Annotated in this window: 48 protein-coding genes (2 of these 48 cut by a window edge); 28 read left to right on the top strand and 20 right to left on the bottom strand. The window is 40.7% G+C overall.

Going from position 1 to position 57,671, the window contains the following annotated elements; translation table 11 throughout:
• Both aspS and SAE01_RS09285 read right to left on the bottom strand, forming a co-directional pair.
• Positions 1–1,555, bottom strand: the 5' portion of a protein-coding gene (gene aspS, locus SAE01_RS09290; protein WP_147203479.1) for an aspartate--tRNA ligase. It extends 284 nt beyond the left edge of the window; the window shows 1,555 of its 1,839 coding nt (coding positions 1–1,555); its start codon is at positions 1,553–1,555; its stop codon lies off the left edge, out of view.
• Between the two features lie 230 nt (positions 1,556–1,785).
• Positions 1,786–2,919 (bottom strand): glutathionylspermidine synthase family protein, encoded by a 1,134-nt coding sequence (locus SAE01_RS09285; RefSeq protein WP_147203478.1) that lies wholly within the window; start codon positions 2,917–2,919, stop codon positions 1,786–1,788.
• A gap of 223 nt (positions 2,920–3,142) precedes the next feature.
• Between SAE01_RS09285 and SAE01_RS09280 the strand changes: the two genes are divergently transcribed.
• The gene (locus SAE01_RS09280) at positions 3,143–3,826 is read left to right on the top strand and encodes an SGNH/GDSL hydrolase family protein (RefSeq protein ID WP_218029123.1); all 684 of its coding nucleotides are present in this window, start codon (positions 3,143–3,145) and stop codon (positions 3,824–3,826) included.
• Here the strand turns inward: SAE01_RS09280 and SAE01_RS09275 are convergent.
• Positions 3,819–4,463 (bottom strand): alpha/beta fold hydrolase, encoded by a 645-nt coding sequence (locus SAE01_RS09275; protein ID WP_147203477.1) that lies wholly within the window; start codon positions 4,461–4,463, stop codon positions 3,819–3,821. The two genes, SAE01_RS09280 and SAE01_RS09275, sit on opposite strands and share 8 nt — an antisense overlap.
• 218 nt (positions 4,464–4,681) lie before the next feature.
• Here SAE01_RS09275 and SAE01_RS09270 point away from each other — a divergent pair, with 218 nt between their 5' ends.
• Entirely contained in the window at positions 4,682–5,122 is a 441-nt protein-coding gene (locus SAE01_RS09270) for a hypothetical protein (protein WP_147203476.1), read from the top strand.
• A 65-nt stretch (positions 5,123–5,187) separates the two neighbouring features.
• On the opposite strand, the gene tyrS is transcribed toward SAE01_RS09270, so the two are convergent.
• Positions 5,188–6,474 carry a tyrosine--tRNA ligase gene (gene tyrS / locus SAE01_RS09265; protein WP_147203475.1) on the bottom strand — a complete coding sequence of 429 codons (1,287 nt, stop codon included), beginning with the start codon at positions 6,472–6,474 and terminating at the stop codon, positions 5,188–5,190.
• A gap of 406 nt (positions 6,475–6,880) precedes the next feature.
• On the opposite strand from tyrS, the gene porU2 reads away from it, so the two are divergent.
• Positions 6,881–11,785, top strand: coding sequence for a putative type IX secretion system sortase PorU2 (gene porU2, locus SAE01_RS09260; RefSeq protein ID WP_147203474.1), 4,905 nt, complete (start codon positions 6,881–6,883; stop codon positions 11,783–11,785).
• A gap of 267 nt (positions 11,786–12,052) precedes the next feature.
• Here porU2 and dusB read toward each other — a convergent pair whose 3' ends face one another.
• On the bottom strand, positions 12,053–13,090 hold the full coding sequence (gene dusB, locus SAE01_RS09255; RefSeq protein ID WP_147203473.1) for a tRNA dihydrouridine synthase DusB: 1,038 nt from the start codon (positions 13,088–13,090) through the stop codon (positions 12,053–12,055).
• 127 nt (positions 13,091–13,217) lie between these two features.
• Here dusB and SAE01_RS09250 point away from each other — a divergent pair, with 127 nt between their 5' ends.
• From SAE01_RS09250 to SAE01_RS09230, 5 genes are all read left to right on the top strand, one after another.
• On the top strand, positions 13,218–14,144 hold the full coding sequence (locus SAE01_RS09250) for a CPBP family intramembrane glutamic endopeptidase (RefSeq protein WP_147203472.1): 927 nt from the start codon (positions 13,218–13,220) through the stop codon (positions 14,142–14,144).
• 20 nt (positions 14,145–14,164) lie between these two features.
• Positions 14,165–14,374 carry a putative signal transducing protein gene (locus tag SAE01_RS09245; RefSeq protein ID WP_147203471.1) on the top strand — a complete coding sequence of 70 codons (210 nt, stop codon included), beginning with the start codon at positions 14,165–14,167 and terminating at the stop codon, positions 14,372–14,374.
• Positions 14,375–14,530: 156 nt separating this feature from the next.
• Positions 14,531–15,412: a phosphatidate cytidylyltransferase gene (locus SAE01_RS09240; RefSeq protein WP_147203470.1), complete on the top strand. Its 882-nt coding sequence runs from the start codon at positions 14,531–14,533 to the stop codon at positions 15,410–15,412.
• A 79-nt stretch (positions 15,413–15,491) separates the two neighbouring features.
• Positions 15,492–16,385 carry an ABC transporter ATP-binding protein gene (locus tag SAE01_RS09235; protein ID WP_147203469.1) on the top strand — a complete coding sequence of 298 codons (894 nt, stop codon included), beginning with the start codon at positions 15,492–15,494 and terminating at the stop codon, positions 16,383–16,385.
• Between the two features lie 14 nt (positions 16,386–16,399).
• A complete protein-coding gene (locus SAE01_RS09230) occupies positions 16,400–17,188 on the top strand; it encodes a DUF2705 family protein (RefSeq protein WP_147203468.1) in 789 nt (262 codons plus the stop codon).
• A gap of 29 nt (positions 17,189–17,217) precedes the next feature.
• Here SAE01_RS09230 and SAE01_RS09225 read toward each other — a convergent pair whose 3' ends face one another.
• Both SAE01_RS09225 and SAE01_RS09220 read right to left on the bottom strand, forming a co-directional pair.
• Positions 17,218–18,150: a TIGR01777 family oxidoreductase gene (locus SAE01_RS09225; protein WP_147203467.1), complete on the bottom strand. Its 933-nt coding sequence runs from the start codon at positions 18,148–18,150 to the stop codon at positions 17,218–17,220.
• 165 nt (positions 18,151–18,315) lie between these two features.
• Complete coding sequence (locus tag SAE01_RS09220) at positions 18,316–20,730, bottom strand: hypothetical protein (RefSeq protein ID WP_147203466.1); 2,415 nt, start codon at positions 20,728–20,730, stop codon at positions 18,316–18,318.
• Between the two features lie 139 nt (positions 20,731–20,869).
• On the opposite strand from SAE01_RS09220, the gene SAE01_RS09215 reads away from it, so the two are divergent.
• Complete coding sequence (locus tag SAE01_RS09215; RefSeq protein WP_170234123.1) at positions 20,870–21,106, top strand: DUF488 family protein; 237 nt, start codon at positions 20,870–20,872, stop codon at positions 21,104–21,106.
• Positions 21,107–21,317: 211 nt separating this feature from the next.
• Positions 21,318–21,605, top strand: a complete 288-nt coding sequence (locus SAE01_RS09210) for a YtxH domain-containing protein (RefSeq protein ID WP_147203464.1) — start codon at positions 21,318–21,320, stop codon at positions 21,603–21,605.
• Positions 21,606–21,889: 284 nt separating this feature from the next.
• Here the strand turns inward: SAE01_RS09210 and SAE01_RS24440 are convergent, their stop codons facing one another.
• A complete protein-coding gene (locus SAE01_RS24440; protein WP_170234122.1) occupies positions 21,890–22,078 on the bottom strand; it encodes a hypothetical protein in 189 nt (62 codons plus the stop codon).
• Between the two features lie 284 nt (positions 22,079–22,362).
• On the opposite strand from SAE01_RS24440, the gene SAE01_RS09205 reads away from it, so the two are divergent.
• Positions 22,363–24,801, top strand: coding sequence for a mechanosensitive ion channel family protein (locus SAE01_RS09205; RefSeq protein WP_147203463.1), 2,439 nt, complete (start codon positions 22,363–22,365; stop codon positions 24,799–24,801).
• Between the two features lie 51 nt (positions 24,802–24,852).
• Here the strand turns inward: SAE01_RS09205 and SAE01_RS09200 are convergent, their stop codons facing one another.
• From SAE01_RS09200 to SAE01_RS09160, 9 genes are all read right to left on the bottom strand, one after another.
• Positions 24,853–27,045 carry a multicopper oxidase domain-containing protein gene (locus SAE01_RS09200; protein ID WP_147203462.1) on the bottom strand — a complete coding sequence of 731 codons (2,193 nt, stop codon included), beginning with the start codon at positions 27,043–27,045 and terminating at the stop codon, positions 24,853–24,855.
• A gap of 12 nt (positions 27,046–27,057) precedes the next feature.
• Complete coding sequence (locus tag SAE01_RS24795; protein ID WP_147203461.1) at positions 27,058–27,609, bottom strand: heavy metal-binding domain-containing protein; 552 nt, start codon at positions 27,607–27,609, stop codon at positions 27,058–27,060.
• A 54-nt stretch (positions 27,610–27,663) separates the two neighbouring features.
• Complete coding sequence (locus tag SAE01_RS09190; protein WP_246113193.1) at positions 27,664–28,209, bottom strand: DUF3347 domain-containing protein; 546 nt, start codon at positions 28,207–28,209, stop codon at positions 27,664–27,666.
• Between the two features lie 84 nt (positions 28,210–28,293).
• Positions 28,294–28,506, bottom strand: a complete 213-nt coding sequence (locus SAE01_RS09185) for a heavy-metal-associated domain-containing protein (protein ID WP_147203459.1) — start codon at positions 28,504–28,506, stop codon at positions 28,294–28,296.
• Between the two features lie 294 nt (positions 28,507–28,800).
• A complete protein-coding gene (gene mnmE, locus SAE01_RS09180; RefSeq protein WP_147203458.1) occupies positions 28,801–30,183 on the bottom strand; it encodes a tRNA uridine-5-carboxymethylaminomethyl(34) synthesis GTPase MnmE in 1,383 nt (460 codons plus the stop codon).
• Positions 30,184–30,387: 204 nt separating this feature from the next.
• Positions 30,388–31,107, bottom strand: a complete 720-nt coding sequence (locus SAE01_RS09175) for a 3-keto-disaccharide hydrolase (RefSeq protein ID WP_147203457.1) — start codon at positions 31,105–31,107, stop codon at positions 30,388–30,390.
• Between the two features lie 9 nt (positions 31,108–31,116).
• Positions 31,117–32,499: a Gfo/Idh/MocA family protein gene (locus SAE01_RS09170; RefSeq protein ID WP_147203456.1), complete on the bottom strand. Its 1,383-nt coding sequence runs from the start codon at positions 32,497–32,499 to the stop codon at positions 31,117–31,119.
• Between the two features lie 189 nt (positions 32,500–32,688).
• Positions 32,689–33,825: an acyltransferase family protein gene (locus tag SAE01_RS09165; protein ID WP_147203455.1), complete on the bottom strand. Its 1,137-nt coding sequence runs from the start codon at positions 33,823–33,825 to the stop codon at positions 32,689–32,691.
• Positions 33,826–33,852: 27 nt separating this feature from the next.
• On the bottom strand, positions 33,853–34,170 hold the full coding sequence (locus tag SAE01_RS09160; protein ID WP_147203454.1) for a hypothetical protein: 318 nt from the start codon (positions 34,168–34,170) through the stop codon (positions 33,853–33,855).
• Between the two features lie 437 nt (positions 34,171–34,607).
• Here SAE01_RS09160 and SAE01_RS09155 point away from each other — a divergent pair, with 437 nt between their 5' ends.
• The 17 genes from SAE01_RS09155 to SAE01_RS09075 all read left to right on the top strand — a co-directional run bounded on the left by SAE01_RS09155 (position 34,608) and on the right by SAE01_RS09075 (position 55,557).
• Positions 34,608–35,327 carry a head GIN domain-containing protein gene (locus SAE01_RS09155; protein ID WP_147203453.1) on the top strand — a complete coding sequence of 240 codons (720 nt, stop codon included), beginning with the start codon at positions 34,608–34,610 and terminating at the stop codon, positions 35,325–35,327.
• 275 nt (positions 35,328–35,602) lie between these two features.
• Positions 35,603–35,968, top strand: a complete 366-nt coding sequence (locus SAE01_RS09150) for a BlaI/MecI/CopY family transcriptional regulator (protein WP_147203452.1) — start codon at positions 35,603–35,605, stop codon at positions 35,966–35,968.
• Positions 35,969–37,945: a TonB family protein gene (locus tag SAE01_RS09145; RefSeq protein WP_147203451.1), complete on the top strand. Its 1,977-nt coding sequence runs from the start codon at positions 35,969–35,971 to the stop codon at positions 37,943–37,945.
• 133 nt (positions 37,946–38,078) lie between these two features.
• Positions 38,079–40,382, top strand: a complete 2,304-nt coding sequence (gene purL / locus SAE01_RS09140) for a phosphoribosylformylglycinamidine synthase subunit PurL (RefSeq protein ID WP_147203450.1) — start codon at positions 38,079–38,081, stop codon at positions 40,380–40,382.
• Between the two features lie 40 nt (positions 40,383–40,422).
• On the top strand, positions 40,423–41,532 hold the full coding sequence (locus SAE01_RS09135; RefSeq protein WP_218029122.1) for an ADP-glyceromanno-heptose 6-epimerase: 1,110 nt from the start codon (positions 40,423–40,425) through the stop codon (positions 41,530–41,532).
• Between the two features lie 105 nt (positions 41,533–41,637).
• Positions 41,638–42,438 carry a pyrroline-5-carboxylate reductase gene (gene proC / locus SAE01_RS09130; protein ID WP_147203449.1) on the top strand — a complete coding sequence of 267 codons (801 nt, stop codon included), beginning with the start codon at positions 41,638–41,640 and terminating at the stop codon, positions 42,436–42,438.
• A 326-nt stretch (positions 42,439–42,764) separates the two neighbouring features.
• Positions 42,765–44,024, top strand: coding sequence for a hemolysin family protein (locus SAE01_RS09125; RefSeq protein WP_174834611.1), 1,260 nt, complete (start codon positions 42,765–42,767; stop codon positions 44,022–44,024).
• 90 nt (positions 44,025–44,114) lie between these two features.
• On the top strand, positions 44,115–47,654 hold the full coding sequence (locus tag SAE01_RS09120) for a PAS domain S-box protein (protein WP_147203448.1): 3,540 nt from the start codon (positions 44,115–44,117) through the stop codon (positions 47,652–47,654).
• 13 nt (positions 47,655–47,667) lie between these two features.
• A complete protein-coding gene (locus SAE01_RS09115) occupies positions 47,668–48,822 on the top strand; it encodes a hybrid sensor histidine kinase/response regulator (RefSeq protein ID WP_147203447.1) in 1,155 nt (384 codons plus the stop codon).
• 412 nt (positions 48,823–49,234) lie between these two features.
• A complete protein-coding gene (gene tatC, locus SAE01_RS09110; protein WP_147203446.1) occupies positions 49,235–50,092 on the top strand; it encodes a twin-arginine translocase subunit TatC in 858 nt (285 codons plus the stop codon).
• 45 nt (positions 50,093–50,137) lie between these two features.
• Positions 50,138–50,590, top strand: coding sequence for a ribose 5-phosphate isomerase B (rpiB, locus tag SAE01_RS09105; protein WP_147203445.1), 453 nt, complete (start codon positions 50,138–50,140; stop codon positions 50,588–50,590).
• A gap of 9 nt (positions 50,591–50,599) precedes the next feature.
• Positions 50,600–52,135, top strand: a complete 1,536-nt coding sequence (locus SAE01_RS09100; RefSeq protein ID WP_147203444.1) for a M28 family peptidase — start codon at positions 50,600–50,602, stop codon at positions 52,133–52,135.
• 65 nt (positions 52,136–52,200) lie between these two features.
• Positions 52,201–52,809 (top strand): zinc ribbon domain-containing protein, encoded by a 609-nt coding sequence (locus SAE01_RS09095; protein WP_147203443.1) that lies wholly within the window; start codon positions 52,201–52,203, stop codon positions 52,807–52,809.
• Positions 52,810–52,812: 3 nt separating this feature from the next.
• On the top strand, positions 52,813–53,580 hold the full coding sequence (locus tag SAE01_RS09090; RefSeq protein ID WP_147203442.1) for a CPBP family intramembrane glutamic endopeptidase: 768 nt from the start codon (positions 52,813–52,815) through the stop codon (positions 53,578–53,580).
• A 166-nt stretch (positions 53,581–53,746) separates the two neighbouring features.
• Positions 53,747–54,283, top strand: coding sequence for a Uma2 family endonuclease (locus SAE01_RS09085; RefSeq protein ID WP_147203441.1), 537 nt, complete (start codon positions 53,747–53,749; stop codon positions 54,281–54,283).
• Positions 54,284–54,567: 284 nt separating this feature from the next.
• Positions 54,568–55,068: a hypothetical protein gene (locus SAE01_RS09080; protein WP_147203440.1), complete on the top strand. Its 501-nt coding sequence runs from the start codon at positions 54,568–54,570 to the stop codon at positions 55,066–55,068.
• A 21-nt stretch (positions 55,069–55,089) separates the two neighbouring features.
• The gene (locus SAE01_RS09075) at positions 55,090–55,557 is read left to right on the top strand and encodes a hypothetical protein (protein WP_147203439.1); all 468 of its coding nucleotides are present in this window, start codon (positions 55,090–55,092) and stop codon (positions 55,555–55,557) included.
• A gap of 188 nt (positions 55,558–55,745) precedes the next feature.
• Here SAE01_RS09075 and SAE01_RS09070 read toward each other — a convergent pair whose 3' ends face one another.
• The 3 genes from SAE01_RS09070 to SAE01_RS09060 all read right to left on the bottom strand — a co-directional run.
• Positions 55,746–56,720: a deoxyhypusine synthase family protein gene (locus SAE01_RS09070; RefSeq protein ID WP_147203438.1), complete on the bottom strand. Its 975-nt coding sequence runs from the start codon at positions 56,718–56,720 to the stop codon at positions 55,746–55,748.
• 230 nt (positions 56,721–56,950) lie between these two features.
• Entirely contained in the window at positions 56,951–57,334 is a 384-nt protein-coding gene (locus tag SAE01_RS09065) for a hypothetical protein (protein ID WP_147203437.1), read from the bottom strand.
• A gap of 35 nt (positions 57,335–57,369) precedes the next feature.
• Positions 57,370–57,671, bottom strand: partial view of an NAD(P)/FAD-dependent oxidoreductase gene (locus SAE01_RS09060; protein WP_147203436.1) — the end only. It continues 811 nt past the right edge of the window; 302 of the gene's 1,113 nt are visible here — the last part of the coding sequence; its start codon lies off the right edge, out of view — the gene reads right to left on this strand; its stop codon occupies positions 57,370–57,372.

The raw sequence follows: 57,671 nt of genomic DNA, 5'->3' as shown, positions 1-57,671 counted from the left end.
GTTGAAAAATCCTAATCGATCCGCCACCAATTTCATTGCCATTTAAAACCATATCGTATGCATTGGCTTTAATATTGGAATAGGGATGATTCAAATAATCTGCAGCATTTTCAATCACAGGATTGTTATCGATCATTGTAGCGATTTGGTCAGGCTTTGGAGAAGTAAACGGATGGTGACGCGCTACCCAGCGGTTATCTTCTTCCGCATATTCAAACAACGGAAAGTCAAGCACCCATAACAACTTAAACTCATTGTCTTTTCTAAGGCCAAGCCGTTTGCCCAATTCCATCCGAAGGTCGCTCGTTGCTTTCCGGGTTTTTTGTTCACGTCCCGCTAATACCAGCACCAGGTCTCCCGGCTTGCCATCACAGGTAGCAGCAATGGTTTTCAGTTGCTCTTCGTTAAAGAATTTGTCTACGCTGCTTTTTACAGTTCCATCAGCATTTAGCTTTATAAATACCAAACCTTGCATTCCTATTTGCGGACGCTTTACCCATTCGGTTAATTCGTCCGTTTGCTTACGCGTGTAATCGGCACAACCGGGAACAGCAATTGCTAATACAGTTTCTGCATTGTCAAAAACAGCAAAGCCCGTAGCGCCTGAGGCAAAAGGGGAGTTTTGAAGTTCTTGCTGGTGAGAAGGATAAGCTGTTGCAGGAACTTTTAAGTTCCCTATTTTCATTTTAAAACGGATGTCGGGCTTATCGTTTCCATATGTCCACATGGCATCCTCCCAGGTCGTACGTTCAACTGTTTCTGTGTAGTCTATTCCTTTTACCTCTTTGAAGATCGATTTGATCAATCCTTCAAACATGTTTAGGATATCTTCCTGCTCTACGAAAGCCATCTCGCAATCTATCTGCGTAAACTCTGGCTGGCGATCTGCACGCAAGTCTTCATCTCTAAAACATTTTACTACCTGGTAGTAACGGTCATATCCACTCACCATTAGCAATTGCTTGAAGGTTTGTGGCGACTGTGGCAAAGCGTAAAATTGCCCTGCATTCATTCTGGAGGGAACTACAAAATCCCTCGCACCTTCCGGAGTTGACTTAATTAAAAAAGGTGTTTCAATATCCATGAAACCTTTTTCGTGCAGGTAATTTCTTGCAGCGCGATTAACAGCGTACCGAAGTTCAAGATTGCGTTTTACAGCATTGCGACGAAGATCGAGATAGCGGTACTTCATTCTAAGGTCATCTCCTCCATCGGTGTCGTCTTGTATGGTAAATGGAGGAACCGCTGATTTATTGAGAATTTTAAACTCGGACACTATCAGCTCAATTTCACCTGTAGCAATATTGGTGTTCTTGTTACTGCGTTCGTTTACCTTGCCCGTGGCCTGCAGCACAAACTCACGACCTAAAGGCTGTTCGTCCAATTGCTGGTTGAGGCTTTCGTTGAATAAAAGTTGGGTAATTCCATACCGGTCACGAAGGTCAACGAAAGTGATGCTACCGAATTTGCGGACAGTTTGCACCCATCCTGCGAGGGTAACTGTTGTTCCTGCATCTGTTAGTCTGAGTTGTCCGCAGGTATGTGTTCTGTACATATTGTATGATTAAGCCCTGACTCCCAAAAGGGAGAAAATGAACTAGGTTTTTTGTGTGATAATTCCCAGGGAGATTATGTAATTTATTTTTAGAGCGGCAAATATAGCTATAGTTTGTTTGTCACCGTTATTGCCGCGCGCAGCAAAAGGTACATGCATGAGGAGATTTTGCTTGTACGAAATATTGCCTTAAAAACATTTAAAGCGAGGCGACCCGAAATATGTCTTGACTAAGTAGTGATGAGGTGAGGAATAAACCGGCTTTGATTATCTGTAATTAAAGTTTTTGATTCCCTTATGCCCATGCCCGCAGGCTCTTGTCCTATTACCCAGCTTCCTACGACAGGATGATTTCCGTCAAAGTTCGGAAGTGAAAATAGCTCCTGGAAAATGAAGCCTTCTTTACCATATTCACCTTCTGACGATTGAAGGGTTTCACCTGCTTGTACAATGTTTATATTGGCTCCTTCGCGGCTAAGTATCGGCTTTTTAACGAAATTGGTTAGTTTCCCAGGCTCGAAAAAAGCAGGTAAGAGGTTTGGATGTTCCGGGTACAATTCCCATAGAATCGAAAGAATTGCTTTGTTTGATAAAAGCATCTTCCACGCAGGTTCGATCCAGAAGGGGCGATTAACATCGAGCAAAATGCTTTTTCCGAAATCATCCGCTACGATCCATTCCCACGGGTATAATTTGAAAATGTTTTTCATCGGCTCGTCCTCCATATCCACAAACATTCTTGAATGATCGTCCCAACCGATATCGTCTATAAAAATTAGTTTAGTTTCCAGTCCGGCTTGAATTGCGCAGTCGCGGATGTACTCAGTATTTGTAAGGTCTTCAAGCGTTTCTTTGAGACAGGTAAAATGTACAGGTGCAGGATAGAGATACGTCTTTAAATGTTTCCAGTAAGCAATTAGCTTTTCGTGAATACTGTTGAATTGATCTTTGCTTTTATCAAAATCCTGCAGCCAAAACCATTGAACTATTCCGGCTTCGTATAGGCTGGTAGGTGTATCGGCGTTGAACTCCAGCAACTTGATCTCGCCGTTTTTAACGCAAAAGTCAAAACGACCATAAATAGCTGGATGGTCCTCTGCCCAGGTCTTTTCTATATAAGGGACGAGCCAATCTGCTATGCCGAACTTGTTGTACAATCTATTATCAATTACATGCTGAACTGTGCCAAGGCACAGATCCCACAATTCAGCGGTTGCCGTTTCGATTTTCAATACCTCATCCATGCTGAATTCGTAGTATGCACTCTCATCCCAATAAGGTACGTTGGTAGTATGAAAACCAAACCCAAGCTTTTCTACTTCTGCCTGCCAGTTATTACGAGGATCGATTGTTTTTCTAATCATTTTGTGTGTTATAAGCGTGTATAAAATTAGAGGAAACACGCAATTAAATCCGACAATACTTTAAATGATAATCATTGCAATTCCAGGTTGGGGCTAAACTGTTTTCTTGGGTTTTATTACCGCTTTCACTGCTCCGGGTATTGTTGCTGTAGAAGTGTGCGACGCAACAAAATTTTAATAGATTTATATTGCCGGGCTTATAAAAATATTTTAAAACGAACCTGTGACTTCCAAGCTTTTGTTATTTGCGCTGTTTGTAGTTTGTATGTTACTGATGTCGATGAACTACAGGAAGCGGCGAAAAAAAATCGTCTTTTTTGGTGACTCCATAACGGAGCAGGGAGCAAGGCCAGGAGGCTACATAAAGCAACTTCAATACCTATTGCACGACGCTGCGGTAGAAGAGGATTATGAGCTGGTTGGGGCTGGTGTTGGAGGAGATAAGATTTACGATTTGTACCTGAGGCTGGAGGAGGATGTGCTTGCAAAAGGTGCAGACATCATAGTAATTTTTATTGGCGTAAATGACGTGGGTCATAAATTTTCGATACTTACCGGAACTGACATTAAAAGGTTTGAAGCTTTTTACATTGCTATTATAGAAAAGCTTCTTTCTGCCAAAATAAAGGTCGTGTTGTGTACCCCTTTGCTGATAGGTGAAAACCCGGCATTCAATCGCCCTGAGGATAAAGAATTAGACCTCTATTCAGATCTGATAAGATCGCTTGCAACTCAATACGACCTCGCTCTTGTGGACTTGAGGAAAGCGGCTACTTCATACAACATTGCCCATAATATAGAAAATGTGGACGCGGGCATTTTGACTTTTGATAAAGTGCATTTGAACCCCAAAGGCAATGCGCTCGTCGCGGCCGAGATGTGGGAGGTTTTGAAAGAGATTAAGTAGTAATCAGTTTCTTTAATAATTCTGACACTTCTTTCGGCCGATCCATAACCATTACGTGTTCTCCGTCTTTAATGGCGTAGTCTGCTTTTACATATCTATAAGGGAGGAGTTTATCTGCGGTGCCGTGAATATGCACCACATTTGGAGGAACCGTGGTGTTGCGCCAGTTGACTACTGCGTCCATTGCCCATCGTGTAAAGACAGCGTCCGATTCTTTCATGATCTGAAGCTGTAACTTTTTTTGCTCTGTGCCTTTCGCTCCCAGTATACTCAGTACAAAATTGCCTGCACTATTTTTTATTTTATTGGAATGAAATTTATAAATCGGGAAATGACGCCAGAACCTTAAGTAGTTAGGTATTTCGAGGTAGGTTTTTGAGCTGGCGATAACAATAACCTTGGTGCGAGGATGGCGCTTGGCTATCTCTGTAGCAAGCATACCTCCGAAAGATAATCCTACTATCGTGGCCTCTTCATCTTGTATGCATGCAAACAACTTTTCAGCATATGAAGGAAGCGTTTCTTTAAGCGAAGGCGTAACCCAATCAATAAATACCGGCTGGCAAAAGCTGAGATCCAAAAATGAAAAGGCCCTGCTATCTGCACCTAAGCCCGCTATAAAGTATACTTTTTTCATTCGGCTAAAGTAGCAATGTTTATGCCTTTAAAACCGGATGCTATCGTCTTAGAATAAACCTTTTTACGACCTTTTTTCCGTCAAGGAAAAATCATTTTGTCTGTTGGTCGCGATGTTTTTCAGGTTCACCTCAAATGAATATACAAGGCAAATACGAAGGTTAGCTTTACTCTATCGAAATAAAAAAACAATTATAAATAAACTAAAAAACAACAATCATGAAAAAGTTATTCATCGCAGCTTTAGTAGCTCTTACCATCTCAACCAGCGCATTTGCACAAGACGTAAATCAAATCGATCCTAAAGCAGTACAAAACTTCGAAGCGACTTTTGTCGGCGCTTCTAAAGTAGAATGGACCTCAAAAGAAAGTTTTACAAAAGCAAGCTTTTTACAGGACGAACAAAAAGTGGAGGTTTTTTACAATCCTGATGGAGATTTAATTGCTACTACTAAACAAGTAAAAATGGAAGAACTGCCAACGTTTGTAAAAAGAACTTTCACAAAAAAGTACAGTGACTACAACGTAACAGAAGCTTTTAAATTTAATGCTGATGCTGAAACAAATTATTTTGTTGCAGCCGAAAACGACAAAGAAAGCATTGTTTTAAAAGTTGCCAATGGATCTATTTCTGTCTACAGCAGAACAAGCAAAATTTAAAAATATTATTCGTTAAAAGAGAAAGCCCGGGCATTGTCCCGGGCTTTCTCTTTTGACCTAATTTTCTAGGACACTTTTACCAAATAGTAATTTGTCTTGCCTTTTTGTACAAACAAATATTTTTCATTTATAAACTGTGATAGATCAACTTTCTTAGAAAGGTCTGTAACTTTTTGTTTATTAAAACTTATTCCGCCGCCTTGTATCATTTTCTTGGCTTCACCTTTACTTGGTAAAATGCCGGTTTCTGCTAAAAACGTAACTACGTCAGGATTTGTAGTGGTAAGGTGTTCTTTGCTGACTTCAACTGCAGGAACTCCTGTTAAAGTAGCGTCCAATTCTTTTGCAGATAGTGAAGCAATTATTTGCATCGTGTCTTTGCTAAATAAAAGTTCAGTTGCACGAACTGCCTTTTCCAAATTTTCTTTGCCATGTACAAAAGCAGTCACTTCTTCGGCAAGTCTTTTTTGAAGGCCGCGCTGATGCTCGTTGCCACTGTGAGCGCCTAGAACATCGTCGACTTCCTGCTGAGTGAGGAAAGTAAAAATCTTTGTGTAACGCGCAGCATCAGCATCAGTAGTATTTAGCCAAAACTGGTAAAACTCGTAAGGAGATGTTTTTGCAGGATCAAGCCACACGTTTCCTTTTTCGCTTTTGCCAAACTTGCTTCCATCGGCTTTGGTGATTAGCGGACAGGTAAAGGCAAAGGCTTCTCCGCCTGCTTTACGCCGAACGAGTTCTGTGCCTGTTACGATATTTCCCCACTGGTCGCTTCCGCCCATTTGCAGCTTGCAATTCTTATTGCTGTATAGATAGTAAAAATCGTAGCCCTGCACCAGTTGGTAAGTAAACTCGGTGAAGCTCATTCCAGTTTCTCCCTCAAGCCTTTTTCTTACACTGTCTTTCGCCATCATATAATTAACGGTGATGTGCTTGCCAACATCTCTTATAAAATCCAGGAACGAAAAGTCTCTAAACCAGTCATAGTTATTGGCCATCTCAGCAGCATTAGGTTTCGACGGTTCAAAGTCGAGGTATTGTTCCAGCTGCTTTTTTACGCCCGCAACATTGCGTTGCAAAATGTCTTCACTTAAGAGGTTTCTTTCTTCACTTTTTCCGCTTGGGTCGCCCACCATTCCTGTTGCTCCGCCAACCAGTGCAACCGGTTTATGCCCCGCTTTTTGTAGGTGGACGAGTAGTAAAATCGGCACGAGGCTTCCTATATGCAGGCTATCGGCGGTCGGGTCGAAGCCGATATATCCTGTCGTCATTTCTTTCAAAAGCTGTTCTTCAGTTCCAGGCATTATGTCCTGTATCATACCTCTCCACCGTAACTCTTCAATTAAATTCATGGCATTTTTTTGACTTCGGCAAATGTAAAGCAGATACTGTATTGATGCTATCAAAAACAGCCGATGGCGATGGAGGACCGTTGCTGGGATTAATTTGGTAGTCGGCAATCGCTTCGATATGACTTTTCTTGCGTCGCACTCTTGGGCAGTTCGTTCTTTATTCGGCGCGGTGCGACAGCTTTTGGAGTTTTTAAAAAAAGCTGCCATAAAGTTCAAAGTACAAGAGTGTGACACAAACGGAGCTGAAGCATGGACTACTGGTGGCTACCAATAGATCTTTCAAATCTTATGGCTAAAGAATCCAAGGTTGCCACCCGGCTTCGCCAGGATTGAAATAGAGAGATCGATTTGAAATAGAATCACGATTTATTCGTTCTAAAGAGTTAGCGTTATAAAGTTGCTGATCATGAGCCGAAAGTTGGGTTGGTTATTTCTTAGTCTTTTTATGTCCTCTTTTGCCATAGGTCAGGGCTATCTATTTCACAACGAATGGATCGATTACAATAAAACTTACTACAAGTTTAAGGTAATGGGGTTCGGCAGCGACAACGTGGGATCGCCTACCAGGAATGGTATGGTGAGAATTCCTTTTTCAACACTTACCTCAACCGGCTTAGCCGCCACTGCTGCTGAAAATTTTCAGTTATGGAGAGACGGCGAAGAAGTTCCCATCTATGTTTCCAAGCCCTCGGGATTGTTGGGCAGTACAGACTATATAGAATTTTTCGGAGAGATCAACAATGGCAAGCTAGACAAGGAACTTTATCGAAACCCTGACTACCAGCTAAATGACAAGTGGAGCCTTCAAACGGATACAGCCGCTTATTTTCTTACGGTCAATACCAGTTCTGCTAATAAGCGACTGACGCCTTCGAGCAATAATACTATTCAAAACACATTGCAGCCGGAGAACTATTTTATGCACACGGTCGCGAGGTATTTTAGAAATAATATCTCTAACGGTTTTGCAGCTACGCTGGGTAAAAACTTGTATTCGTCTTCTTACGACAAAGGTGAGGGTTGGGTAAGCCGGGCAGTAAGGCCGGTTGCGGGCTGTGGCTCTGCTACGTTGCCGCAGGGTTTTTCGGGTCTCAATGCCTACCTGCAAGGGCCGATGGCAACTGTACGGGTAAACGTTGTAGGTGATGCGCAAAACAGTCGAAGCGTAAGGATAAATGTAAACGCCGACTCCATCACTACTTTCCAGATGGACTATATCAACTACGTAAAGGCTGAGGAACTTGTTGATGTAAATAAATTAAGCTCAGGAATTGCCACAGTGTACGTAGTTAATCAAAGCCCTAACGGTTGCGACGAAATGCGTGTCGCTTCCGTGGAGATCACGTACCCAAGAGTATTTAACATGGGTGGCTCTTCGATGATGAAGTTTCCACTCGATGCGTCTTCTAGCGGTCGCTACCTCGCTATAACTAATTTTAATCACGGCGGTGTTCCTCCTGTGATATACGACCTGGCGAATAACAAACGCTACGTCGGAGATATCTCTAATCCGGATACTGTAAAGGTGGTGCTCGATCCTTCAACTGTATCGTATGATCTTGTGCTTACTACCCAGGCAGGAAATTATTTCAAGACCATTTCAACGACTGAAAAAAGAAACTTTACAAATTTTAATGACCCCGCCAATCAGGGCAATTACCTCATTATAAGTAATCCACTTATTTACGGCAATGGCGCTTCAAATTATGTGCAGCAGTATAGTGAGTACCGGTCTTCTTTGGCAGGAGGCTCATACAATGCAAAAGTGATTGACATCAACGAGTTGGTGGACCAGTTCGCCTGGGGAATAAAGAAGCATCCGTTGTCAGTTAAAAACTTCTTACGCTATTCTACAAATACATTCGCCGACGCTCCAAAGTTTGTCTTTCTTATAGGCAAAGGAGTTGTGTACAGCGACTATCGGGGAAATGAAAGTAATGCGCTTGCAGATCAATTAAACCTCGTTCCAACATATGGAAACCCTGCCTCTGATAACCTGCTAGCTTCGAATGATTTTAGGGCAATTCCTGCAATTCCTATAGGACGGTTATCTGCTGTGACTGCGCAGGAAGTAGGTGATTATTTGTTGAAAGTAAAGCAACACGACTCCGCCCAACGTAGTCCAACCCAAACCATCGAAGCGAAAGGATGGATGAAGAATGTCATCCAGATAGCGGGAGCAAACGACCTGAATACCGGTGACCAAATTGATCGTTACCTCGAGTCGTACAAGAAAATTATTGCTGACACGGCTTTCGGGGCAAACGTAAAAACGTTTAGTAAATCAGCCAACCCGGAAGGATATCCTGAAGCTGTTAATTCTTTCAAACAAATTTATGAAACCGGTGCCTCGCTCATTAGTTATTTCGGACATTCTTCCAGCACCAATCTTGACTTCAATCTTGACAACCCGGAGAATTATAACAACCAGGGAAAATACCCTGTTTTTATTGCAAACGGTTGCAGCGCCGGGGACCATTTTCTTTTTGAGCCTGCCAGGTTGACGAACAAATCTACCATTTCAGAAAAGTTTATTTTAAGTCCTCAAAGGGGTGCTATCGGCTACCTCGCGAGTACCGGCTTTGGGGTTGTGAATTACCTCAATTTATACACGCTTGATTTGTATAAAGCGCTTGGACAAACAAGGTATAATCAAAGCGTTGGGACGGTTATAAAAGAAGCGATTGCTACGACTTTAAATGCTACAAATCCCAACGATTATTATAGTCGCGTTCATTCTGAGCAATACGCGTATCATGGTGATCCTGCAATTATAATTAATGCTTCAAACTTGCCTGATTATGTAGTTGAAAAGTCACAGATGCAGGTGAACCCTTCTTTTGTTTCGGTTGCTGATAGCAGTTTCAAAGTGAAAGTAAAACTCAACAATATTGGTCGCGCTACAAATACTCCGGTCACGATCAGAATTAATCGCGAAATTCCAACAGGTGAAATTTTTACTGTTCTCACTAAAACATTTTCCTCTATCAATTTCATTGACTCTGTTGAAATAGATGTACCCGTAATAGCAAGCCGGGATAAAGGCGTGAACAAAATAACTGCCTTTGTAGATTATAATAATACAACAAGCGAATTGAGCGAGGATAATAACTCTGCAACAATTGAAGTGTCGATTTCTGAAGACGAGATAAAACCGGTTTTCCCTTATAACTATTCGGTTATTACCTCGCCTGATATCAAGCTTACTGCTTCTACGGTAAACCCGTTTAGTGTAGTAAAGGATTATCTGATGGAACTTGATACTACGGCTTTATTCAATTCTCCTGTTAAAATAGTTAAAACCTCTACAGCTCCAGGGGGAGCGATAGAGTTTGATCCGGGTATACTGTATCAGAATGGGGTGACTTATTACTGGAGGGTTGCACCGAAATCTGTGACCGAGTTCCATTGGAAAAATTCTTCTTTCACCTACCGAAGCAAAGCAATAGCAGGTTTCGAACAAGGGCATCTTTACCAACACTTACAATCGCAGTTAACGAGATTGACGTTGGACAGTGCCTCCCGTAAATTTTCTTACAAGAGCAAATCTCACAACCTGTTCATTACAAATTCGGTGTATCCATACAGCGGAGCAGAGAATGAACATTTCAGTATTTCGGTAGATGGTTCAAATTATATTCAAAGCGCTTGCGTAGGTCATTCTGTTATTTTCAATGTATTCGACTCGCTTACTTTTTTGCCTGTAAAAAATCTCACAAATCCCTTTGGTGCAGGAGCTGTATGTGATGCCGGCCGCGAGTATAATTTTGAATACGAATACTTGACTGCCAAAACTCGTAAGAACGCGCTTGATTTCTTAGATGCTATTCCCAAAGGTTCTTATGTTGCCGTAAGACTTATTCTTGATGAGCCTTACAATACGTTTGCAAAAAATTGGGCAGCGGATACTTCCTTGTATGGCAAAGGCAACTCCTTGTATCATCGCTTGAAGAGCTACGGATTTAAAGCCATTGACTCCTTTTATTATGCGCGCACATGGGCCTTTGTCTTCAAGAAAGGAGATACCACTTTCACCCCTTCTTATGCAATGAGCAATGGTATTTATGATCGAATAACCTTGTCGGTAAATTGTACTACACCTAACCAACAAGGTTTTATCAATTCGCCCGTTTTTGGCCCGGCAAAAGAATGGAAGAACGTTTATTGGACAGGATCCCGCGACGAATCGAACAACGACGTTCCCGTAGTAAACGTGTATGGAATTAAGAAAGACAACAGCGACACGTTGTTGTATACACTCGACTCTTCCGTGCACTCGTTTGACGTTTCCGGTTTGGATGCAGCAAAGTATCCCTACATAAGGTTGCAAATGAACAATGCCGATTCTGTTACGGCAACGCCTTATCAACTGGCTAAATGGGGAGTAGCATATGTGCAGGTTCCCGAAGGTGCGATTGCTCCAAACCTTTACTACAATATTCCTGATACAGTAGGTACACTAAATAAGGCTGCTTACAATGGTATTCTTAATGTAGGATTTGCCTTTAAAAATGTTTCAAAGGCAAACTTTGATAGCTTAAGTGTGAAGGTTGTTTTATATGATGCTTCTAATAACTCTTTTGTTTATCCTACTCAGAAATTACGTCCGTTAGTTGCCGTCGATACTCTTCATGCAGACCTTGCTTTAGACGTAAGTTCTTTAAGTGGATGGTACAATTTATACGTCGAGATGAACCCCGAGACAGGTCACCAACCGGAACAATTCAGCTTTAATAATTTTCTTTATAAATATGTCTACGTCGACCGTGGCCAAGTAATGCCGGTAACGCTTGTTGATTTTAATGCAGTTTTGCAAAACAGCGTGGTAAAGACTTTTTGGTCAGTCGCAGCGGAGGCGAATATGAAGCAGTATGAAGTTCAGTACAGCACTACAGGCAGCAACTTTGCCAGCTTTGGCATTGTTGAGCCACAACGAACTTCTGTTGCTAACGATAAAAATTACTCATTCCTGCACCAGAGCCCATTGTTGGGTAAGAACTACTACCGGCTAAAAATGTTGGATAATGATGGCTTGGTAAAATATTCAAGTGTAAGGCTGGTAACGGTGGCAAGTGGAGTGACTATACAGGTTTACCCTAATCCTGTAAAAGACATTTTAAACATTAGTGTAAGCAGGCAGGATGGAAAGGTTGCTGATGTAAGAATATTGAATGTTTTTGGTCAGCAGTTGTGGCAGAAGAAAATAAACGGAACCGTACAGGTTAACATGAAAACGTGGGCAAGCGGTACTTATGTTGTAAAGATCAACGAAGGAAATGTGGTAAGTACTTATAAGGTTCAGAAGCAGTAAAAGAGTGTTGTCTTGTGGTTCTGGTTGCTACATCTTTTGCCTTTTTATAAAATCAGGCATCTTTTTTTTGAAAGTATAAAGGGTTGGACTTTTTGGGTTCACAGGAACTAAGGCCGGCGGTTTGAGTAGATCATATAGAGTATTGAAGATTTTAACTAAGCGACGAATAAAAGGCAAGAGCACACGAGGCGACGCGACGAGTGTAAAGGAGTATTCCAAAGCCGACTATCAAAACAATCTTTAAATCCAATTTTCTAATCCCAGTTCTTACACCGCGCAGTGCTCATGATAATTCTCTAACACAATTGGTGCCCTTTCCACTTCAAAACCTTGATAGTGTTCCTGAACTTCATCCAATACTGCTTCTACCTCTTCTACTTCTTTTAAAGTCACGAGTTTGTTTCTGAATTCTTTGATTCCAGGTAAGCCTTTTAGGTAATTTGAATAATGCCTGCGCATTTCATTGATACCTACAACCGGCCCTTTCCATTCGACTGACTTGCGCAAATGATTTTTACTTACCTCTACCCTTTCCTCCACTGTCGGCGAAGGAAGTAGCTCGCCCGTTTGCATATAATGATGGATCTCGCGAAAAATCCAAGGATAACCGATGGCAGCACGACCAATCATAATACCGTCCACGCAGTAGCGGTTCTTGTACTCTACCGTTTTTTGCGGACTATCTATATCGCCATTACCAAAAATGGGTATTTGAATGCGGGGATTGTTTTTAACTTTCGCGATAAGCGACCAATCGGCTTCACCCTTGTACATCTGGCTACGTGTACGGCCATGGATAGCTAATGCTTTTATCCCTACGTCTTGCAAACGCTCGGCAACTTCCTCTATATTCTTTGTCTGTTCATCCCAGCCAAGACGGGTCTTAACTGTAACAGGCAGGCTAGTAGATTTTACAACTGCATCGGTTAGGCGAACCATCAAATCTATGTCTTTCAGCACGCCGGCCCCGGCACCTTTACAGGCAACTTTTTTTACAGGACAACCAAAGTTGATATCAAGTAAATCAGGATTTGTTACATCAACAATTTTTGCAGCCATGGCAAGGCTGTCCTCGTCACCACCAAAAATTTGTATGCCTATCGGCTTTTCATAATCAAAAATATCAAGCTTCTTGCGGCTCTTAATAGCGTCTCTTATCAGGCCCTCGCTGCTAATAAATTCAGTGTACATAAGGTCCGCTCCGTTTTCTTTACACACTGCCCTAAATGGAGGATCGCTTACGTCTTCCATGGGAGCAAGTAGAAGCGGAAAGCCTGTTAATTGTATGTTGCCGATAGTGATCATGATACTTGTAAAAATCCTTTAAAGCCTGCCAACACAACGTTGCAACCTGTTGTTTATAAGTTGCATCCTGTATCTTGCACGACTATTTTTTAAAACGCAAACTTACATTCTTATTCGTAGCTGATTTATGAAGACTTACTTAAAATATCAACCTCCGGCAGTGCAGTTTCTGGCTTTTTTGGGGCTGGCAGGTGGATTTCTTATTTTGAATTCTGCTGTTTCCACCTTCTTTTTTGGCGACATTGCAGGCGTGCTGCTTAACAAGAGTGCAGTTGTTTCACCAGATGTCATCGACAAGTTCAAATGGGCTCAATTGGCAGGTTCAATAATATCTTTTATACTGCCTTCATTATTCTTTGGTTATTACTCCTCTCCGAAGTCGCTTCCTTATATAGGTATTCAAAAAGATGCTTCAATCATCTTATTCGGAGCGGCATTCCTGCTGTTATGTACAATTCAGCCCTTTATCGGTTGGTTGGGTGAAATAAATGGCAAGATTAACTTCGGTGGGCTTCAAAAGTCGCTTTTAGAAATGGAGGCGATGTATAACCGTGCACTACAAGTCTTCCTGCAGATGAAAAACTTTGGAGACTTGTTGATTAACCTATTTATTATGGCCCTCCTGCCGGCAATTGGTGAAGAATTGTTTTTTAGAGGTTCATTGCAAAAGGCGCTGCTCCGCATTAGCCACCGACCATGGCTTGCTATAGTCGTGTCGTCTGTTGTGTTTGCTTTGCTGCATGGCACATTCTTTAAAATACTACCCATTTTTACTCTAGGCCTAATTCTCGGCGTTGTTTATTATGTAACCCGAAACCTGTGGTATACTATTCTTATTCATTTTCTAAATAATGCCTTCGCCGTTTTATCTGTTTATTATGCGAACCGTAGCGAAACAATAAAGAAACTTGCCGGCGATGATTATTCTGTCCCCCTGTATGGCGCCTTTGTGAGTCTCATCATTGGCATTGGCATTATTTACTTCATTAAGAAGAAAAGTGATGAAGTATTGCCTTCAATTGTAACCAGTGATGATAATGATTATATTGCATAATCGCTTTTACGATAATAAGTATGACACATAAATGGCATCTTCTTTACGCTACCCGCAACCTCCCTCAGGCCAGTATTATAAAGGGAATGCTCGAGGAAAACAGCGTACCTGTTTTGCTGGTGAACAAGCAGGATAGCAGCTACCTTAATTTTGGCGACATAGAAGTTTATGTTCCCGTTTTATTAAAAGATATAGCCCGACACTTGGTAGACAAAGGATTACTGAATTAGTTACCCGTAGTGTTTGCAAATAACTCTGAAATTTTTTTGGTTGCTAACAGTAGTTCTCTTTTCATCATCGTTGTGTCACTCACTTGTACCGCAACCAAACCTCACCGGCTACGCTCGTTTTAGATACTTCCAACCCATTAGCTCAATTATATAAACATGGCCTTTAACGTTCAGACCTTTAAAACACGCGCGACAACTGCCGTAGTATTTGTGATTATTATGCTGGCCGGTCTACTCTGGAATCACTGGAGCTTCCTCATTTTGTTTTCTGTTGTACACTTTGGCTGCTGGGTAGAATATCAAAAATTAATAGGCTTAATAGATCCCGAATATCAAAAAATAACTCCCATACATAAATATGGAGTAATGATAGCAGGTTGGGCTTTTATGCTTTTTATGGCAGGCGGTGGCTATACGATTAGCAACCTACCGTTGCACATCATCGGCAAAGTATTGCTATTGGTCTCGGGAGTTGTGCTTCCGATATGGCTCATTTTTCTTACAAAAGATTTCTCCGTGAAAACTTTAGGTTACTCGCTTCTTGGTCTCTTGTACATTTCCGTTAGCTGGGGCTTGATGATTGGTATTAGAAGTACCGGTCTTGTTGCGCAAGGTTCTCATGTTTTTTTAGACACCGGTTGGATCATTCCTATTATTCTAATCGCTTCCATCTGGATAAATGATACGATGGCTTACATCGTTGGCTCCTTTATCGGAAAAACCCCTTTTTCAAAAATCTCGCCTAAAAAGACCTGGGAGGGAACCGGCGGCGGTGCTCTTCTCTGCGTTGCTGTAGTGACCCTCGGCGGTTATTATCTTTTTAATATAAAAGATATTGCAACCCTTATTGTCATTTCCTTGATCGCTGCAATTGTTGGTACGAGCGGTGATCTACTTGAAAGCAAGTTGAAAAGAATGGCGGGCGTAAAAGACAGCGGACAACTAATGCCGGGACATGGCGGTTTCCTTGACCGTTTTGATAGTTTAATACTTGCCACTCCTTTTGTTTGGCTCTACGTTATTCTATTTAGCATCTAAAGGTTTGATGCCTTTTAAATAGTTTTTTCAATACGGCCAAAAGCATCTATTTTACCTGCTTAATAAACTGCAACTAACTGTGCAACCTGTACTTAGCTTAAACGGTATCACTAAATTTTACGGAAAAATTCAGGCCTTAAATAATGTTTCGTTTGACGTTCCGGAAGGAAGTGTTTTTGGAATACTGGGCCCTAATGGAAGTGGAAAAACTACCATGCTTGGTATTGTGATGGATGTTTTGAAACCAACGTCAGGAAGCTTTGAATTTTTTGGAAAGCCTGCCACTTCAATCCTAAGAAAAGACATCGGGACCTTACTTGAAACCCCCAACTTCTATCACTACTTATCAGGCGAAAGAAACCTTGCTATCGCAGCCGAAATCAAGGGAAAAGGAAGAGAAAATATACCTGCAGCGCTTGAAAAAGTAAATCTTACGGAAAGAAGAACAAGTAAGTTTAGCACCTATTCCTTGGGAATGAAACAAAGGCTCGCCATTGCCTCTGCTTTGTTAGGTAATCCCACCGTGTTGGTTTTTGATGAACCCACTAACGGACTTGATCCCGTAGGGATAGCAGAAATCCGTGAATTGATTAAACGACTTGCCGGGGAAGGCAAAACGATTATTATGGCCAGCCATATGCTAGACGAAGTTGAAAAGGTGTGTACACACGTAGCCATAATGAAAAGAGGAAAATTGCTGGCTTCAGGGCCGGTAGATGAAATACTGGTGAATGAAGACATCGTAGAAATATCGGCAAATAATCTTTCTCAGCTTGAGCTGGTCGCTTCAGGCTTACCTGGATATACAACTATAAAAAAGCAAAGCAATTGTATTCATGCCCTCTATCCCTCCGGCACGGCTGATCTTGAAGCAATCAATCGGCATTGCTTTAATAGTGGAGTTGCTCTTAATCATCTTCTGCTTAAAAAGAAAAGTCTCGAAGCAAAGTTTTTTGAGCTTACTAATAATTAAAACTCTTTATACAAATGTTCCAGCTTTTAAAAGTTGAATGGATGAAGGTTAAGAATTACCGCACCTTCTGGGTTTTGTCCATTTTATACCTGATCAGCGTTTTTGGCGCCATTTACATCGCTCACCAGATTTGGTCTTTAGCCCCAAAGAATAATGAAATGTCCAAAACTGTTATGGGCGCACTCTTTGACTTTCCTGATATCTGGCACATGGTAAGTTACATCAGCAGCTTTTTAATGTTTATGCTCGGGTTGCTGATTATCATTTCTTTCACCAACGAGTACAGTTATAAAACACACCGGCAAAACATTATAGACGGGTGGAGTCGAAAGGAATTTATTTTAGTGAAAATCGCGCTTACAATCGTCGTTGCTCTTGTTGCGACAGTCGCAGTTTTCATCACTGCTTTACTTTTTGGTTTGTACGAAAATCCGGCTTCTTTCACTTTTGAGAAAATCGAATACGTCTTCTATTTTTTTATACAGGCTGTCAGCTACTGTTCTGCAGCATTACTTTTTAGTCTTCTATTCAAAAGGGCGGGAATAACAATTGGCGTATTTTTCTTGTACACGCTAATTCTTGAAAACATGCTTGCAGCTTTTCTTAACCATTACACAGATAACTTCGGGCGCTATCTTCCACTTGAAACAACCGACAATCTTATCCGTATTCCCTTCGGAAAAGCTATCATAAATCAGTTCCTGGCATCTTACAACACTCCTGCGTTATTAACGATGACGGCTGTTTATCTTGCCCTTTACTACTTTATCAGCTTTAGGAAATTTCAATCAGATGATTTGTAAGGGAATTTTTTGCGCGATCTGAAGACTTGTTACTTTTCGTTTACCAGGTTTTCTAAAGCTCCTTCGATCGTTGGGTACTTGAAGGTGAAGCCGTCAACTCTTACTTTGTCTGAGCTTACGGTCGCGCTCTTTAATACTTCAACGCTCATCTCTCCCAGCATTAGTCTAAGCGCAATTGCCGGTACATGAGCATGAATGAAAAATCGCCCCTTCATTTTTTCAGCTAACAAAATTGTCAGGTCTTTGTTTCTTACAGGAGTTGGGGCAACAGCGTTGTAAACGCCATGCATGTTTTCATTTTCAATTGCAAACAGAAACATTCTACATACATCTTCTATATGTATCCAACTAATTACTTGTTTACCGCTACCTAAAACACCTGCTATTCCGAATTTAATTGGCTTTTTAAATTCCGGTAAAGCACCTCCATCATTACTTAAGACAATGCCTATTCTAAGCTTTACAAGTCTTTTGCCTTCTTTTTGTACCGGCTCAATACTTTCCTCCCACAGCCGGCACGTATCACCAAGAAACTCTTTATCCGGTCTCATGTCTTCTGTAAAAGCCGGTTTTTTAGCTGATCTTTTTTCATCGTCACCATAGTAGCCGATTGCAGAAGCGCTGATTACAGCTTTTACCTTATTTGGTATTTCTTTTATTGCCTTCACCAACAGTGCACTACTCTCTGTACGGCTTTCTACTATTTCTTTTTTTCTATCTTTTGTCCACCTTTTGTCTGCTACTCCTGCCCCGGCAAGATGGATAATATAATCGGCGCGGCTTACCGCGTTCTTGTCGATATTCTGATCTTTTACATTCCAAACAGCGTAAGAAATATTTGGACTGTGGGAAGACTTTTGTTCTCTTGTTAAAATAATAACATCATGTCCCTTGGAAGTAAGTAGTTCTGTAAGAGCTGAACCCAGTAAACCGGTTCCCCCTGTAATAAGTATAGTGGACATAGAGAATATTTTAGCAGAAACGTTTGTTGTAAGCATATTTCGATACTAAGAAAAATTGCCTAAAAACGTTCTTAGTAGTAACCTCATTCCTGCTATAACAGCGAAATTCGTCTCAAGTTCACAACATAAGAAACTATGTCTGGAAATGCAGCTGAAGTACAGGCTCTATTTGGGCTGTTGGATAACTTTTTCCACCCTCACCATCTTACCTATTTCATTTACACCTTCAAGTATTACCCTATAAGCTTTCGTAATATCATTGTTGTAAAACTCAAAACGAACTTTCTTTCTGGTAGCATCAGTTAAAATCATAGGGTTCCAATAAAGGGTTGTGCGATAGTCGGCCGTGACCTCCGATGATCCTGATAAATCTTTATAATTAGGAGAATAAAATTCTTTTGGAGCAGAATAACCAACCACTAAACTTTTATTTAAACCTTTTCCTGGTTCTTGTTTTACATCACCGCCTTTTTTAGTGTACACTGCAATCGCTCCACCAGCTCCGCCACCGGTTGCTCCAATAAAAGGAGGGCGCATTACTTTAATATAAGCCACGTCACTAACTGATATGGAAGAAATTTGAGACACGTCTGTCTGCATTTCATTTAAGAAAAGCGCCGGCCTGCTACCCCTCCAGGTTAGAGATGCATTGGAGCCTTGACCGGTTATTTGCAGGCCCGCAACCCTTCCCTGTAAGAAAGAAAAAATATCGAAATAAGAGGTCGCCTGGTTGTTCGTCAGATCAAAAGAGTAGCCATTGTCGCCCCTAAACAACCCACTTGCATATTTCTCGTCCAACTGTTGAGTAGGGCTTTTGGTTCGCGTTTTTACCGTTACCGCCTCTAGTACATTACCTTTTGGATCGAATTTGCTTCCTAGCTGAAATAGCTTATCTGCAAAAAATTTTGTCCTTGCAATTGCCGCCGTATCAACTTCTAAATTCAAAGGCCTGTTTAAAAAATCAATTCGTCTTGCTCCCTTTATGAAGTTGTTATAGAACCCTAAACTCATTTCCTTTTCCGCTTTTTTATCTTTCATGAACTGGTAGAAAACAGTAGCTGTATCATAAAAAATAACATTGGGTAGCGTGAATTTATCAACGCCCGTTTTAGGCATTTCCAAAAATTGGGATGAAGAATCTTTGCTTTGTATAAAGATCAGCAACTGTTCGTCAGTTCGAAGCGGTGAAGCGGTTGTGACACCAAAGACTTTGGCTTCAAGAGTCAAATAGTTGTCAGCAGGAAACTTGATAACAGGCTTTCGTCCTCTTGCAAGGGTAGCCCAATTGTACCGGCGCCAACCATGTGTAAGCAAAACAAGATCAAGATTATTGGCAGTGCTATCGGCGTTATTAGCAAAATAATAGGTGGGATTATAAACATAACCTTTGATGTCTCCCGACAGTAACATCCTTGATATAATATTGTCTCCCGAAGTCTGCCTTCCAATAGCCGCATCGGTAACGGCCAATGAAAGATTAGATAAGACAGTGTCGTCGACTTCGATCTCAATCGTATTTTTTGCCCTAAAATTTGTGTTCAACTCAGGAGTGTTCACTTTTGCCTGGAAAGTATAATTGCCGTTATTTATCATTGTTATCCTTTCCGCAATAGGCTCCCAGGTATCGCTAAAGATGGTGATCTGCATTATTCCGGATGGCAAATTTTCAACAGGGATAGTGCCACTCGTAACTTTTGTTTCAGCAAGGTTTGCTTTGGCTTTATATATTCTTTCCTGTCCAAGGAGAGCAATAATGTTTACTTTTTTCCAGCTTTCCGGAACCTCGTCTGTTCGCGTCAGCATAAAAACCTTTTTACCTGATGCGCCTGATATTTTTAAAACATACCCCTGGGCTTTTACTTCAGGCAAGGATATCGTTTGCTTTTTTCCGGAGGGATCATTCCATACTGCTTGGTATGTTTCATTCGGAGAGGGAGTTAAATTGAAAGCACCCATGCCATCGTGCTTAGAAGAAAAAGAAGTAACGACGGTGCCTTTGCTATCCACAATGTTTCCGTTTGCAGCAACGGGCAATCCCAATTCATCGTTCGCTTTAAAGGCCACTACAGATTGAAGGTTATTGACAAGGTTTCCGCCTTCAGGGAAAAATTGTATAGAATAGGTTTTAACTACCTCCGACTTCTTTTTTTCTGTTAAGCCGGCTTTGTCGGTGACGACAATATTTTTCTGGAAGATAAAAGCCGTATCAAAATTATACATCCAAACAGTGTAGCCCCTAAAGACCATGTTTCCAGCAGGCATTGAGTCAGGCAAATCAAAGCTTCCTGACGAAGAAGACTCAGCTATAGGATATACCTTTCGTTGCACAATATTTCCCTTGTCATTTACCAGCTCCGCATAGAAATTTTTGCTTGTCGAAGACAAACTGAAACCGGAAAAAAGGTAGGCCTTAAACCAGATTGTTTCGCCGGCTCTATAAAGGTCTTTGTCAAAATGTACATAAGCCTTTTCATCCGGCACCTGCTCCGAGTAAACCTTGATCATCGAGTCAATTACCTGGGCATGTATGGATAGAAATGATATAAAGAGAAAGATGGAAAGAAGCAGAGTTTTCTTCATGTATTTGTATTTAACGTCAAAACGCTAAAAGCGAATTTAAGGCAAATAAAAATGTTCATACTGCCAATAATAAGAGAAATTATAGCGGTGGAGCAGGGTATAAAATTTGGTCAAGTGTATCGAACCTAAGCTTGGCCTTTTGCTTAAATATCACTTCTGGTACTTCAATAGGAAACAACTATACGTTTCTTTACCGCATATCAATATCGGGTACGAGCATTTGGTTGAACTAGGTGGAAGAAGAAAGCTTAACAAAGAATTTGAAAATACGGAGTGGAGGCATCCTGCTTTTAGGTCTTATGGGGATTATTTGGAGACGGAAGAATTTACAGAAGGGCTAAAGAACATCCCTATACTTCGCGGGCTGAAATTGTAAATGGTAAACTCTCATGCAAACCAGGGCCTTGACCCTTGACAGATCCTTCGTCCTTTCGCAATCCTTAAAATATAATCTCCCTTCTTTAATTAGACGGATATCGGTACAAAAGGATGAAATACGGCTGGTTGTATCGTAGCAAGTACTCCCCACAATTGAGGCTGTTGGCATTGTTTTTTACCTGATCTAACTATCACAAAAAACAAACATTATGAACTCGAAAACAAAAGTAATCATAGGCGCTTTAGCAGTTGCTGCTTTAGGCAGTGTTGTAGCAGGATTATTTGCCACCGATGAGGGCAGAAAGACAAGAAAACAGCTGGCTAAAAAAACCAGGAAATTGAGAAATAAAACTTTACAACAGGTTGGTGAACTTAAAGTAAGTACCCGCCGGAAATACGAAAACGTGAAGCAGGCGGCCAGCGACATTGTAGACCAGGGAATCGAAAAAGTTTCAGGTATTGTAAGTAGCGCGGATGATGCAGCTAAAGCAAAATAGGAATTGAACAAAACGAAAGGCTTATCAATTTTATTAATTGATAAGCCTTTGTTTTGATGTCTAACTCTTATTACAATGAGGTTAAAGCTTTTTTAGTTATCCAAACCGGGTTTACTATTTCCGTGGGTTCGTTTTAAAGAGTAACGAATGTTTTTGTGTTGGAAATTATTTTTTTAATTTTTTAATATTAAGGCTATTGTCACTGGATCTATTGCGACCATATCTACTAACCTTAATGACTTTACTATTTTGGCGTGTTTAAGTGTTCCCTGTGAGATGTATTGTTAGCGTATATCCCAAGTATCCCTCACCTGTGTTGCGGTTTCTTTATGATCACTGAAAAAATCGCAATAACTCCATGTTCCGGCTTTACCAACAGCCACTTCTTCTAGTATGGCTTTATAATCTTTTAAGTAAGCATTAGGGCTTACATGCTTAATCACAAACTCTTTAAGACGTTTGTGCACACCCATGCCCAGGACGGGTGAGTAACAATACTATAAACGTTTTCAATTCGTTATATCCTGATTAGTCAATTAATTATATGGATTACACGTATCGGGCCTGGAAAGCTTCCAAGCTCGGGTGCTGTTCTTTATTTAATGCAGAAGACTGATTGAGGAATATTAGCTGAAGCAATAGGGATTAGATTCGTTAGAAGTTTTTTACGATCCCACTTCAACTAATTTTCGTTTGACTGCTTACAAACCAGGTATTCCTGTATCTGTTATTCGAGGAACCTGATTAAAATCAATTCATGACGCTTTACACTTTAAATAAAAAGGTTCATTTATTCTCTATAGCTCTAGCAGTAATGTTGTCATCCTTCCAGGCGGTTCTTTCGCAACCACTGCAGGCAATAAAAGCGGGTCCGCGAAAGACGATGGTTAGTGATAGTATGCTACCCGGATTAATGATGAAAGTGGCTTCCTATACGGCTACTATTGACCATACCGATTTTTTGATTAGGCGTAAATTCAATATTACCCCTATTTCGTTCAATCTACCAGACATTGAAAGACGGGTAAAAGGGTTTAAGTCAAGACTGGAGAAGAAGGGTAACCAGATGAACCTTCGTAGTTTAAATAGCGGAATAATCATGTTGCATGAAATTTCAGGGAAGCTGGATTCATACCACAAGGTTTTAAACAACTTCAGCAATGAATTAACGCAGAGTAACACAGAGGTTAAGAAAATATTGCGTGATCCTGTTCTAAATTTCAATGTATCAGATTCGGTTTTGCTTGAGCAGTTACAGGATATACGCGTTGAGGGACACGAGCTCGACTCGATGCAGCAGAAGACCTTGACGAAGGTAAACTTGTTAAGAAATAAAGTATCGGTTAACCTACTTCAAGCCACTGATATTATATCAGACATGCACTACCTGGCTCTTTCGTTTAAGATGGCGATGTGGGACCAGGAAGAGTCTCCCCTGTTCAGTTCAAAGAAAGAGGAATACAAAAACGACCTTGTCGAAATAACTAGCTTGGGTCTGCAAAGGTCGTGGCTGATCATACTGATTTATTTAAAGGGGAAATGGAGTGTAATAACCGTTGGACTAATGCTTTTTATTTTTACTTTTTCGTGGATGTTATTGAATATGACGCGGATAAGAAAACAACAAAATGTAGCTGCAGTCGTAGCACCAATGCACTTTCTAAGTAGAAGTATTTTCATTGGATGCCTGATGGGTTTCTTTACGTATCTACCATTCTTTTTTGCCAATCCGCCAATGTCATTTCTGCATTCGTGCGAGGTGCTGCGTTTAGCAACTCTTACCTACCTGATATTACCCTATTTATCAAAACAGTCCAAAATAATATGGTTCTCGTTGAGCTTTTTGTGGCTATACTATGCACTGGATAATATACTACTTGAATCGGCATTTGGGGAACGCTGGGGGCTGTTCTTCGCAGGCGTCTTACTGGCCGCTATTTGCGTGAAAATAGTTATTAACAAAAAGCCCGGCTTTACCAGGCTGGCTGAATCTCCGGCAACCCGGGCTCTTGCAATTTTCTCACTGTCACAAGTAGTATTATCAATTATTTTCAACCTTACAGGAAGGGTATCGCTGGCAAAAATATTTGGCGTGAGCGCCGTTCAATGCCTCTTACTCGGCGTTAGTTTCAAAGTATTTTGCACGATGGTACTTGAAGCTATTTATGTTCACTCCGAAGCTTACCGTGATAGCCGCTTCGCCAAGTTTATTAATTATAAAATTCTTGAAAACCAATTTTTGAGAATCCTTTGGGTGTTGTCAACAATAGCATGGACAGTCTCGCTAGCTCGCAACTTTACTCTTTATGATGCAATGCTTGAAGTGCTTGCTTCTTTCTTCAACGAAACAAGAACAATTGGCAGCATGGTATTTTCATTTAAAAGCGTAGCTATTTTCATTTGTATCATTTGGCTTTCTTCAGTGATATCGGGTGCCATCAACTTTTTCTTTGGAAACGAAAAAACAAAGAACTCGAACAGCCGCAGTCGGGTAGGCTCAATGATGTTGCTGATACGCTTAACCATTTGGACACTCGGTTTTTGTATCGCAGTCGCTGCTGCCGGCGTTCCATTAGATAAACTGTCGTTGATGTTAGGTGCACTGGGCGTAGGCATTGGCTTTGGCTTGCAGAACATCGTGAACAACCTGGTTTCGGGGGTAATACTTGCATTTGAGAGACCCATACAAGTGGGCGATCTTATAGAAGTGGGAGGCAAAACAGGCGTTGTAAAAGAAATCGGCGTAAGAAGTAGTAAGATAAATAACAATGAAGGAGCTGATATTATTGTGCCAAACGGCGACCTGTTGAGCCAGCATCTGATTAACTGGACAATGCAGGATCGTAACAAACAGATAGAATTTTTGATTGACATTCCATACCAGGCAGATATTAAAAAGATTACATCGCTAATACAGGAAATGCTGGCGAATAATGAAAAAATAATTAAAGATCACCCACCAGCCGTAGTATTACAACATTTTGGCGACCTGGCGATCAAGCTGAAAATCTTGTTTTGGGTACAAGACTTGACCGAGGCAGGAGCAATCCGCAGCAACGCAATGATAGAAATTTATAATTTGCTAGCTGCTAACGGTGTCCAATACCCTGTTTATAAAAGTCCTCTTATAGAACCATACATACCCAAAACTATAACCCCATGGAAAATAACAGAAGGCACTTCAGAGTTAAGCTAACAGAGGCATTACTTAGTAGGCTGTAAATAATACTACTAATTATTTGCTTGATTAATAAGTGATCGTTATACCTGCTCCGTATCCCATGTCGCTGTCGTAGTGAGTTGAAGCAGTTAGCCATTTAGAAAGTACATACCGAAAGCCGGCCATGTATTCCTTATCCGTATTAGCCATTACTCCTAAACGAAGACGTGGAGTGACGGGGATATCTTCCCTGCTTAATTCAAAACGAAACTTGCCTTTACCATCAACTCTTGCATCGGCTATAAATAAACCAGGTGTCATGTATTGTACACCAGCAGTAAATGTTCTTCTGTTGTTCTGGTTGCTATATTGACCGAAGAAGTTTTTCTCGCTTTCGTTCTCTTTATTATTCTTGTGATAATCAAAACCGACATAAGGAAACAGCCATTGATTGACCCCTATGTATTTTCCAAACATTGTTTCGCTTTCATAACCATGCTCTGGATGTGATCCTAAACGCCATTCAGTAATTATTGCATAACGGTTTGAGGAAAGCATTGCCTCCCCATCACTGCCATTAGTCTCTAAACCAATTCTTGCCATCAAATGCTTCATAATATTGTCTGGATGCCTTTTAAACTTTTTATACGCTTTTTCGGCATCTGGCAAATCCGGATTGACAGGTGAATTAGCATAGGTAAATACTCTGCCCATGCCCGCCATCATGTGAAACAAAATGTGACAGTGAAAGAACCAGTTGCCATCCTGGTTTGCGGCAAATTCGATGGTATCTGTTTCCATTGGCATAATGTCAATCACATTCTTTAGGGGCGAATATTCTCTCTGGCTATTTACTACTCTAAAGTCGTGACCATGCAGGTGCATTGGGTGACGCATCATTGAATTGTTGGTAAGAACAAGGCGAAGGTTTTTACCTTTGTTGATTATTATCCTGTCGGCTTCTGTAACTGTCTTGTTATCTAAAGTCCAGACGTAGCGGTTCATGTTACCGCTAAGGTTGAAGTGAAGGGTTCGTGTATTTCCCTCCGGTAAAGATGTTTTAATAGGCGAGCGAAGCATATCATAATTGAGTGTAACAATGTTACCACTGACAGGAGTACGCATGTTGCTCATGTCGTGCTGCATGTTACCCATGCTTTGATTTTTCGTTTCGGGATTATTGTTCCCTGAAGCCGCCGTGTCTCCCACACCCCCTGTGATCTCGGGATACATTACAGTGTTCATGTCCATCTTTTGAAGGCTCATATTCATTCCCATGTCTTTCATGGTGCCGTCGACATTCATCATATCGTTCATCATCTTCATGCCTTCGAAATATTTGAGACGAGGCAGTTTGAAGGCCGGCATTTTCATGCCTGTTCCTAACCAAAGTGAAGATGCACCTGTACGGTCTTCTGACGTTGCCCTAAACTCGTAACTCATGTTCTCCCGTATCGTCACAACTATATCATACGTTTCTGCCGGGGCAATAATTAGTCGGTCTACTTCTACCGGCGTTACCTCATTTCCATCGTTACCTACTACACTCATTTTACCACCTCCAAATGTTAACCAGAAGTAGGTTGACGCACCTGCGTTAACAATATGAAGTAGTACTTTATCACCCGCTTTAAATTGTTGTTCCTGTGTTTCAGGTTTGCCATTCACTAAAAATTTCTGGTACCAGTCATCGCTAACATCCATTGCTTTCATTCGCTTCCATTCGTTGACCAGCTTCGTTTTTAGGTGGCCTTCTCTAATAGCCACCGAATAACTTTGAGTACTACCCTTCTTTATAGCAAACCAATCATTCGCTGTTCGTAGTCTCCGTTGTGTTTGCATGGGGTTTTCATCCGCCCACTCACTTAAAACTACATTCACCTCGCCCCAGCTCTCTCTTTTAGAAGAGAGAGGTTGCGCCTCTTCTCTTTTATTCAAGATCAATGCGCCATACATGCCTACCTGTTCTTGTAGTGCACTGTGAGAATGATACCAATAAGTACCGTTCTGAACTACTTTGAATTTGTATACATAAGTGTCACCGGGATGAATAGGCTTGGTTGTTAAGAAGGGAACACCATCAAAGCGGTTTGGCAAAATGATACCGTGCCAGTGCAATGAAGTTTCTTCTTTAAGTTGATTGTGTAAATGAATCTCGGCTGTATCGCCTTCAGTAAAAGTTAGGGTCGGACCAGGTATAGAGCCATTGATTGCAACAGCTTTCTTGTTTTTTCCTGAAAAGTTTACGGTCGTATCTCTAACAAATAAATGGTAAACCACAGTTTTACCTGCTTACAGATTTAATTTGCCGCTTACCTTTTCATCCGCAAGATCAGTGCTACCTTCTTGCTTTGTTCCGTTGCTGCTTGAACTTTCCGGCTTAGTATCCTGTATTGTTTTTTTGATCAAAGTCATACCACACTTTGGACATTTGCCTGGTTTGCCTGATTGAACTTCAGGGTGCATAGGACAAGAGTACATTACCTTCTGTTCAGCCTTAGAAGCATCGCTATTGCTCATGTTCATCTCACTATGGTTATGCGCCTCAATCGTTTCATCCTTTACAACTTCCTGCGCCTCCTTGTTAACTGCAGAAGATTCAGTTGTAATTACTGACTTTTTAGTTGCTGGCGATTTTAAAGTAGTTGTCTTTACTGTCTTTTTTGGTGTATTGACCTTAATTGTTTTTTTCTTTAAAGTCATCCCACACTTTGGACAATTACCCGGCTTAGACATTTCCACTTCCGGGTGCATGGGACAAGTGTACATCACTTTCGTTGTTTGTGCAGTTGCCGCCGCTACGAACAATAAAGCCTGCATTAATAATAAGAATATTCTTTTCATGAAATATTATTTGCATTGCTTGAAAGCATGTAATCAAATCAGGGGAAAGATTGACTATAATGTTTCTTGCACCTCGCCACATGTTAGCATAGTAGTACCGTAGTAGGGGTTCTTAATTTGTTTTTCAAGACTAAGCCAAGAGGCTTTTTTCATCGGACAATACTGCAAATAAAGTGGCTTATCGCTTAACTTAAAAGCCTTAGCAACAGATGCCATGTTAGATGAAAGAGAGGCAAAAATTTCCCGTTGCTTTTTCAGATCTTTTGTTGCTGAAATTTTACCAGCATCATTAGAAAGGATATGAACATTGCCTTCTGAAATTACTTTATAGTCAACGGTGTTAGCTGTTCGTAAAAATTGGTTAGCATTAGACGCAGCAGAAGTTGCATCACCTGCTACCAAGGCATTTTTTATATTGAGGTATGAGGACAACAGCCGTGAAAACTGTTGTTGTGTGTTCGCATCAACTACCGTTGCCTTGGTAGTGTTTTCTTTATTTGATGTTGTTGACTTCTGCTCGTGGCCAGCATGATCGTTCTGTGTAATTGCAGCAATAGATGTATAGCCAAGAATAGTTGCTATTAAGATTAACTTTTTCACTTGTAAATGATTTGATGTTTTAAAAAAATTGAACATTCTACGATATCAATACTTGACTCGAGCCCGGCTGCAAGCCCTGGTTTCTTATGACAGCTTTTCAGCCTTGTAACCCGCTTTTTCGACTGCCTTAATAATTTGTTCTTCGTCAAGGTTTTCTGATGTTACCGTAAGGACTTTCTTTGGGTTAACGGTATCAACTTTCCAGTTCGTTTCTCCTACTGTCTTGTTTAAGGTAGGGGTAACTTTCGCCACACAAGCGCCGCACATAATATTCGTTTTTACTTCTATTGTTTTCATGACCTTTTGTTTATTTCGTTATGTAAAATTAGTTACAACCTTTCTGTCGACTATTACAGAATTCCTGATTTGATTTACACAATTTCGGGATCATAGATAAGGGTACTTTCAGTGGCTAAAATGACGAAATAAAAAGCTATGGGACTCTTGTATAGTTCGTGGAATAGTGATTTACCGTACAAGAGAGTGACACAAGAATGTTGATTAAAATGCTTCCGCTTAGTGCCCGAAAAGTTCTTTAGTCACAACCAGTTTCCTATAAACAAGGCCGGTTTATTTATTAATCTTTACAGACTACTTGCCGATACAGAACTTGCTAAAAATGTAGTCTAACTGGTCCTCGTTTGTGATCTCGCCTGTGATCTCGCCGAGGTAGTGTAAGCATCTTCGGATGTCAAGTGATAGCAAGTCACCTGAAATATTTATTTCCATTCCCTTCTGGATATCGATGAGAGACTGGTGCACTAACCGCAATGCTTCATAATGTCTTGCGTTAGATACGACGCTGCTTTCTGTTTGCAGCTTTCCACCAAGTACCTCGTCGACCAGCCTTTGCTTAACAATGTCTACATTCTTTTTATTGCCGGCTGATATGTAGAGTACATTAATGTTAGCAAACTTTTCCGCCAGCACTTTATCAGAACTAAGATCAATTTTATTGCCTACAAGTAAGTAGTGTATGGCCTTCTCATTCATTTCATGGATGACCACTTGCAGCTCTTCCTTGTTGATTTCATTCACATCAAATAGGTAAATAACTACATCCGCCTGGCTCATCTTTTCAAGGCTCCTTTCGACTCCAATGCTTTCAATTAAATCTGTTGTATGTTGGCGGATACCTGCCGTATCGATAAGCCGGAATAGGATACCATCAATATTTAAAACTTCTTCAATGGTGTCTCTTGTAGTTCCGGCTATCTCACTTACAATAGCCCGGTTTTCATTAAGGAGCGTATTTAATAAAGTTGATTTTCCGGCATTTGGTTTCCCGATAATAGCTACCTGTACCCCGTTCTTTATCACGTTACCTAAAGCAAAAGAGGATAACAGTTCATCCGTCATTTTTTCAGCATTATTGATAATACTATTCAATTGGCTTCGATCAGCAAACTCCACATCTTCCTGGCTAAAATCCAACTCAAGTTCTATTAGGGCAGAAAAAGATAGAAGCTGGTCGCGCAGCGTTTTAAGGACTGACGAAAAACCTCCTCTAATGTTTTGAAGTGCGTGTTTACGGCTAATCTCTGTATTGCTATAGATTAGATCAGCTACGGCCTCTGCTTGTGTAAGATCAAGCTTGCCATTCAAAAAAGCTCGCTGTGTAAATTCTCCGGGCTTAGCCAAACGGGCTCCGGCGGCTGTAATATCGGTAATAATTTTTTCTAAAATATAAGGTGACCCGTGCGAAGAGATTTCAACCACGTTTTCTCCAGTATAAGAAGCAGGCCCTTTAAATAATGAAACAACGACCTGGTCAATGGCCACACCATCTGCTTCAAGAAGACCAACGTGCAGCGTATGCGACTTACAAGCACAAAGATCTTTAGCGGGAAAAAGGCGGTCAACTATTTCGATTGCTGACTTACCACTTACTCTTACCACACCAATTGCCCCTATTCCTTGTGGAGTTGCAAGAGCTACAATTGTATCGTTCCAATCTGCTAATTTCCCTAACATCCTTTTTCAATTTTAGCAAAACTAACCGTATTTGTAATATTGCCAGTTTGTAAAAGAAGGCTGAAAATGGTTTAAAGTATGCGGATGATCTAAAATGCGTTACAGCAATAATGCTAAATATAACAATGCTTTGCAACCCGGCACCTCACAAAAAAAATCCTTCAATTGGAAGGATTTTTAAAAAGTATCATAAAAACATTCTTACTACAGTTCCTTAATTTTTAGATTCTTGAACCAAGCCTCACTTCCGTGATCCTGTAAGCCGATGTGGCCTTTTTTCGACATACCGTAGCCCGGCGCATCCTTCCACTTTCCTTCGGTCTTCTTCTTCTTCCACTCGTCGGTCCACATTTGAAAGTCCAGCAGTTTTTTACCGTTAAGCCAATGTTGCACATGCCCTTTATTTACTACAATTCTTGTGGTGTTCCATTGACCAACGGGGTTAGGTGCGGCAGTCGGCGCTGGATCCATTGCATAATTTGCCCCTGTCTTTTGCCAGTCTTCGAGCTTTTGAGGAAAGTTTAGATCGTCGATGATCTGGTATTCAGGGCCGCTTAAATACGCAGCTTTGAACTCTTCCGTTACCAGGTATAAAATTCCGCTGTTCCCCTGGGGAGAAATTTTCCAGTCTACCGACAAGTCGAAATTTTCGTATTGCTTGTCTGTAATCATATCAGCTCTTAAGTCGCTTTTATCAGTGGAACTGCCCTTGCAATACATTACTCCATCCTTGGCTGACCATGAGTTAGTCTCCTTATTTTGATAGGCGCGCCAACCATTCAAGCTTTTGCCATCGAACAATAGTTTCCAACCTGTTTTCTTCTCGCTTGGCGTGAGCGTGTTATCCTTGCCTGCCATATAAGAATAACTGCTTAAAACGATCGCCGAAACAACCACGCTAACTGCCAAAATCTTCTGCTTCATTATTGTGTTTTATGTATTTAGTAATTTTAAATTCTCAGGATCCCAACGCATAATTTTATTATTGAAATAACTGTCGTTGCACAACAATGCAGGGGCGGCGGCCCGATATCCAAACAACGGATCTTCGGTTACTTTACCCTTGTTTCTGATGGCAGATGCCCAGTTATAAAAGTGATCAAAGTGGGCACCTTTATATCCCGGCTCAGCAGTATATTCCATCTTTCCAGGAGGCATCATAGATTTACGATCGTACACATATTCTTTTCCTGCGCCGGTAATCTTCGTTTGTGTTAGCGGATCATTTGGGTCTGAATGGTCGCTATTTCTAAACACAGTCACTTTATCCCACTCGACTGTCATCGAGCCTTCACTTCCAACCATTCTCAGGTAGTTGGTACCGCCCGTTCCATCTATAAAGTTTACCCGGAGAGATAAATTAAAAGCAGGGTGAATTTTGGTTTCAGGATAGTCGAACATGCCAAGCATTACGTCAGGCACTTCTCTTCCATCTTTCCAATATCTTAAACCACCGGTAGCCATAATCTTGTCCGGACCTAGTGAGCCTGTAACAAAATGAAGGCTTGAAAACAAATGCACAAACAAATCGCCTGAAACACCTGTTCCATAATCGCGGTAGTTTCTCCAACGGAAGAAGCGGGTGGGATCAAAAGGTCTTTTATTAGTGTTCTCTACAAACCTATCCCAGCCCACGTTAGCAGGAGAAGCATCGGGCGGAATTGGATATTGCCACGCACCTGTTGGGGACATTCTAGCATAAAATGCTTCGGCATAATTGAGTTGTCCGATAGCACCATCTTTAAGCAATTGCCTGCCTTTTTCATTTCCCAGAGAACTCATGCCCTGGCTTCCCACCTGCATAATTACCTTGTTCTTATTCTGCGCGGCTATTACTGCGGGACCTTCAGTAATGTCGTGCACCATTGGCTTTTCGCAATACACATGCTTACCACTATTCATTGCTGCTATAGAAATGTCCTTATGCCAATGATCCGGCGTTGCAATGATTACTGCGTCAATATCTTTTCTGTTGATAATGTCTTTGTATTCACGGGTAGTGGTTAAATCACTACCCCACTTTGTTTTTGCAGTTGCAAGGCGACCATCGTAGAGATCGCACACTGCCACCAGTTTTATTCCCGGAACTGTGATGGCAGTATTTGTGTCCGCAGTTCCCATTCCACCGGCCCCAATTAGGGCAACTTGTATCTGGTCGTTGGCTGAGTATTTCTGTCCACTTCTCACAAGTTCTTCCAGGTTCCGTTTGCGGTCTTTAGCCGTAACAATCGAAGGTAGTAAGGCAGCACCGACAACTCCTTTAGTCATTTTACTAATAAAGGAGCGTCTTGAATCATCGTTATTGATTTTTGACATGCACGTTTTTTTAAAATTATGTGAACTATAAAATGCCTGACTAAACTAAATATTTTTCTTGTAACGGGGTTGAATCTATTTGAAGCCGGCACAGGTTTCCTCGATGTTGCATCGTTGCGTCGCACTCTTGTACTTCAGGTAAACCTGTTGATCGGTCCAACTTATGACTTCACAACCAGTACCCCGCATTTATACTTTAATATAAATCCGTCTCTTATTCAGCCACCATCCTACTGCCCAACAGACTAGCATAAATGAGATAGCAAACAAAAAAGACCCAATAGCGCCCGGGGCAATAGTTTGAAAAACCGTGCTGTTTATTGACCCAAACAGGTTCTCGCCTCCACCCGTAGGTATCATGTAAAGAATAATTACAAGTACCTCTGAAAGGATATAAATAAACAACGGGTTCCTTCCGAGAATAAGAAAAAAGTCCGTCCACTTTAGCTGATTTTGGTTCTTTATCTCTAGAATGTAAACAAGGGCTGAAATCAGTAAAAGGTCAATTCCTGTAGTTAGCAGAACAAATGGGCTACTCCATAATTTTTTATTAATCGGGAACACCATGTTCCACCACAGGGCAATAAAAATAAGGAGCGCACCTGTCAGCATCAGTTTAGAAATTGTTTCGTAGCCTTTGCCTTTTTCCTGTATAAATTTTCCTGCAAAATACCCGATCACGACGTTTACAATCGAGGTCATTGTACTCAGCCAGCCTTCGGGATCGAATGCCACACCTTCGCCATGATACATATGATTTGGTCCCATTAGAAATTTATCCAGGTAAATGCCTGCATTGCCGAGCATGCTATACGGCTGGTCACGGTCACCGAAAAGAAGTAAGATGATCCAATAACCCAGCAACAAAAGAATGCTGGCAATAACAACCTTTTTCGGCCTTAAATAATGTATTAACAAAGAGGCAAAAAAGTAAGAAAGTGCGATGCGTTGCAGTACGCCCATGATGCGTGTGTTACTAATAGGCGCGCCAGTGATATGACCTGAATTGTCAAGGCGAAAAAAGGGAAACCAATACATTAAATAGCCAATCAGAAAAATCAGCAGCGTACGCTTAATTATCTTTTTAAAGAAAGCTGCGTTACTAATCTCTTTGTACCTGCCAAGGGAAAAGCTCATCGCATTTCCTACAGCAAATAAAAACGATGGGAAAACAAGATCGGTTGGAGTAAAGCCATGCCACTGAGCATGCTCAAGGGGAGCAAAAGGCGAAGCGCCACTTCCGGGAGTATTTACGATGATCATAAAGCAAATTGTCATTCCCCGGAATACGTCGAGAGAAAGAAACCGCTGGCTTTGTCCATTCATATATCAATAGTTAGTGTGTGTGTGCAATTAATTCTCCTCAACAATTCGAGAATTGATGACTGACTGTCCGTCAGGTGTAAATAATACAATTCCCTTTTTCTTTTGCACCGTTCCTGCGGAGTCGGTATACTGGAAATCTAGTGAATACTGTAGAGGATTTTTAAAAGTAGTATCAGCCGAATTTTTAAGAGTGTCTTCCTTGAAACCGGTTATGTCGAAAGAACGTGCGCGACGCAGCTTTCTCCTGATTTCATCCTTAGCAATCAACTGTCTTTTGTCACTTTCGTACGAATGGTTTTCGCAGCCTAGAAGTATAACAAGCAAAATTAGGAGCAGATGCCGCATAGTAGTTTGGTCTCTATTAGTTTGGTCTGTATTAATTGAGGAAACTAAAATACCGATAAGATTCAAGGATGGACAAAAATTATTTCTAACAAAAAGACAGAACCACCAAACATTGGCAAACCTAAAAAAAGGGCCAGAAAACCTTTAATCCTTTAAAGCGATTGCACCTACAAGCAAGCTAAGCACCAGAAGCTGAATTATCCAAATGATATAGAGTTGAAGTGCTTGCGACGCAACGATGATGACCAAAGAAGCAGTACGCGTACTCACAAAAAAAATGCTATGTATCTAAAACTAACCTGGCAAGCTGCCCTATCGGAATATTACATTTATCCTTTCTTTATTCCTTTCATCACGAAAATCACTACCTTTTGTAACTTAATTTTCACTGGGTCGTTCAACCTCAAATACTTTTATAAACTCAAAATTATGTTATTATGAAAAAGTCGCTTTTTGCATTATTCACTCTAATTGCCGTCGGTGGCTTCGCGCAGTTTCAGAAAATAACCGGGGACGGAAATCTTAAAAAAGAGACACGAGAAGTAAGCAGTTTTACAGGTGTAATGGTCGCCGGTAGCGTAAACGTTGATTTGAATTATGGGGACTCGAAAACCATAACAATAGAGGGTGATGAAAACATATTGCCATACGTAGAAACTTCAGTTGAAAACGGAAACCTTGTGATAAAAACAAGAAATAAAGTAAGCATAAGTAGCAAGCATAAAATTATTGTTCATGCATCGTTAACCACCCTTAAAAGGCTAAGGGTTTCCGGCAGTGGAAACATTACGGGTAACGGTGATTTTAGCAACGACAGCAGGACTGACATTGCTGTCTCGGGCTCTGGCAACATTAACGTGGGAATAAATTCATTTGCTGAAACCAAGATAAATATTTCGGGCAGCGGAAATGTAACGCTGAAAGGAAGGAGCACCAACAACATTGACGCGGGCGTAAGTGGCAGTGGTAACATTGACTGTAGCGAGGTAAGCTGCAACGACGTTTTAGCACATGTCAGCGGAAGTGGCAACATAAAAGTTTACGCAAACAAAAGCATTGATGCAAAAGTGAGCGGCAGCGGAAACATTTATTACAAAGGCTCTGCGACAAATATTAGTTTAAAATCTTCGGGTAGCGGAAAGATTATAAAGGCTTAAGCCGCTGCTCAGTATTTTTTAATCCCCTTACAATTTCTGTAAGGGGATTTTTTGTTTGACAGAAATTATAAATCAAAAGGTTCAATTACTACATCGTCTCCTTTTTTTCTTCTGGTGGTCTCAATACTCCTTTGTCAAGTTTTACCTCATTTTTAAAAAATCCCTTTTTAACGTTAAAACCCTTCCAACAAAAATATTTTGAAGAATAACTATAAAAATAGTTGTACAACTAAAAAATTAGTTTCATCTTTATGTAACTAATCTTTTAGTTATAAATGAAGAAGAGTTTAACAAAGGCGGAAGAACAGATTATGCAGGCGCTATGGAAAATTGAAAAAGGTTTTCTCAAAGAAATCATAGATGCACTACCAGATCCAAAGCCGCACTCCAACACAGTAGCTACCATTTTGAAAATACTGGTAGATAAAAAATTTGTAGGTATAGAAACATTCGGCCGCCAAAACCAATATTCAGCTTTAGTGGCAAAGGACGAATACACCAGCAGCTCGATTAAAACTTTAGTAGAAGGATACTTTGACGGTTCATTTAGCGATGCTGTTTCTTTTATGGTCGATAAGAACAAATTAAGTGTCGAAGACCTTGAATTACTGTTGAAACAAATTAAAAAACAAAAAAAGTAAATGATGCTAACCATTGCCTGGTACCTGTTGAAAGTAATGTTATGCAGCGGCATATTATTCGGCTATTACCTGCTTGCATTGCGTAACAAAAAGTTTCATTTATACAACCGGTTCTATTTGCTCTCGTCGATCTTATTATCGTGGATAATACCATTGCTGAAAATTAATTTTTGGGAAGGGGCGACGAGTAAGCCGCAGGTGATAACGCTGTTATCTGTTGTAGCCAATGGTAACAGGTTTGTTGAAGAAAAAAGCAATTATACATGGACCTGGAACGGTGCAATATTATTTGTTTGTGCCTTTGTCTCGGTACTATTCTTAATACGCTTTGTACGAGCTATTGTAAAAATCAGGATGCTTATCCTTAAAAACCCTTCAAGCAAATGGAAGGATATAAATTTTGTTTTTACCAATGTTAAAGGCACACCTTTTTCATTTTTTAAAAACATTTTCTGGAATACTGAAATTGATTTGCATTCTAGCCAGGGCGAACAAATACTGAAGCATGAGTTAACTCATGTTCGCGAAGCGCATACAGTAGACAAAATATTCCTAAGCATTGTACTTATTGTTGGATGGTATAATCCCTTTATTTGGCTTATTCGCAAAGAGCTAAACATGATACACGAATTTATCGCCGACAAAAAAACAGTAGCACAGGGAGATACAGCATCTTTTGCTGCAATGCTTTTAAAAAGCGCTTATCCCCAATATTCATTTCCGCTTGCGAATTCATTTTTTTATTCACCTGTTAAACGAAGATTACTTATGCTTACCTCATCTAAAAAAACAAGCTTTACTTATGTGCGCCGAATTGCTATCCTGCCATTATTAATGTTTACCTGCGTCCTTTTTGCTTTTACCTTAAAGAAAGGAAAAAGCAATTCAGATGGAAACGAGATGGTTTCAGGAAACAGAATAACGATTGAACCAGCTAACAAAGTGTTGGAAGAAAAAACAAATATTGGAGTAGAGGACACAACTAAAAAGAAAGGAAAAACAGTATCCTTTAGCAATATTACCTTAAACAATTCGGGGAATAAAGCAGTTACAGTTGAAGGTTCGAAGGTGTTTTTAGCAACTGAAAAACTACATGAAGCGCTAATTGTGCTTGATGGCAAGTCTATACGTGAAGAAGAATTGGAAAAAATAATAAAGCCGGAAAACATCAGGGAAATAACAATCTTAAATGCCGAAAATGGCTTCAAGAAGTATGGAGAAAAAGGAAAGCATGGTGCTGTTGAAATAAGATCGGGTGTGCAAGCCGAGCAAAGCGACATTAAAGTGCAGGGCGGTGAGATCACAGAAACATACCAGGAAGAGCAGAACAAATTTGATAAAGTATTTACCAAAGTTGAAAATCCACCGGCTTATAAAGGCGAAGTGCCTTTTGCAGAATATGTAAAAGCAAATCTTCGCTATCCATCTAATGCCATAGCTAAGAAAAAAGAAGGTAAGGCTATTATAAAATTCATCGTAGATCAAGAAGGTAATTTGACCAATTTTAAGGCTGTAAGCTCTTTGGGAAACGGCCTTGAAGAAGAAGCAATACGTTTGATTAAAAGCTCATCTCCATGGACTCCTGCAATTCAAAATGGAAGAAAAGTCACATTTCAAGTAATTCAAGAAATTTATTTCAAACTAGGCAACCAGGATGTATCAAACCAGAGCGAGGCTGAAGCGCAGTTCCCGGGTGGAGCCGATGCATGGAGAAGATATCTTGAAAGAAATTTAGACGCAAATATTCCCAAGAAAAATGGTGCACCCCACGGAGACTACTCCGTAGTGTTAGAATTTGATGTAGACAGCAATGGCAGCATTTCTAACATTCACTCAACCTCGAAGAATGGGTATGGAACAGAGGACGAAGCGATAAAATTGATAAAAAAAGGTCCAAAGTGGGTGCCGGCAAAAAAGAACGGTTCGTTTGTAGCTTCTACAGTACGACAAACAATTACTTTTAGAGTTTCGGAATGAAGCCGGAGGTAGATACAAAATGCCCTCCCTAGTTAATAAACAAAGCCCTTTCAAATTCCTTTTGAAAGGGCTTTTTCTTTTCAAAAAAATCTACTCTTGCCTGCTTGCCCCACTTTCTTACCTTCGCACAGCTATGGAAATAAACGTACAGACAGCACGTCAACTTCGCCTGACAGACGAAGAATTTGAACTTATAAAAAAAGTGATGGGACGCACTCCCAACTTTACAGAACTCTGCGCTTACAGCGTAATGTGGAGTGAACATTGCAGTTATAAAAATTCTATTAAATGGTTAAAAACACTTCCAAGAGACGGTAAGAGAATGTTGGTGAAAGCCGGTGAAGAAAATGCAGGCTTAATGGATATTGGAAATGGCTTTGGTGTTGTTTTTAAAATTGAAAGTCATAATCACCCGAGTGCTATCGAACCCTTCCAGGGTGCAGCAACGGGAGTTGGTGGAATACATCGCGATATTTTTACAATGGGTGCAAGACCAATTGCATCTTTAAATAGTTTAAGATTTGGAAACCTCAACGAAGCAAAAACACAACACCTGGTTGCAGGCGTTGTACATGGTATCGGTCATTATGGTAACTGTTTTGGTGTACCAACAGTTGGAGGAGAAGTTTATTTTGAAGAGCGATATCACACCAATCCTCTAGTAAATGCAATGAGCGTTGGCATCGTCAGAAACGGTGAAACAATTAGCGCTACTGCCGAAGGTTTGGATAATCCTGTGTTTATTGTTGGAAGTGCGACGGGCAAAGATGGAATGGGCGGAGCATCCTTTGCCAGTGCAGACATTACAGCCGAAAGCGTGGAAGAACTACCAGCAGTTCAAGTGGGCGATCCTTTCCAGGAGAAGAAATTATTAGAGGCCTGCCTCGAAATAATTAAAACAGGTGCTGTTGTGGGTATGCAGGACATGGGTGCGGCGGGTATCATCTGCTCAACCGCAGAGATGAGTGCAAAGGGCGGCGTGGGTATGGAAATAGATCTAAGCCGCGTTCCTACCCGTCAAAAGAATATGAAGGCATGGGAGCTGTTGCTAAGTGAGAGCCAGGAAAGAATGCTGATAGTTATACAGAAAGGCAAGGAAGAAAGCGTGTTGAAAATATTCGAAAAATGGGATCTTCCATGCGAGCAAATAGGAAGAGTTACTGATAACGGCCTGCTGCAGTTTTATATGAATGGACAGTTAGAGGCTTCAATAAATGCAGAGAGCCTGGTGCTTGGCGGAGGTGCTCCTCAAAACGATCGTGAATACAAAGAGCCGGCATATTTTGAGAAAATAAAAGCTTTTGACCCTGGCAGCATTACTCTATCTGAAGATCTAAAGTCTGTTGCCAAAAAACTTATTCAAATTCCAAATATTGCCAGCAAAAGATGGATTTCTACCCAGTATGACAGCATGGTAGGTGCCGCTAACCTTAGCACTAATTCGCCTAGCGATGCATCTGTTGTATTAGCAAAAGGCACCGGAAAAGCATTGGCAATGACGGTTGATTGTAACAGCCGATACGTCTTCGCCGATCCTTACAAGGGGGGAATGATTGCCGTAGCGGAAGCAGCTCGCAACATTGTTTGTTCAGGTGCCGAGCCAATAGGTGTAACCAACTGTCTCAACTTTGGTAATCCGTTTGATCCTGAAGTCTATTACCAGTTTGTTTATGCAGTGAAGGGAATGGGTGAAGCTTGTACCCGCTTTGACACACCTGTTACCGGTGGAAACGTAAGTTTCTATAATCAAAATCCTGATGGTGCAGTCTACCCTACTCCTACCATCGGAATGGTCGGCGTGATTGATGATCTTGAAGATAAGATGACGATGGACTTCAAGCAACAAGGCGACGTGATCTACCTGATTGGTGAAAGTCGAAACGATATCAATTGCTCCGAGTATTTACATAAACTAAAGGGAGTAGAATATTCGCCCGCACCGCACTTTAATATTGAAGAAGAATTTGAAGTACAGCAAGCTGTAAGGCAGTTAATCAAGAAAAAATTATTGCAGAGTGCGCATGACATAAGTGAGGGCGGTTTGATAACAACGCTTCTTGAATGCGGTTTTCCTCGTCGTTTAGGTTTCGATGTTCAGCAAAGTGCAACAACCATCCGCAAGGATGCTTATTGGTTTGGTGAAGCGCAAAGCCGGGTAGTTGTTAGTTGCACACTTAAGAATGCGGAAGAGCTTTTGACTCAGTTGAAATCCCTCAATGTTGCTTATGAGTATTTAGGTATTGTCACTGAAAACAACATCGACATGGAAGGCGAATATTGGGGACACATTGATGATTGGAAGGAGTTGTATGATACAGCAATTGAAAAAAAGTTAACCTCTGTCGAAAAAGGAGGCGAAAGCAGCGAACCGAAATCTTCAAAAGAGGAGGCTGTAAAGCAAGGCATTACTTTAAAAGGAGAAGTAAAAGGAATATAGGCTTCAGCAATAAAGGGAGAAGAAAGCTTTAAAGTAAAAAATGATCGATAAAAAAAATATGGAAGAGCTTCTTAGCTCCCCTTTAGAGTTAGAGGAGTTGGATGATGAAAGCATGAAAGGGAGTATTGTCGTTACCGGCGCGGCTGGGTTTATTGGTAGTTGTATGGTTCAGTATCTGAACGAGCAAGGCTATGAAAAGCTGGTTTTGGTGGACGACTTTGGGGTAGAGGAAAAGAGAAGAAATTGGGAAGACAAAAGGTTTGAGGCGATTGTTGAACGCTACAATTTATTCAATTGGCTCGAACTGCACAATCCTTCCATTGATTTCGTTATCCACTTAGGCGCGAGAACTGATACTACAGAGTTTGATTACGCTATTCACCAGGAATTGAATGTCGAATATTCTCAACAGGTTTGGAATTACTGCACCGAAAAGCAAATTCCTTTAATTTATGCTTCGTCCGCAGCTACTTATGGTGCAGGCGAATCGGGCTACGACGATAACAAAGAGTTAGAGGATCTGCATCCCTTAAACCCTTATGGCATTAGCAAAAATGAATTTGATAAATGGGCGCTGCAGCAGGAAAGCACGCCTCCTTTTTGGGCAGGGCTGAAATTCTTTAACGTGTACGGGCCCAACGAATATCATAAAGGCCGTATGGCAAGCGTAATTTTCCATGCATACAATCAAATAAAAAAAGAGGGATTTGTAAAACTGTTTAAAAGCCATAAGGAAGGTTTTGAAAATGGAAAACAACTTCGTGATTTCATTTATGTAAAAGATGTAGTGAAAGTAATTGGCTGGATGATGAGGGAATGCAAGTTGGCGGTTGCCAGCTCACAGATGACAGATGAGCGCAAGCATTCTTCAACTGTCAATCATGATCTGTCATCTGGCATTTACAATCTTGGCACCGGCCATGCCCGAACTTTTGATGATTTGGTAAAAGCAACTTTTGCCGGTTTAGACCTTTCACCAAATATCCAGTACATCGACATGCCCGAAGACATCCGCGATAAATACCAGTATTACACCGAAGCGACCATGCACAAGTTGAGACAAGCAGGTTATCAAAATGATTTTTATTCTCTTGAAGAAGGTGTAGATGATTACGTGAGGAACTATTTGGCTAAGAATAAAATTTATTAGGCCCAACTCTCCCGGCTTTATCCATCTTGGTTTTCTTTGCCTCCCTAAAAAATCTTTTCCTGATATTGCAACTTGAATGAGTAACCATCCCATAAAATTTTGTGCATGAGTAATAAAATTTCCATTATTGGCGGAGGCAATTTAGGCACTGCAATAGCAGAAGGACTAATTAAAAACGGGTTCATCTCTCCTGCAAATGTCATGATTACCAAACGCAATGTTCACACCTTGCAACCACTTAAAGAAAGGGGTGTAAATATCAGCAACGATAACAATGAAGCCGCCGCTTTTGGTGATATAATAATTATTGCGGTAAAACCTTTCCAGGTGCAAGAAGTTTTGCTCAGCATAAAAGCTACACTCGATGAAAGCAGGCATGTGCTGGTGTCCGTGGTAACAGGTATTTATATAAAAGATATCTATTCGATTATTGAAAAGCAATTGCCTGTTTTTCGGGCCATGCCCAATACCGCTATTGCAATCAGTGAAAGCATGACTTGCCTCTGCAATCAAAACGGTACTCCCGAACAGATCAGGTACCTCGAGCAGACTTTTGATCAAATGGGAAAAACCATCACCATTGATGAAAAGCTTATGGACGCTGCGACGGTGCTCGGCGCCTGCGGTACTGCCTATGCCATGCGCTACATCCGGGCGAACATTCAAGGCGGAATCGAGATTGGCTTTAGTGCCTCCGTCGCTTCACTGATTGCCGCTCAAACAGTAAAGGGTGCCGCTGAATTACTGCTAAGAAATAACTCGCATCCCGAGCAGGAAATAGATAAAGTAACTACGCCTAAAGGCTGTACGATTGCAGGCCTGAATGAGATGGAACACCAGGGCTTTAGTTCATCTCTAATAAAAGGGTTAACGGCGAGTTATAAGAAGATTACTACAGATATGTAGTTCAGGCAAAACAGGTCGAAAAATGTTAAAACTAACGGATAAACTATTAGCAGCATTTGTTGCGACGCTCCGTTCAACTGAAGTATTATGTTCATCTTTCCTCAAATTGTATTATTGCCGCTAAAAGATTGAAAGTACAAGTGTGCGACGCAACAACAGATGGATGTAGCTACCCCGCCCGGCTCAAAAAATCTTCTTCCTTATATTGCAATAAATAAAACTCTTCTAACTTTAAACATTTAGGAGGGTATAGCTGGAACCGGAAACACTATATTTTTTATTACAGCTTCAAACGTTTTGCTAGCCGTTTCCTGTAAATTCAATATATGGACAACATTTATTTGACTGTTTTTCTCATTGTCATTACCATCATTTTCATAGGCTTTTTTGCAGGAATGGAAATAGCCTTTGTTACGGCCAATAAGTTAAGCATTGAACTAAAAAAGAAACAAGGCAAACTCAGTGGAATTATTTTATCTCGGTTCATGGAAGAGCCTGCAAGATTTATCGGCACTTGCCTGATTGGTATCAACTTCTTCCTAGTTATTTATGGTTTGCTCGTAAGCAGCCTGCTTCGCCCCCTGTGGGACTATTTTCATATTACTAACAGTTATGTAATTCTTGTTGTCGATACTGTCCTTTCTACCCTGCTAGTCCTGTTCTTCGGCGAATTTATTCCTAAAGCAATTTTTCGGGCAAGAAACGATGCCTTGCTTAGCTTCTTTGCGCCGGTAGCGAAGTTTTTTTACGGGATTTTTTTCCCGGTTGCCTCTATCCTCGTCACCATTGCAGAATGGATTTTAAAATATGTTTTTAACGTAAGAGTGCATGATAGAAATGAAGCATTCGGAAAAGGCGACCTCGAACACTTCTACCAGCAGAATAAAGACCAGGACGAAGAAAACCAGGAACTAAATACGGAGCTTTTCGAAAATGCCTTGTCTTTACCAATGGTTAAGATCAGGCAGTGCCTTGTACCAAGAACTGAGGTAGAAGGCTTTGATATAAAAACAAGCGTTGCAGAGGCGCGGCAACATATGATCGATACACGGCTTAGTAAACTGGTGATTTATAACGATAACATCGATAATATTCTCGGCTATATTCACCAGCTGGATCTTTTTAAAAACCCTGCAGACCTTCAATCTATACTACTACCGATACCCGCAGTTCCTGAGAGTATGAGTGCAACGGATCTGATTAACAAATTCACAAAAGAACGAAAAAGTATTGCCTGGGTGGTAGATGAGTTTGGCGGTACAGCAGGCATCGTAACGATGGAAGATGTGCTCGAAGAAATTTTCGGCGAAATAAAAGATGAGTATGATGTGGAAGAATTTGTAGAAAAAGAGGTGGGCGAAGATGAATATATTTTCAGCGGGCGCCTCGAAATTGATTATTTAAATGAAAAGTATGACCTCGACGTTTCGGTGTCAGAATCCGAAACACTGTCAGGGTTCATCATCTCTAACCACGAAGCGATTCCCCGTAATAAGGAAAGGATTATAATTGACCGGTTTGAATTTGAAATCCTAAGCGTAAGCGATACCAGGATAGAAATGGTCAAAATGAAAGTACTGCGGTAGCATACTATACTAAACTCCCCTAAAGTTCGTTCAATTGGCAGTGCCGCCGGCGCGAGAGCTGCAAAAAAAAAATGCAGTCACTGATACCATATGACAGCATATACGGACTCGTTGGAAAAACCTATCTACACAATTGCAAAATGTCTCAATGAAATCATTGTAAACAATGACCTCAACGACGCGCTCCAGAAAATAGTAGACTGGCTTGCAAATTCCCTTGACATCGATTGCTGTTATATTTCCGAGGATGGAAATAAGGCCGCTAACCTTGCTATTTTCAGTAGCGAACGCATGGCAGAAAACCTGGGCGACTCAAACAACTCCATCTTACACATCAATGATTTCCCCGAAATACTTGACATCTTGCACAACAACCTCTGTTACAAAGTTTCGAGAAACAACCGCGTTTCACAGAAGTTGCATGAATGGCTGAGAGCATCTAACGTTCGGTCGCTTTTGCTGATGCCGGTTTTTAGAGGTACCCGCTTTTGGGGATGCATTGGTTTTGGCGATGCGAAAAATAACCGAACATGGCACAGTAGTGAGATACAACTGCAGTCCCTTGCTTCAGCCATTGGCTCCGCTATCGAAAGCAAAAGGATCAAGCAAGAAATTCAGCAGAGCAATGAAGTAATTAATACTACTCTTTCTACACTAAATGAAATTATCTGGGAAGTAGACCTCGTTAATGAAACTACTAAGATTGCCGGCTCTTCTATTTTTATTGAAAGCTTAAAAAGAAGAAGCCTGAGTAACAACTTTATCGATTGGGTGCTTACCTCTACTCACGAGGATGACAAGGAGAGGGTGTCACAGAAGTTTAAACAGTTTTTCGAGGAAAAAGACGCATCGGTTAATGAGGATGTGTTTAGAATTTATAACGAAAAAACGGGCGAGTACTTCTGGATGCACAGCAGGTATCACCTTAAGCGAAACATATACGGAGACCCTGTTTTTCTAACCGGAACTTCTGTTGATATTTCGGACACAAAAGAAGTTGAGCACGAGTTTTCGCGCCAGCGCGAGCAGTACCAGTTTTTGGTACAAAGTCTTGGGCAGGTCGTTTTTACTTTAAACAAAAATGCAACGCTTTCCTTTGCCAGCCCTGCATGGAAAGAAATATTAGGCTACAAACCTGAGCAAAGTATTGGTAAGGCCTTTATAGAATATCTACATGATGAACATGTGCAATTGTTCTGGGAGGAGTTTGGGAGTTTGCTTGCTGGAAGAAAGACCAACATTGATCTTCGAATGCAATTGGTAAATGCAGCGAACGAAAATGTTTGGGTGCGTATACTTGCAAAAACAACTTTTGATTATAACAATACTATCGACGGAGTTTTTGGAACAATTGAAAATATCAATAGCTCCTATAACGACTCTCTTTTCCTGCAGGATAGCAATGAACGAATTAATACAATTCTCAATAACAGCAAGGAAATTATTCTAACCCTTAACCTTGAAAAAAACATTATTGCCTCGGTAAATGATGCCGTTGGAATTCTTGGTTACAAGCCCGAAGAATGGATCGACAAATCGTACAAATCCTGGAATGACGAACAGCGCCAACAGTTTCATGAACTGATGCGGCTGGCAGTGCAGAGTGAGTTGCAGGTAAAGAACCAACAAATCACTTTCACCAATAAGACAAATACAGAACGTATTCCTTTCGAATTTTCAACTTCTATCTTCTACTTCAAAAATTCGCGTTACCTCCTTTGTGTTCTTCGCGACGTTCGCGAAAGGCTGAAGTATGAAGAAAACATCTCCCTTATTTCAACCCAGTTGACTCACCTGCTAAATAACATTGACGACGTATACGCCATCTTCAATATTAAGACTGGCAAATATGATTTCGTAAGTGATAACATTGAAAATTTATATCACTGCGATAAGCAATTGTATTTTAATAATACCAGGTTTTGGCTGGAGCGCATACATAAAGAAGACTTGCCCGGTGTTGAAAAAGAAGTCGAACAAATCATATTAAATAAATCAAAAGGAGAAATTTTTTACCGGATACAAACAAGTACCGGCGAAAGAAAAATGGTGCTTGAAAAGCTCGTTGTCGGCAAAGACAATAATGGTGACGCAGATAAATTATACATCGTCAAAAGCGACTACACCAACATTGAAAATGCAGAGCAATCGTTGATGGAGACCGAAAGAAAATTCCGTTTTATCTCTGAGAATTTGAGCGATTTTATTTCGATACACGATGTTGACTGGAATTTCACTTACGCATCTCCATCCATAAAAAATATTCTCGGTTACGAACCTGGTGAAGTATTAGGAATGGGCGGCTTTGATCTTGTTCATCCTGATGACTTGTTAAAAACCTTGAATGATTGTGTTCAACCTATTGTGCTTTATAAAAAGGAAACACAATTCAGGTACAGGATGCTTTCCAAAGACGATACCTTCAAATGGGTTGAAACGTATGCTAAACCGGTGATTGATTCGAAAGGCGAAATTTCATCTATCATTTCCTCCACCCGCGACGTAACCGACCAGGTAACTAGTGAAAACAAATTGCGCGAAAGCGAGGAACAATACCGTCTCCTTTCTGAAAACAGTAATGATATCATTGGCATCCATAATCTACAAACCGAATTTTTATATATTTCTCCTTCGTGCAAACAGATTTTAGGATACGAGCCGTCAGAGTTAATGGGTAAGCGACCGCAGGACATTTATTCATCGAGCGATGCTTCTGCATTGTCTGTGACTGAGCCTGCTAAGGCAATTGAAGAAAAGAAGGAGAGAAAGTTTCTAAGTAACATAATAACAAAAAGCGGCGAAGAAAAAGTGCTTGAAGTCTGGCTTAAACCACTTTTTAAAGCGGACGTGCTGGTAGGTTTACAATCTGCTAGTCGCGACGTTACGGAAAGAGAAAAGCTATTAAGCGAACTTGAAAATTCACTTGCAAAAGAAAGAGAGCTAAACGAGTTGCGTGAAAAGTTTGTTTCAACTGCCTCGCACCAGTTCAGAACTCCGCTAACTGTTATTCAATCCGGGGTCGAGATTATGGACATGTATCTCGAAGATTTGCCCGAGGCAAAACAGGCAAAGTTTCAAAACCAATTCAAAAAAATACAGGAAGAAGTCAGCAGGTTAGAAAACCTCATGAATGACGTGTTGGTCCTGGGACGGGCAAACGCTGTTCGTACTCCCTACAACCCGGAAGAAAGAAGCCTTGTTGATTTTTGCACTGCCATTATCGACAATAAATACAACGCCTCGTATTTGCCCGAAAGGCAAATACTGCTATCAATTACAGGCGTTGAAGTACCAGTAAGTTTTGATGAAAAGCTGGTAAGTCATGCAATCGAAAATATTATCAGCAATGCCTATAAATACTCAAGCGAGGGAAATATTTATCTGGACTTAATCTATGAACCCAATAGGGTCATTATAAATATAAAAGACACTGGCGTAGGAATACCTGAGGAGGATATAAAGAATCTATTTCAACCGTTTTATCGTGCTACGAATACGAGTGAAATTGACGGAACGGGTTTAGGGCTATCGATCGTAAAAGAATTTATTGAAATACATGGCGGAGAAATATTTCTTAACAGCAAATTAAATAAAGGCACGACTGTTAGCGTTATACTACCTATAGCATAAACAAAATTATTACATGGAGCAGCAAACAAGAATACAGGTTATTGAAGACGAAATAAACATTCGCGAAAACATACAGGAGCTGCTCGAGGCTAAAGGATACCTGGTAAGGGTGTCAGCAAATGGCAAGCAAGGAGTACTAGACGCGATTGATTTTAAACCGCACCTGATTGTTTGCGATGTGATGATGCCTAAAATGGATGGCTATAAAGTTTTAGAGTACGTTAGAAAAACTTCGGTGATTCAAAATACTCCATTTATATTTTTGACTGCCAGGGTTGATAAGAATGACATCAGGCAAGGAATGGACTTGGGTGCCGACGATTATCTTACGAAGCCCTTTACTTACAAAGAATTGCTAAAAGCCATTGAGTCACGACTCAAAAGGCAGCAGAAAATTATCGGCGAATACGCCAAAGTAAAACACGACCTGGATACAACCGTGTTTGCTACCTATTATCATGAGTTCAATACTCCTCTTCACGGAATTTTGGGTGGGTTGAACCTGATGTTGAATGCAAGAGACTCATTCAATGAGCAGCAGGTTCAGGAGTTGCTTACTTCGATATTAAAGTCCGGGCTTCGTTTAAATCATTCGCTGGCGAATCTGATGCTGTTCGAAGAAATCAGGAGGGCGGAAGTGTACCCGGAATTAATCAGCATGTTTACTGAAGGCATAGCAAAAACAAATTGGGTGCAAAAGGTTAAGACCGAATTGCAAACCATGTCAAAAGAAATTTACAACCGCGCAGGCGACATAATAATCGATCTTGAAGTTGCCGAAGTTAGAATGGGTGGCGAATACCTGCAAAGAATTATACTAGAACTGGTGGACAACGCGCTCAAGTTTTCAAAACGCGGAGAAAAAGTTTATGTAACAGGCGCGCTTAACGGCGAAGAGTATCGATTGGAAGTAAAAGACAGCGGAAGAGGGTTCGAGCTTTTAAGCCTCGCTGATATTGCTCCCTTTAAACAATTCAACCGCAAAAGGTTCGAACAACAGGGCCTTGGAATAGGCTTGTTCCTGGTGAAACGATTGACCGAATTAAATAACGGCGATCTAAAGATTATTACTTCAGAGGGAGAAGGTACGCAGGTGGAAGTGAATTTATTGTCTGCAGAAAACCAGGCATTAAATGTTTCAAACCTCGCAGCTGTCGCTTTCGAATAGTTATCTTAAAACGAAATAGTTGTAGCCGCCTAGTAGCGGCTTTTTTTGTAGCTATAGTTACCGGCAGTATTGCTTTTCTTACTTTTTTTGATACCGACTCCAGATCTACATGCCGCATTGTTGCGTGGCACTCTTGAACTTTTTCATTACAATTGAACTTTTGCGGTTAATAGGAAAAAGCCGCAAATTCATCTAAAGCTATGGCCAACTCAAGCTTCTAATTATTCTTAAGCACAAGTGTGCGACGCAACTATGTTGCCCAAAGAATTTATAGTCGGAAACAAAAAACTAAACGCATTAATAACCAGTATATAATTTGCAAAACCTGTTGTCGATTAAATGAATATTAACTTCATTATTGGTCTTTACAGTTACCTTTGCCGCATTCTAAAAAATCGCATTTAAATTATCAATGGCCTTAAGTTTATTAAACAGAACCGGACCCGAAGGAGAAGAAATGACTTTTGTTGACCACCTCGAAGCACTACGGTGGCATATTGTTCGTTCCCTGCTTGCTGTAGTAGTTTTTGGCATTTTTATATTCATTAAAATGGATTGGGTGTTCGAACGGGTAATCGCCGGACCACTCCAAAACGATTTTATTAGTTATATTTTATTGTGTCGGTTTAGTCATTTTATTCATTTAGGAGATACGCTTTGTATGCCTGCTATTAACGTGAAATTGCAGGCTATTGAATTTAGCAGCCAGTTTATGAGCAGCATTACCATCGCCTTTGTTGGGGGTTTTATTGCTGCATTTCCTTATATTTTTTGGGAGTTCTGGCGATTTATAAAGCCCGCACTAAAACCTTCAGAACTTAAGAGCACGAGGGGCAGCATATTTTTTGTTTCGTTCTTCTTTTTTACCGGTGCCGCCTTTGGCTATTTCTTACTCGGTCCTTTTACTTTTAACTTTCTTTCGAACTATAGTCTTGGCACCACGCACCTGTTAGAAACCAAGCCTACTTTAAACGATTATCTTGACAATTTGGTCAATATCATAATTGGTTGCGGTCTTGCATTCGAGTTACCTGTACTTGCGTATGTGCTTACGAAAATTGGGCTTGTAACGCCGCAGATACTTGCATCGTCGAGAAAATATGCGATAGTTGTTATTTTGGTGGTAGCAGCCGTTATTACTCCTAGCCCCGACTGGTCTAGTCAGATGCTGGTTTTTGTGCCGCTTTTTTTGCTTTACCAGCTAAGTATTGTGGTCTCTAAGAGAGCATACAAAGAAATGATAAAGCACGACAATGAGGACTGGAGTTAGTCGATGTGGTGTAATTTAGCGCGAGTTATTTTTTCAAAAAATATCATGAGTTTTCAATTTGATCGTTCTAAACCAATTGCTATAGGAGCAGACCACGCAGGGTTTGAATATAAAACAGCAGTTGTTGCACATTTGAATAAATCGGGTTTCCAGGTTTCTGACTTTGGTACTTACTCCGCGGACTCTGTTGATTATCCTGACTTTGCACATCCCACGGCAACTAGTGTTGAAAACGATGAGGCAGCCTGTGGCATTTTAATTTGCGGAAGCGCAAATGGCGTGGCAATTACAGCGAATAAACACAAAGGAGTGAGAGCTGGCTTGTGTTGGCAGAAAGACGTTGCAGAACTTACAAGAAAACATAATAATGCAAACGTGTTATGCCTTCCTGCACGCTTTATAAGCCTGCAAACCGCAATAGACATAGTTGATACATTTTTAAATACACCTTTCGACGGGGGAAGACACCAGGAAAGAATAAATAAAATATTGAGATAGTAAAAAATCATGAAGAAATTATTATTACCGGTTTTCGGTACGGCTCTATTAATGGCAGGCTTTAACGCTATTGGTCAGAAAGGACAAAAGCAACCTATTAATTATGCAAATAATTATGCGCAAACTATTACAGCAATAGAGTTGAAGGAAAAGTTATCTGTACTTGCCAGCCGCGAAATGGAAGGCAGGGAAACTGCATCACCAGGTCAAAGAAAAGCGGCTGCTTACATCGAGAGCCATTTCAGTAAACTTGGTCTGCAACCTGGAACTGCAACAGGATTTCAGATGCAATATCCAATCTACCAGGATACCTTGTTGGAAGCAAGCCTAAAAGTTGGCGGAAAGAACCAAAGGGTTGATTCTTCTTTCTCACTAAACATTGTTTCTGCTCCTAACGGAACTTTTGATATTAAAGAAATAATCTTCGCATCGTATGGTATTGTAGACTCTGCCCGCAACGACTACCAGAGCCTGGATGTTAAAGGAAAATGGGTGCTTATTTTTGAAGGAACTCCTGCATCGCCTTCACCAGTCTTCGACAGAAGAAGCCCTTACTCATCACGGGCGAAAGTGGAACAGGCGGTTAAACTTGGCGCTAAAGGGGTTTTTATAATGTCTTCTGATTTTCCTAAAAGAGCATTGGAAACTAAAGGGGCAATGTATTTGAAAAAGCCTACTGCAGCTACTGTACCGATAATAACTATATCAAGCAACCTTGCACACCAGCTACTTGGATTAAATCCCGCACAACTATTACAGAGCATCAAAAACATTCCTGTCGGTTCGTATAGTGCTGATGCCCAGTTTGTCACCAATAAAAGAACCCTTTTGCTGCAAAGCAGTAACGTGATAGGGGTTTTGCCCGGAACTGATAAAGCTGACGAATATGTTCTTATTACCGGACACTACGACCACCTTGGCACGCGCGGTAAAGATATTTTTTATGGCGCCGATGACGATGGCTCCGGAACTACCAGCGTGATTGAAATAGCCGAAGCTTTTGCAAAAGCAAAAAATGAAGGCCATGGCCCAAGGAGAAGTATTGTTTTTATGACAGTTTCCGGGGAAGAAAAAGGGTTGTTAGGTTCTGAGTTTTATAGCGAAAATCCTGTCTTTCCTTTAAATAAAGTGTCTGTAGATTTAAACATAGATATGGTTGGTCGCATTGATCCTAATTATAAGGGCGACTCCTTGAACTACGTTTATATTATAGGTGACGACAAATTGAGTTCTGACCTTGCCCCTATCACAGACTCAGTCAATACCGCATATGTGAAGATGCAGCTCGACAGAAGGTTCAATGATCTAAAAGATCCTAATCGCTATTATTACCGCTCAGACCATTACAACTTCGCCAAAAGCGGCGTTCCGGTTATTTTTTACTTTAATGGAACACATGCTGATTACCACAGACCTACCGACACGGTGGATAAGATAAACTTCGATCTGATGGCGAAAAGGGTAAAACTCGTCTTTTATACTGCCTGGGAAATGGCTAATCGAAATGACATGGTTAAAAGAAATATTCCGCTCCAAAGATTATAGAAACTTTTGTGAAGCCTCCTTTCGGGAGGCTTTTTTTATGTAGATTATTTCTTAAGTTGCAATACATGCAATTGACCAATATCTCTTCTGCCTTCAATGCTTCGGCGGCTATACAAAAGAGTAGGCTGTTGCCGGTAAGAACGCAGATAAATGATCACCCCCTAACCTGTAGCAATTGCAGTTTCATCAACCGTAAAGAATATAATTTTTGTACAAATTGCGGTTACCCCATTTACCGCAATCAGGACAGGTTGACCATATATCACTTTCGGTTACAAAAGCGAAAAGAGCTTCAAAGAGTATGTACAAACAAGATCGAACATGCCCGCAATGCCTTGTATGTACTTGCAGCCTTTAGTATGCTTGGCATTTTTTACATGTTTTCAGAAATAAAACACAAAGCAATGACTGGCTTTGTGATGGTTGTTTTAGGATTCATTTATGCAGGGTTGGGACGATGGTCTCTACAAAAACCTTTTACAGCATTACTAATCAGCCTGATTATCATGTTGACGTTTGCTGCCATAAATACCTGGGCAGAACTATCGTCGTCCTTCACTACGGCAGCAGGCGTTTACCTGTTGATCGTACAGATCATATTAATTCATTTTTTGTTAAGGGGAGTTAAGGGAGCATTTCATGCAGATATTTTAGAAGAAGAATTTAAATTGTAGTCAGTGACAGAAGAATATACCATAACTCCAACTTGCCAAGAGTGCGACATTGTGGTCCTCGAGGAGCAACGGTACTGTCACAACTGCGGCAACTACCTGGGTGCGGAGGCAGTCACGATCAACATATTTAATAACTCAGATTTAAGAAGGGTTTTTACTTTCTACTTTATTTACCTCTTTATCTGTCTTTTAATAAAACACAGCTCCTGGTTCAACAACTACGATGAGCTTTTTTGGGTTGAGTTAGTACTCGCTGCTATTACGTTAAGGTTTACGTGGCTTAATTGGCCGATGATAAAACCCATTCTCAGGTTCAACAACTTCAACTGGTATATCCTTTCTGGGGTGATCTTGATTGCCGCAGTGGGCTCTTTACTTGTTACTATTAGTGTAAGAGAGTTGAATGTTACTTTTTTTCATACCGACATCAGCTACTACCAGGCTTATAGGTTGTACAATTATCCCACGCTCGTGATGGTTTATTCAATTGCCCTTATGCCCGCTCTTTTTGAGGAGCTGACTTTTAGAGGTGTCATGTATAACTACTGTTCTAACTTTTTAAACGAGCGCCTTGTCGTAGCGCTTACAGCCTTTCTATTTGCCATTATGCACCTCAACCTGATGTCGCTTATCTGGCTGATCCCTTTTGCCTTTTTTATTGGCAATTTGCGCCGCAAGTATAATACCCTTTGGTATGGCGTTATCTTTCATTTCGTGTTCAATCTTACTGCCTGCATGTTCGACTTATACAGGCAGGGCGAATTATTTTGAAGTTATTTTTAGTAGCCGTTCTGAAGGTTTTTCATCGAGCAGCCGTTGCGTCGCACACTTGTACTTTAAAGCTTTTATCTCCTTTTTTACAAATCCTCAATAAGAAAAGTGAACAGGAATAATTTTAGCTATTACCAAATCGGATGATTTAAATTTGATACAAGAAATGGCAAGCGCAGTTAAAATATTACCCCATTACACTTACGAGGATTGGCTCAATTGGAAAGGTCAATGGGAGTTGATCGATGGCATCCCCTACGCCATGAGCCCGATGCCAGTACCAAAACACCAGATAATAGCGAGTAACCTTACAATAGAATTCGGCAACGAATTAAAAAAATGCAAAGCCTGTAAGGTGGTTCAGCCATTAGATTACAAGGTTGCGGAAGATATTATTGTACAACCCGATTTGCTAATTGTTTATGCTGAAATCAATAAAAAATATCTTGATTTCCCCCCGGACTTAGTTGTCGAAATTTTGTCTCCATCTACTGCTTTAAAGGACAGGCACAGCAAGTTTGCCATATACGAACAACAACAGATAAAATACTATTTGATTGTCAACCCCGACGAGGAAGAGGTGGAAGTTTACGCTATAGAAAATGGAATCTACCAACTAAAGCAATCAGGAAGAGATCTTAGCTATGACTTCTCTTTTGAAACGGGCTGTACTGCGAAAATCTTATTTAAGGAAATTTGGTAAAAATTAAAAACGACCTTAAAAAGATGTGTTCTATGTATGTAATGCGAAGACATCTTTAAAACCAATCCCTGCAATTTTCTAGATAGTCATTTTAGGGCATCCCGTCTTTTACAGCTTCTATTATAGCAGTTCCTGTATCCCATATTTCCCCTTTAATGATTATATTTAGTAAACGGCAAATAGCTTTCATTTTTCAATTCACTTAAAATTCTATTTGCTGGTTGCACCGGTCTTTGTAATTGTCGAATTTTTTCTCCAGGTTATAATTTTAAATTCAGAAGCTCATGATGACAATTAAGATTTTCCTTGCCATAGTTCTTACTTGTATTCTGGTAATGAAGGCCCATCCACAAAACACCACCGGCACAACATCGGCAATTACGGCAGGAGTTTTTGTAGGAAGTACTCCCTGCGACTCATTTATTAAAGCTTCATTAGAAATACCCTCCGTTGAAACCTGTGAGTTTATCAAGTGGGAAATAAGACTATTAGATAACCCTTCCGGTCACTTTCAATTATCAGCTCTGTACGGCGAGTCTCAACCGAATACAAATGGGTTTAAGGGCGGCGGAAAGAAAATCGAAATCTCCGGAACTTACAAAATCGTTGGTGAGACTAAGCCGAACGAAAAACACAGATTGTATCATTTTAGCGGCAACCATCTGAAGCCGGAACTTTTATTAATTCAGATGGATAATAATGTGCTTCATTTTGCTGATAACAATCATGATTTTATAACAGGTAACGCAGGTTTTAGTTATGCCGTAAACAGGATTGAAAAATGAGTCATTAAAAAATGAATTGCTATGAAAAACTTCATTCTACCCTTCTTACTATTTAGCTCCTTTTTTTACATAAACAATTGCACAGCCCAGACAGCAGAAAAGGCAAGTGATCTTGTTGGAGTTTTTGACGGAAGAACACCTTGCCAGGAATTGGCAAAACAGTTTAACCAAACAACAACGCCCGAATGCATAAAAATAAAATGGAGGTTAAAGCTCTACAAAGGCCCGGCAAAAAATGACGAGGGCACATTTCAATTAGAGGGATTTGTATTTAAGGGTGCAGATGTATTGAAGGGCAAGTGGCATGCAACAGTAGGAACCGCGGCAAATCCTGAAGCGCTTGTTTACCAGTTAAACCCTGCTGGCCGCGGTGCTGTATTTTTTCTGAAAGCAAACGACAACGTTTTCTTTTTTTTAGACCCTCAGAAAAACCTGATGGTAGGAAACAGAGATTTTAGCTATACGCTTAATAGAACTGCAACAAATTGACAGAAATTATCTTGCTGTTAATTGAATTCTGCAGGCTTTTTCCAAACTTACAGTAGCCCTTAAATTCCTAATTGCAAAAAACTAAAACCCTCCGATGAAAGAGGGTTTTAAAATGTATTATAGAATAACTAATCTCGAACGGAGCGTCGCAACCATGATCAATTAAGACCATTCGCCGGTAACAAAAACTACAATCCCAAAATGTAAGCGAAGATCAAGGGAGCTACAATTGTAGCATCACTTTCTACAATGAATTTAGGCGTATGGATGTCCAGCTTACCCCAGGTAATCTTTTCATTTGGAACAGCTCCGCTATAGCTTCCATAGCTGGTTGTACTATCGCTGATCTGGCAGAAATAACTCCAAAAAGGCACCTCGTGCATTTCAAGATCCTGGTACAACATCGGCACAACGCAAATCGGAAAGTCTCCAGCAATACCACCACCAATTTGAAAAAATCCAATCCCTTTACCAGCGCTATTATGACGATACCAGTCGCTTAACCAAACCATGTATTCAATACCGCTTTTCATTGTGCTTGCCTTCAGCTCGCCTTTCACAACGTAGCTGGCAAAGATGTTTCCCATCGTGCTGTCTTCCCATCCCGGAACGATAATGGGGAGATTTTTTTCGGCCGCGGCAATCATCCAGCTATGCTCTACCGGTATTTCATAATGCTCTTTCATTACGCCGCTAAGCAACAATTTGTACATATACTCGTGCGGAAAATATCGTTCGCCTTTGTCTTCTGCATCTTTCCAAATTTTATGGATATGCTTTTGGATGCGCCTGAATGCTTCCTCCTCGGGAATGCAGGTATCAGTCACGCGGTTATACCCGTTTTCAAGCAGTTCCCATTCCTCCTTCGGGCTTAATTCGCGGTAGTTAGGAACTCTTTTATAATGGGTATGCGCCACAAGGTTCATTACGTCTTCCTCCAGGTTAGCACCTGTGCAACTAATAATCTGGATCTTATCTTCCCGTATCATTTGAGCCAGCGAGATACCAAGTTCTGCAGTACTCATAGCACCAGCCAGCGTTACCATCATCTTGCCGCCTTCGAGCAAATGAGTCTCGTAACCTTTAGCTGCATCAACCAAAGCAGCAGCATTGAAGTGACGGTAATGATGCTGTATAAATTGTGAAACAGGACCTTTATTCATATTAAATTATTTGGGCGGCAAAAGTAAAACTTAGAAACATAATAGCAGGTTAATAAATTAAAAAACACTCGTCTTTTGATCGGGGGTTTTGACAAGTAAGAAGGTATAGTTTTACCCACTTCAGTACTGCTATGTTGCATTGTTGTGTCACTCCCTTCAACGGCAAATCTTTATAGAGCATTTTATCGAAGCGTAGCAGTTGTTGGAGATTCTCCCAAGCCTTGTTGCAATCAATTTGCTAACTCCGTTACCTTTTTCTCCTTCGGCTTTATGAATATATAGTAGTAGGCAATGATGATAAGGCCAATGGAAAACGGGATAATGGTGTAAAAGCGAAGGCTGTCATTTTTAGAATAAAATTCTGTAAGCATCCAATATGCGTTGGCTATTATCCAAAAGTCTACTGCAAGGTTGTGCAGCAACTCGCTTTTTATTGCCCGTGTTTGCCATGTAATTAATAATGCGGCGCCTATTGTGGGAATGATCATAATTAAACCCATAGGTTTCCAAAGCATGGCCCAGCTAAGATCTTTTAATAACCAAAAAACGATGTGAAGGTTTTCGATTCTTCTAAACTTGGATGGGATTGAGTAGGTCTCCTGGGAATTGGACATTTGCATGTATTTGAATCAAAAATAGGTATTGCGGACTAATTCATTTTCCTGGCTAAAATCTTTTCAAACCGCTTTACATCAGCCTCGGGAGCAATCGGTTTTCCGCCAGCCAATAAATCGGCAAGCTGCTTTGCAAAAAACGGAGCAAGCGAGCATCCTTTTGTTCCCATTCCATTTAGGATACCCACTGTTGAATGTGTAGGATGAAGACCAACAAAAGGACGCCTCTCCATATTTGCAGGCCTTACAGATGCTATATGATCAACAATTTCAAAAGGTGTTTTTAAAAAATAGGTTAGAAAATTCTTTACCCTGTCTTTAAAAATTGCGGTAGGTA

Origin of the sequence: Segetibacter aerophilus, from assembly GCF_007991655.1 — a bacterium.
Lineage (GTDB): Bacteria > Bacteroidota > Bacteroidia > Chitinophagales > Chitinophagaceae > Segetibacter > Segetibacter aerophilus.
The sequence above is the reverse complement of the archived record's forward strand: the minus strand, read 5'-3'. Positions and strand labels throughout refer to the sequence as shown.

Excerpts from the sequence above, each read along its gene's own strand:
- tyrS (WP_147203475.1), bottom strand. The coding sequence starts at position 6,474 with ATGAATTTAATTGAAGAGTTACGGTGGAGAGGTATGATACAGGACATA.
- SAE01_RS09135 (WP_218029122.1), top strand. The coding sequence starts at position 40,423 with ATGATCGATAAAAAAAATATGGAAGAGCTTCTTAGCTCCCCTTTAGAG.
- SAE01_RS09070 (WP_147203438.1), bottom strand. The coding sequence starts at position 56,720 with ATGAATAAAGGTCCTGTTTCACAATTTATACAGCATCATTACCGTCAC.
- proC (WP_147203449.1), top strand. The coding sequence starts at position 41,638 with ATGAGTAATAAAATTTCCATTATTGGCGGAGGCAATTTAGGCACTGCA.
- SAE01_RS09185 (WP_147203459.1), bottom strand. The coding sequence starts at position 28,506 with ATGAAAACAATAGAAGTAAAAACGAATATTATGTGCGGCGCTTGTGTG.
- SAE01_RS24795 (WP_147203461.1), bottom strand. The coding sequence starts at position 27,609 with ATGAAAAGAATATTCTTATTATTAATGCAGGCTTTATTGTTCGTAGCG.
- SAE01_RS09285 (WP_147203478.1), bottom strand. The coding sequence starts at position 2,919 with ATGATTAGAAAAACAATCGATCCTCGTAATAACTGGCAGGCAGAAGTA.
- SAE01_RS09270 (WP_147203476.1), top strand. The coding sequence starts at position 4,682 with ATGAAAAAGTTATTCATCGCAGCTTTAGTAGCTCTTACCATCTCAACC.
- SAE01_RS09095 (WP_147203443.1), top strand. The coding sequence starts at position 52,201 with ATGCAATTGACCAATATCTCTTCTGCCTTCAATGCTTCGGCGGCTATA.
- SAE01_RS09075 (WP_147203439.1), top strand. The coding sequence starts at position 55,090 with ATGAAAAACTTCATTCTACCCTTCTTACTATTTAGCTCCTTTTTTTAC.
- SAE01_RS09065 (WP_147203437.1), bottom strand. The coding sequence starts at position 57,334 with ATGTCCAATTCCCAGGAGACCTACTCAATCCCATCCAAGTTTAGAAGA.
- SAE01_RS09245 (WP_147203471.1), top strand. The coding sequence starts at position 14,165 with ATGACACATAAATGGCATCTTCTTTACGCTACCCGCAACCTCCCTCAG.
- SAE01_RS09175 (WP_147203457.1), bottom strand. The coding sequence starts at position 31,107 with ATGAAGCAGAAGATTTTGGCAGTTAGCGTGGTTGTTTCGGCGATCGTT.
- rpiB (WP_147203445.1), top strand. The coding sequence starts at position 50,138 with ATGAGTTTTCAATTTGATCGTTCTAAACCAATTGCTATAGGAGCAGAC.
- SAE01_RS09275 (WP_147203477.1), bottom strand. The coding sequence starts at position 4,463 with ATGAAAAAAGTATACTTTATAGCGGGCTTAGGTGCAGATAGCAGGGCC.
- mnmE (WP_147203458.1), bottom strand. The coding sequence starts at position 30,183 with ATGTTAGGGAAATTAGCAGATTGGAACGATACAATTGTAGCTCTTGCA.
- SAE01_RS09220 (WP_147203466.1), bottom strand. The coding sequence starts at position 20,730 with ATGAAGAAAACTCTGCTTCTTTCCATCTTTCTCTTTATATCATTTCTA.
- SAE01_RS09210 (WP_147203464.1), top strand. The coding sequence starts at position 21,318 with ATGAACTCGAAAACAAAAGTAATCATAGGCGCTTTAGCAGTTGCTGCT.
- SAE01_RS09085 (WP_147203441.1), top strand. The coding sequence starts at position 53,747 with ATGGCAAGCGCAGTTAAAATATTACCCCATTACACTTACGAGGATTGG.
- SAE01_RS09240 (WP_147203470.1), top strand. The coding sequence starts at position 14,531 with ATGGCCTTTAACGTTCAGACCTTTAAAACACGCGCGACAACTGCCGTA.
- dusB (WP_147203473.1), bottom strand. The coding sequence starts at position 13,090 with ATGATCACTATCGGCAACATACAATTAACAGGCTTTCCGCTTCTACTT.
- SAE01_RS09225 (WP_147203467.1), bottom strand. The coding sequence starts at position 18,150 with ATGTCCACTATACTTATTACAGGGGGAACCGGTTTACTGGGTTCAGCT.
- SAE01_RS09120 (WP_147203448.1), top strand. The coding sequence starts at position 44,115 with ATGACAGCATATACGGACTCGTTGGAAAAACCTATCTACACAATTGCA.
- SAE01_RS09160 (WP_147203454.1), bottom strand. The coding sequence starts at position 34,170 with ATGCGGCATCTGCTCCTAATTTTGCTTGTTATACTTCTAGGCTGCGAA.
- SAE01_RS09165 (WP_147203455.1), bottom strand. The coding sequence starts at position 33,825 with ATGAATGGACAAAGCCAGCGGTTTCTTTCTCTCGACGTATTCCGGGGA.
- SAE01_RS09205 (WP_147203463.1), top strand. The coding sequence starts at position 22,363 with ATGACGCTTTACACTTTAAATAAAAAGGTTCATTTATTCTCTATAGCT.
- tatC (WP_147203446.1), top strand. The coding sequence starts at position 49,235 with ATGGCCTTAAGTTTATTAAACAGAACCGGACCCGAAGGAGAAGAAATG.
- porU2 (WP_147203474.1), top strand. The coding sequence starts at position 6,881 with ATGAGCCGAAAGTTGGGTTGGTTATTTCTTAGTCTTTTTATGTCCTCT.
- SAE01_RS09145 (WP_147203451.1), top strand. The coding sequence starts at position 35,969 with ATGATGCTAACCATTGCCTGGTACCTGTTGAAAGTAATGTTATGCAGC.
- SAE01_RS09150 (WP_147203452.1), top strand. The coding sequence starts at position 35,603 with ATGAAGAAGAGTTTAACAAAGGCGGAAGAACAGATTATGCAGGCGCTA.
- SAE01_RS09170 (WP_147203456.1), bottom strand. The coding sequence starts at position 32,499 with ATGTCAAAAATCAATAACGATGATTCAAGACGCTCCTTTATTAGTAAA.
- SAE01_RS09125 (WP_174834611.1), top strand. The coding sequence starts at position 42,765 with ATGGACAACATTTATTTGACTGTTTTTCTCATTGTCATTACCATCATT.
- purL (WP_147203450.1), top strand. The coding sequence starts at position 38,079 with ATGGAAATAAACGTACAGACAGCACGTCAACTTCGCCTGACAGACGAA.
- SAE01_RS09100 (WP_147203444.1), top strand. The coding sequence starts at position 50,600 with ATGAAGAAATTATTATTACCGGTTTTCGGTACGGCTCTATTAATGGCA.
- SAE01_RS09080 (WP_147203440.1), top strand. The coding sequence starts at position 54,568 with ATGATGACAATTAAGATTTTCCTTGCCATAGTTCTTACTTGTATTCTG.
- SAE01_RS09250 (WP_147203472.1), top strand. The coding sequence starts at position 13,218 with ATGAAGACTTACTTAAAATATCAACCTCCGGCAGTGCAGTTTCTGGCT.
- SAE01_RS24440 (WP_170234122.1), bottom strand. The coding sequence starts at position 22,078 with ATGGGTGTGCACAAACGTCTTAAAGAGTTTGTGATTAAGCATGTAAGC.
- SAE01_RS09155 (WP_147203453.1), top strand. The coding sequence starts at position 34,608 with ATGAAAAAGTCGCTTTTTGCATTATTCACTCTAATTGCCGTCGGTGGC.
- SAE01_RS09115 (WP_147203447.1), top strand. The coding sequence starts at position 47,668 with ATGGAGCAGCAAACAAGAATACAGGTTATTGAAGACGAAATAAACATT.
- SAE01_RS09230 (WP_147203468.1), top strand. The coding sequence starts at position 16,400 with ATGTTCCAGCTTTTAAAAGTTGAATGGATGAAGGTTAAGAATTACCGC.